This window comes from Shewanella sp. Pdp11 (assembly GCF_002838165.1).
Taxonomy (GTDB): domain Bacteria; phylum Pseudomonadota; class Gammaproteobacteria; order Enterobacterales; family Shewanellaceae; genus Shewanella; species Shewanella hafniensis.
In genome coordinates this window covers 3,567,599-3,625,269 of record NZ_CP015194.1, presented here as the reverse complement: position 1 = coordinate 3,625,269, position 57,671 = coordinate 3,567,599, and the positions used below count along the sequence as shown (strand labels likewise).

General features: G+C 45.9%; 35 protein-coding genes, 2 tRNA genes and 3 rRNA genes (1 of these 40 cut by a window edge). 24 read left to right on the top strand and 16 right to left on the bottom strand.

Annotation, left to right across the window (positions count from 1 at the left end):
• Both pta and ackA read right to left on the bottom strand, forming a co-directional pair.
• Positions 1-1,155, bottom strand: the 5' portion of a protein-coding gene (gene pta / locus AYJ58_RS16015) for a phosphate acetyltransferase (protein WP_106650889.1). Its footprint begins 999 nt before the window's first position; only the first 1,155 of its 2,154 coding nucleotides appear in the window; the start codon lies at positions 1,153-1,155; its stop codon lies off the left edge, out of view.
• 113 nt (positions 1,156-1,268) lie between these two features.
• Positions 1,269-2,468, bottom strand: coding sequence for an acetate kinase (ackA, locus tag AYJ58_RS16010; RefSeq protein WP_106650888.1), 1,200 nt, complete (start codon positions 2,466-2,468; stop codon positions 1,269-1,271).
• Between the two features lie 141 nt (positions 2,469-2,609).
• On the opposite strand from ackA, the gene yfbV reads away from it, so the two are divergent.
• Positions 2,610-3,053: a terminus macrodomain insulation protein YfbV gene (gene yfbV, locus AYJ58_RS16005; RefSeq protein WP_106650887.1), complete on the top strand. Its 444-nt coding sequence runs from the start codon at positions 2,610-2,612 to the stop codon at positions 3,051-3,053.
• 44 nt (positions 3,054-3,097) lie between these two features.
• Here the strand turns inward: yfbV and pflA are convergent, their stop codons facing one another.
• On the bottom strand, positions 3,098-3,838 hold the full coding sequence (gene pflA, locus AYJ58_RS16000) for a pyruvate formate lyase 1-activating protein (protein WP_106650886.1): 741 nt from the start codon (positions 3,836-3,838) through the stop codon (positions 3,098-3,100).
• Between the two features lie 63 nt (positions 3,839-3,901).
• On the bottom strand, positions 3,902-6,184 hold the full coding sequence (gene pflB, locus AYJ58_RS15995) for a formate C-acetyltransferase (protein WP_106650885.1): 2,283 nt from the start codon (positions 6,182-6,184) through the stop codon (positions 3,902-3,904).
• Positions 6,185-7,452: 1,268 nt separating this feature from the next.
• Here pflB and focA point away from each other — a divergent pair.
• Complete coding sequence (gene focA, locus AYJ58_RS15985) at positions 7,453-8,445, top strand: formate transporter FocA (protein WP_106650883.1); 993 nt, start codon at positions 7,453-7,455, stop codon at positions 8,443-8,445.
• Positions 8,446-8,604: 159 nt separating this feature from the next.
• On the opposite strand, the gene AYJ58_RS15980 is transcribed toward focA, so the two are convergent.
• From AYJ58_RS15980 to cysK, 3 genes are all read right to left on the bottom strand, one after another.
• On the bottom strand, positions 8,605-11,256 hold the full coding sequence (locus tag AYJ58_RS15980; protein WP_106650882.1) for a TonB-dependent receptor plug domain-containing protein: 2,652 nt from the start codon (positions 11,254-11,256) through the stop codon (positions 8,605-8,607).
• Between the two features lie 640 nt (positions 11,257-11,896).
• Positions 11,897-12,901, bottom strand: coding sequence for a TDT family transporter (locus AYJ58_RS15970; RefSeq protein ID WP_106650880.1), 1,005 nt, complete (start codon positions 12,899-12,901; stop codon positions 11,897-11,899).
• 384 nt (positions 12,902-13,285) lie between these two features.
• Positions 13,286-14,254, bottom strand: coding sequence for a cysteine synthase A (cysK, locus tag AYJ58_RS15965; protein WP_006085400.1), 969 nt, complete (start codon positions 14,252-14,254; stop codon positions 13,286-13,288).
• A 251-nt stretch (positions 14,255-14,505) separates the two neighbouring features.
• On the opposite strand from cysK, the gene AYJ58_RS15960 reads away from it, so the two are divergent.
• Positions 14,506-15,753, top strand: a complete 1,248-nt coding sequence (locus tag AYJ58_RS15960) for an RDD family protein (protein WP_106650879.1) — start codon at positions 14,506-14,508, stop codon at positions 15,751-15,753.
• Complete coding sequence (locus AYJ58_RS15955; protein WP_106650878.1) at positions 15,750-16,871, top strand: beta-ketoacyl-ACP synthase III; 1,122 nt, start codon at positions 15,750-15,752, stop codon at positions 16,869-16,871. The genes AYJ58_RS15960 and AYJ58_RS15955 overlap by 4 nt, the downstream gene beginning before the upstream one ends.
• Before the next feature lie 128 nt (positions 16,872-16,999).
• On the opposite strand, the gene cysZ is transcribed toward AYJ58_RS15955, so the two are convergent.
• The gene (cysZ, locus tag AYJ58_RS15950) at positions 17,000-17,779 is read right to left on the bottom strand and encodes a sulfate transporter CysZ (RefSeq protein WP_106650877.1); all 780 of its coding nucleotides are present in this window, start codon (positions 17,777-17,779) and stop codon (positions 17,000-17,002) included.
• Between the two features lie 221 nt (positions 17,780-18,000).
• On the opposite strand from cysZ, the gene AYJ58_RS15945 reads away from it, so the two are divergent.
• The 12 genes from AYJ58_RS15945 (at position 18,001) to AYJ58_RS15890 (ending at position 34,685) form a co-directional block, all read left to right on the top strand.
• Positions 18,001-21,417, top strand: a complete 3,417-nt coding sequence (locus AYJ58_RS15945) for a chromosome segregation protein SMC (protein WP_106651845.1) — start codon at positions 18,001-18,003, stop codon at positions 21,415-21,417.
• Between the two features lie 23 nt (positions 21,418-21,440).
• Positions 21,441-22,511 (top strand): cell division protein ZipA, encoded by a 1,071-nt coding sequence (zipA, locus tag AYJ58_RS15940; RefSeq protein ID WP_106650876.1) that lies wholly within the window; start codon positions 21,441-21,443, stop codon positions 22,509-22,511.
• A 101-nt stretch (positions 22,512-22,612) separates the two neighbouring features.
• Complete coding sequence (ligA, locus tag AYJ58_RS15935; protein ID WP_106650875.1) at positions 22,613-24,670, top strand: NAD-dependent DNA ligase LigA; 2,058 nt, start codon at positions 22,613-22,615, stop codon at positions 24,668-24,670.
• A 228-nt stretch (positions 24,671-24,898) separates the two neighbouring features.
• The gene (locus tag AYJ58_RS15930; protein ID WP_106650874.1) at positions 24,899-25,396 is read left to right on the top strand and encodes a DUF2919 domain-containing protein; all 498 of its coding nucleotides are present in this window, start codon (positions 24,899-24,901) and stop codon (positions 25,394-25,396) included.
• Positions 25,397-25,621: 225 nt separating this feature from the next.
• On the top strand, positions 25,622-26,827 hold the full coding sequence (locus AYJ58_RS15925; RefSeq protein ID WP_106650873.1) for an HD-GYP domain-containing protein: 1,206 nt from the start codon (positions 25,622-25,624) through the stop codon (positions 26,825-26,827).
• Positions 26,828-26,883: 56 nt separating this feature from the next.
• Complete coding sequence (locus AYJ58_RS15920) at positions 26,884-27,747, top strand: NAD(P)-dependent oxidoreductase (RefSeq protein ID WP_106650872.1); 864 nt, start codon at positions 26,884-26,886, stop codon at positions 27,745-27,747.
• A gap of 122 nt (positions 27,748-27,869) precedes the next feature.
• A complete protein-coding gene (locus AYJ58_RS15915) occupies positions 27,870-28,490 on the top strand; it encodes a thiol:disulfide interchange protein DsbA/DsbL (RefSeq protein ID WP_198555482.1) in 621 nt (206 codons plus the stop codon).
• 614 nt (positions 28,491-29,104) lie between these two features.
• On the top strand, positions 29,105-29,371 hold the full coding sequence (locus tag AYJ58_RS15910; protein ID WP_106650870.1) for a DUF4212 domain-containing protein: 267 nt from the start codon (positions 29,105-29,107) through the stop codon (positions 29,369-29,371).
• 11 nt (positions 29,372-29,382) lie between these two features.
• The gene (locus AYJ58_RS15905) at positions 29,383-31,119 is read left to right on the top strand and encodes a sodium:solute symporter family protein (protein ID WP_106650869.1); all 1,737 of its coding nucleotides are present in this window, start codon (positions 29,383-29,385) and stop codon (positions 31,117-31,119) included.
• 224 nt (positions 31,120-31,343) lie between these two features.
• On the top strand, positions 31,344-33,191 hold the full coding sequence (locus AYJ58_RS15900) for a DUF294 nucleotidyltransferase-like domain-containing protein (RefSeq protein ID WP_106650868.1): 1,848 nt from the start codon (positions 31,344-31,346) through the stop codon (positions 33,189-33,191).
• A gap of 1 nt (position 33,192) precedes the next feature.
• Complete coding sequence (locus AYJ58_RS15895) at positions 33,193-33,879, top strand: exonuclease domain-containing protein (protein ID WP_106650867.1); 687 nt, start codon at positions 33,193-33,195, stop codon at positions 33,877-33,879.
• Between the two features lie 203 nt (positions 33,880-34,082).
• Positions 34,083-34,685: a lecithin retinol acyltransferase family protein gene (locus tag AYJ58_RS15890; RefSeq protein WP_106650866.1), complete on the top strand. Its 603-nt coding sequence runs from the start codon at positions 34,083-34,085 to the stop codon at positions 34,683-34,685.
• Positions 34,686-34,772: 87 nt separating this feature from the next.
• Here AYJ58_RS15890 and AYJ58_RS15885 read toward each other — a convergent pair whose 3' ends face one another.
• Positions 34,773-35,840, bottom strand: a complete 1,068-nt coding sequence (locus AYJ58_RS15885; protein WP_106650865.1) for a ketoacyl-ACP synthase III — start codon at positions 35,838-35,840, stop codon at positions 34,773-34,775.
• 91 nt (positions 35,841-35,931) lie between these two features.
• A complete protein-coding gene (locus AYJ58_RS15880) occupies positions 35,932-36,603 on the bottom strand; it encodes a GntR family transcriptional regulator (RefSeq protein ID WP_106650864.1) in 672 nt (223 codons plus the stop codon).
• Positions 36,604-37,068: 465 nt separating this feature from the next.
• Here AYJ58_RS15880 and gmhB point away from each other — a divergent pair, with 465 nt between their 5' ends.
• From gmhB to rrf, 6 genes are all read left to right on the top strand, one after another.
• A complete protein-coding gene (gmhB, locus tag AYJ58_RS15875) occupies positions 37,069-37,617 on the top strand; it encodes a D-glycero-beta-D-manno-heptose 1,7-bisphosphate 7-phosphatase (RefSeq protein ID WP_106650863.1) in 549 nt (182 codons plus the stop codon).
• A gap of 620 nt (positions 37,618-38,237) precedes the next feature.
• Positions 38,238-39,781, top strand: a 16S ribosomal RNA gene (locus tag AYJ58_RS15870).
• 164 nt (positions 39,782-39,945) lie between these two features.
• A tRNA-Ile gene (locus tag AYJ58_RS15865) sits at positions 39,946-40,022 on the top strand.
• Positions 40,023-40,158: 136 nt separating this feature from the next.
• Positions 40,159-40,234: transfer RNA gene (locus tag AYJ58_RS15860), tRNA-Ala, on the top strand.
• A 366-nt stretch (positions 40,235-40,600) separates the two neighbouring features.
• Positions 40,601-43,503: ribosomal RNA gene (locus AYJ58_RS15855) — 23S ribosomal RNA — on the top strand.
• 229 nt (positions 43,504-43,732) lie between these two features.
• Positions 43,733-43,848: ribosomal RNA gene (gene rrf, locus AYJ58_RS15850) — 5S ribosomal RNA — on the top strand.
• Together the 16S, 23S and 5S rRNA genes with 2 tRNA genes alongside form the textbook arrangement of a ribosomal RNA operon.
• Before the next feature lie 291 nt (positions 43,849-44,139).
• On the opposite strand, the gene AYJ58_RS15840 is transcribed toward rrf, so the two are convergent.
• The 3 genes from AYJ58_RS15840 to AYJ58_RS15830 all read right to left on the bottom strand — a co-directional run bounded on the left by AYJ58_RS15840 (position 44,140) and on the right by AYJ58_RS15830 (position 48,534).
• Positions 44,140-45,178, bottom strand: a protein-coding gene (locus AYJ58_RS15840; protein WP_106650862.1) for an IS630 family transposase whose coding sequence is annotated in 2 segments (ribosomal slippage) — positions 44,140-44,718 and positions 44,720-45,178 — 1,038 coding nt in all. Because the reading frame shifts where the segments join, the coding sequence is not laid out codon by codon here.
• 346 nt (positions 45,179-45,524) lie between these two features.
• Complete coding sequence (locus AYJ58_RS15835) at positions 45,525-46,283, bottom strand: YccT family protein (RefSeq protein WP_106650861.1); 759 nt, start codon at positions 46,281-46,283, stop codon at positions 45,525-45,527.
• Between the two features lie 205 nt (positions 46,284-46,488).
• A complete protein-coding gene (locus AYJ58_RS15830; RefSeq protein WP_106650860.1) occupies positions 46,489-48,534 on the bottom strand; it encodes a bifunctional 2',3'-cyclic-nucleotide 2'-phosphodiesterase/3'-nucleotidase in 2,046 nt (681 codons plus the stop codon).
• Positions 48,535-49,241: 707 nt separating this feature from the next.
• Here AYJ58_RS15830 and AYJ58_RS15825 point away from each other — a divergent pair.
• Positions 49,242-51,386 carry a M3 family metallopeptidase gene (locus AYJ58_RS15825; RefSeq protein ID WP_106650859.1) on the top strand — a complete coding sequence of 715 codons (2,145 nt, stop codon included), beginning with the start codon at positions 49,242-49,244 and terminating at the stop codon, positions 51,384-51,386.
• Between the two features lie 141 nt (positions 51,387-51,527).
• On the opposite strand, the gene AYJ58_RS15820 is transcribed toward AYJ58_RS15825, so the two are convergent.
• From AYJ58_RS15820 to AYJ58_RS15805, 3 genes are all read right to left on the bottom strand, one after another.
• Complete coding sequence (locus AYJ58_RS15820) at positions 51,528-51,977, bottom strand: acetyltransferase (protein ID WP_106650858.1); 450 nt, start codon at positions 51,975-51,977, stop codon at positions 51,528-51,530.
• Positions 51,978-52,094: 117 nt separating this feature from the next.
• Entirely contained in the window at positions 52,095-52,574 is a 480-nt protein-coding gene (locus tag AYJ58_RS15815; RefSeq protein ID WP_106650857.1) for a hypothetical protein, read from the bottom strand.
• Between the two features lie 477 nt (positions 52,575-53,051).
• A complete protein-coding gene (locus tag AYJ58_RS15805) occupies positions 53,052-55,256 on the bottom strand; it encodes a M3 family metallopeptidase (protein WP_106650855.1) in 2,205 nt (734 codons plus the stop codon).
• A gap of 411 nt (positions 55,257-55,667) precedes the next feature.
• On the opposite strand from AYJ58_RS15805, the gene AYJ58_RS15800 reads away from it, so the two are divergent.
• A complete protein-coding gene (locus tag AYJ58_RS15800) occupies positions 55,668-57,317 on the top strand; it encodes a dipeptidase (protein WP_106650854.1) in 1,650 nt (549 codons plus the stop codon).
• Positions 57,318-57,671 lie beyond the last annotated feature (354 nt).

Below are 57,671 nucleotides of genomic sequence, written 5' to 3'. Positions count from 1 at the left end.
GCGATGCTCACGGGGTGAGTTTTTAGTGACGCTTTCAATCCACGTTTGGTCGATGTGGCTCGCCACATAATCCTGCACCAGATCGATACGCACCGCGTCATCGACGGGTACTTCATGGTCGAAACGTTGAATGTTGAGCGAGGTTTGCCAAGTGTTGCTGTCGATTAAGAACACAGGTAAACCCGTTTCAAAGGCCTGCTCACACAGCTTGAGGATTTCTGGCTCTGGCTCGTAGCTACCAGTTAATAACAGGGCACCAATTTTCACACCGTTCATGGCTGCAAGACAGGCTGAAACGATGACATCTGAGCGATCGCCTGAGGTTACAAGCAAGGAGTCAGTCTTAATATGCGTGACCATGTTCGGGATGCTGCGGGCACAGAATGTGACTTTACGCAGACGGCGGGTATGCATTTCGCCAGCATTAAGAATGCGTGCGCTTAGATGCTTCGCCAGATCTGAAGCACGTGGTGCAACAAGATCAAGGTTGTAGGGCACGCTGCCTAAAATACGCAGTGGGCTTTTACCTGGCAGTTGGAACATGCTGGCCGCATCTGAGCGTTGAACACCTTGGTGATCAAAGACTTCAGAGAGATCTGGGCGCGCGCGACCTTCGTCGTCAACGGGGGCACCAATCTTGTTGATCACAGCGCCAATTAAGCGTTTGTTCTTTTTCCCGCCCCAAGAGTTGTAGGCGATTTCAAGGCGATTCATCAACCCAGTTGAAGTATCGCTACCCGGCGTGGCAATAAAAATTACGTCAGCATCCATGGCTTTAGCAATGGCATAGTTCACATCGTCGGCAAAGGGATGGTTACGGGTTGGCACTAAACCTTCAACAATTAAGGTCTCAGTGTTGCTGGCGCAATCGGACGCACGGGCAATGATTTGCTCCATTAATACGTCGGTTTGGTCAGCACGAATTAAGGCTTCGGCATGGGCCATGTCGAAGGGCTCTAACGGATTTACCGTCGGCGATTTGCTCAGAATAGTGGTTGAGCGTTCTGGGCCATTATCGTTTGGACGAAGCTGAGAAATAGGCTTAAAGAACTGAACTTTAACCCCGTGGCGCTCCAGTGCGCGTACCATCCCAAGGCTTAAGGAGGTCAGGCCGACTCCGGTACCTATGGGGATTAACATAATATTACGAGACATAAAAACCTCTAGTTTCGATGGTTTTTGGCAGAATAGTTTCTGCAAATTTGCTTGTGAGTATGGCGATGTAAAGCATAAAGCCGTTTGGGTGAGCAAACGGCTTAGGTCATTTTTTATTTGTTAATCAGTTTAATCGAATCTTCGGCGATAACCCATTCTTCGTTCGTTGGGATCACCATGGCAATTGTGCCTTTATCTTGAGTGATGATGCCTTTTTTACCGAAACGCGCCGCTTTGTTGCGTTCGCTATCGACATGGAAATTGAAGATTTCCAGCATGTTGAGCACTTTTTCACGGATTAAGTCTGAGTTTTCACCAATGCCGCCAGTGAAGACGACTGCATCTAAACGGCCCAGTGGCACAGTGTAAGAGGCGATGTATTTGGCTAAACGGTAGCAGAAAATTTCTAAGGCTAAGGTCGCGCCTTTATGACCGTCGGCGTAACCTTCTTCAATGCCACGGCAATCGTTAGTCAACTCAGAAATACCCAGCAGACCACTTTGCTTGTTCATCAGGTTATTCACTTCTTCTAAGGTGTAACCCAGTTGATGAACTAAGTGATAGATGATTGAAGGGTCAATATCGCCACAACGTGTGCCCATGACCAAACCTTCTAATGGGGTTAAGCCCATAGAAGTGTCGACACTTTTGCCGCCTTTGATTGCCGTGACTGACGCGCCGTTGCCCAGGTGAGCACAGATAACGTTAGTTTCTTCAATGGGCTTGTTAAGCATTTTTGCCGCTTCACGGCTAACGAACAAATGACTCGTACCATGCATGCCATAACGACGGATACCGTGTTCACGGTATAGCTTGTAAGGCAGGGCGTAGACATAAGCTCTGTCTGGCATGCTTTGGTGGAAAGCGGTATCAAATACAGCAACCTGTGGCAATTTAGGGAAAGAGGCCATTGCCGCGCGGATGCCGATAAGGTGGGCAGGATTGTGCAGTGGGGCTAATGAAGCACAATCTTCAATACCTTTGATAACACTTTCGTCGATGATCACTGAGCGAGTGAATTTCTCACCGCCGTGAACGATACGGTGGCCAACGGCTTGAATTTTTGCTGCTAATTCAGGCTGTTCCGCAAGGATTTTATTAACTATGTATTCAACAGCTTCACGGTGAGCCGTAAATGCGCCTAAGGCCGCTTCATGTTTTTCGCCGTTGATTTTCCATTTAATGCGCGAGTCTTCTAAACCAAAACATTCGGCTAAGCCAGAAATTTGATCGTCACCTGTTTGCGCGTCAATGACGGCAAATTTGAGAGAAGAGCTACCGCAATTGAGCACTAAAACCAGATTATTTGACATGTGTAAACCCTTTGCCATTGTGTTTAATTTAACGATTCAAAAAAATGAGGAACTGCGGTGTTTTTACCATAACAGTCTTGGGGCGATTCGCCAGATTGTGCTATGGTAAAAGCAGTATTCCATTGTAGTTGGTGTCTAAAATTGAGCATTAAGATCCTCAAAACCTTAGGTGATGGTCATCGTTATATGAAGACTTGGCCTATGGTTAGACAACTGGGTTTTTATTTCCCTGAGTATCGGGTCGTCCGAGCCACTCAGCTCGCCATACTGGTGATGCCAGTGTTGGCGTTTTTTGTGAGTATGAGCCAGCTGTATATTCACGGTTGGGCATTTCTGCCCCAAGCTGTCACTCTCGGTTTATTTTTCATCAGCTTACCGTTACAGGGGCTGCTGTGGTTAGGTTGGCGAGCGCGCCATCCATTACCGTTAACGCTGTTCGACTGGAGTAACCAGTTGAGTGCGAAGTTGTCGTCCATGGGTATCAATTGCCACACCTTAGGCGCTAAAGCCTGTTACCTCGATATGGCACTGATTTTAAAAATAGCCTTTGAGCGTTTAGATGCCAGTTATTGGGAAGAACTTTAGGCTGTTGCCGCGGTTATCCGTGTTGGCTTTTCTATTACTGTGGATTAATAAATCGCGTTAATCCCTTGCCCAACTAATACGGCTTTGATCTTTTCCATGGTTTCTCGGCTCGGTGGTGATATGCCATCGAGTTGATAGCTTTCGCCCATGGCTTCCCACTTGTGTTTACCTAATTCGTGATAGGGTAGTAACTCTACCTTTTCAATGTTTTTCATGGGCTTGATAAACTCGGCCAGTTGTAATGCCGATGCTTCATCGTCGGTAAATCCGCCCACCACCACATACCGTATCCACGTTGCTTGATTACGCTCTGCTAAATACTGCGCAAACTGTAATGTTCTATGGTTGCTGACTTTGGTTAACTCAATATGTTTTTCATCGTCCATGTGCTTGATGTCGAGCAGGACCAAGTCAGTGTGGTCGAGTAACTCATCAATCACTGGCGTGTACTTACGTACAAAACCATTGGTATCTAAACAGGTATGAATACCTTCTTGCTGACAGGCTGTGAATAATTCGGCGACGAATTCTGCCTGTAAAATGGCTTCACCACCACTGGCCGTAACACCACCATTGCTGGCATCGAGAAAAGGCCGATAGCTGATGATTTGACTCATTAACTCATCAACCAGAACTTCTTTTCCGCCATCAAGATCCCAAGTGTCACGGTTGTGGCAATATTGGCAGCGCATTAAACAGCCTTGCATAAAGGTGATAAACCGTATGCCTGGACCATCGACTGTGCCAAAGGATTCCACCGAGTGGATCCGACCGATAACTGCCATTGTGACTCCTGTTAAAATAAGTGAGGCTGTAGCACAGTGTACTACAGCCTTGACTAATTTAGCTTACAGACCTTTTGTGAATGTACGCGTGATCACATCTTGTTGCTGCTCTGGCGTCAGTGAGTTGAAGCGCACTGCATAGCCAGAAACACGGATGGTCAGCTGTGGATACTTGTCTGGATGCTTAACGGCATCTTCGAGCATCTCGCGGTTCATCACGTTGACGTTCAAGTGTTGGCCACCTTCTTTTTTGTCATTGTGGTCGAAGTATCCGTCCATCAATGCCGCTAAGTTGGTACGGCGAGCATCATCATCTTTACCCAGCGCATTTGGCACGATTGAGAAGGTATAAGAAATACCGTCTTGAGCGTGGGCAAATGGGAGTTTTGCCACTGAGGTTAAAGAAGCGATTGCACCTTTTTCATCACGGCCATGCATAGGGTTTGCACCCGGTGCAAATGGCGCACCTGAACGACGACCATCTGGTGTGTTACCGGTTTTCTTACCATAAACCACGTTTGAGGTGATGGTCAGAATTGACTGCGTTGGGATAGCGTTGCGATACATTTTACGGTCACGAATTTTCGCCATAAAACGTTCAACTAAGTCACAGGCGATATCATCTACACGTGGGTCGTTGTTACCAAATTTTGGATAGTCACCGCTGATATCGAAATCAACTGCTATGCCGTTTTCATCACGAACCGGTTTTACGGTGGCGTATTTGATGGCAGACAGTGAGTCGGCTGCGATAGATAAACCCGCAATACCACAAGCCATAGTGCGACGTACGTCTCTGTCGTGCAGCGCCATAAGCGCGGCTTCGTAAGAGTACTTATCGTGCATGTAGTGGATTGAGTTCAGTGCAGTGACATATTGCGTCGCTAACCAATCCATTAAACCGTCTAAGCGATTCATCACATCATCAAAGTTGAGCACTTCGTCCGTGATCATGTCTGCTTTAGGGGCAATCTGGATTTTCAGTTTTTCGTCTACGCCGCCGTTAATCGCATACAGCATGGTTTTCGCTAAGTTAGCGCGAGCACCGAAGAACTGCATGTGTTTACCCACAACCATAGGGCTCACACAACAGGCGATTGCATAGTCGTCTGATTGGAAATCTGGACGCATTAAGTCATCGTTTTCGTATTGGATTGAGCTAGTGTCGATAGACACTTTGGCGCAATATTTTTTGAAACCGATTGGCAGTTTATCTGACCATAATACTGTGATGTTTGGCTCTGGACTTGGACCCATAGTGTAAAGGGTGTTCAAGAAACGGAAGCTTGATTTAGTCACTAACGTACGGCCATCTAGACCCATACCGCCGATTGACTCAGTCGCCCAAATTGGGTCGCCAGAGAACAATTCATCGTATTCTGGAGTACGTAGGAAGCGCACCATACGCAGTTTCATCACGAAATGGTCAATCATTTCCTGAGCTTGTTGCTCAGTTAAGGTGCCATTTTTTAGATCGCGTTCAATATAGATGTCGAGGAATGAAGAGGTACGACCTAATGACATCGCCGCGCCATTTTGGCTCTTCACTGCGGCTAAGTAACCGAAGTAAGTCCATTGAATTGCTTCTTGTGCAGTGGTCGCTGGGCGAGAAATATCGCAGCCATATTTGGCAGCCATTTTCTTCATTTGACCTAGTGCACGGTGTTGCTCGGCAATTTCTTCACGTAATTGGATAACATTTGATAATTCTTCACCCGCTTCGAACTGCGCTTGCAGTGAAGTGAATTGGGCAAACTTATCTTTCATCAGGTAATCGATACCGTAAAGTGCCACACGGCGATAGTCACCAATGATACGGCCACGGCCATAGGCATCGGGTAAACCCGTTAAAATACCTGATTTACGGCAAGCCATAATTTCTGGGGTGTAAACATCGAATACACCTTGGTTATGGGTTTTACGCAGTTCTGAATAGATGTATTTAACGTCTTCATCTAGCACGCGGTCGTAGGCCGCGCATGAACTTTCCACCATGCGGATACCACCATTAGGCAACATAGCGCGTTTTAGCGGCGCATCTGTTTGTAAGCCAACGATAGTTTCTAATTCTTTGTTGATGTAGCCAGCGTCGTGGGAAGTGATGGTAGAGACCATCTTAGTATCGAAATCAACAGGCGCGTGGGTACGGTTTTCCTGTTTGATGCCTTCCATGACTTTATCCCACAGGATTGTGGTCGCTTCGGTAGCACCGGCAAGGAATGATTCGTCGCCTTCAAAAGGCGCGTAGTTTTGTTGGATAAAGTCACGTACATTGACTTCAGATTTCCAATCGCCAGGGGTAAAGCCTTCCCATGCGTTGCCAAACAGTTCAGTTTTTTCGGTCATCGTACTAATACCTTCTGGTTAAGATAAAGGTTATTGGCAATCAGCGTGAAGCGATGCTGAGTATAAGCCAATAGCTAATTCCTGAAATAAAGCTCCCTTCATGATGACGCCCTATGATGGGAACTGGATTTTGAAGTGCTCGTCACTCCAAAAGTCTGTCTATTGATACCCGATAAGATGACAAATATTCGCTTACTTTGATTATCGGCTACCGATCAATCTCTTTTATAATTGGTAAGACCAATTGTCCATGAGCATATTAACATAGGTCTGTCGCTATCGCATCTTAAACGGATTGGTTTGTGCTGGCTTAATCCCAAATTTGCTAGCTAGGTAGCATTTTTTTACTACTATTAGGAATACAGCACGCTTTTCTACTTGGTGTGACATTCAAACTTGTCACTCCTTAAATCACTAAGCCTTTGGTTGTTGCCATTTACTGTCCCCCTTTATTTGGGAGAAATCTATCCTCGTATCGATTGATTTTTGCTGGGGTCGCGTGAGGGGCGAATAAACTAGGTATAACTGCGGCAGTTTTGTTGATGGCTTAGTAGCAAGCTCCCTGTTAGCCATTTGTATTAATTGTAGTTTATTCGCTAACCTTGTTGATGTTTGGGCATGCTGTAGGGCCTCCATCGGGCAAAACGCTAATGCCTGAATCTTGCTAAAAATTATAAAAGAGTGACTGCGCAAGGTTTCGGCTGCTTATCAGGTATGTTATCGCTTATCACACGGCTAGACTGTCAAGACAGAGGCGTGGAGCGCTGGCGGAGCCAATCCAGTGGATATTGAAGTGTGAGAGACAATCTATTGCTACATCTATGCTTCAGTGCCAAATCAATGCTTCAGGGGAGAGTCGAACTGAGTTTACTGAAGCTGATTTTAGTCATCCGTTTTATTGCGAGTTTGAGCATGAGTGTGTTCGCGAGTTACATAAGCTTACGGTGGAAACGAGTTATTTTAGGGTAAAGACGACCTGAAAACATGTCATCCTGATGGGTGATATTGTTTGATTTTTGGTAAGACCAATTAACCTTTTGTGTTTTTGGCTTCAAAGTTTTCACATTTTTGGTGTGAATAACATCACGCTTTAGCAATATCTACTTCACAGCATGAGCGCGTTGTATGGTACAAAGCGAGACTTTAGTGAATCATCATTTTCAGCAAATCAACATCTCGGTTTTGATTCGTGCTATCTGCGCAATGGCGCTGCAGGAGAGATACATGCTACGCATTCAAGTCTGTTTATCTGAAGTTGGAGTCATGCAATGAAAAGCTCAATTCCATCATCAACCCCAACTGTGATAAATAGCGCCCACGAAGCGCCACAGGTTTCTGCGCACTTTAGTTGTTATAATCAGGCGGAAATTTACGGTACCAGCAAAGTGGTTAAAGCGCCTTGGCAATCTTTTGGCTTGGCTGTGTTTGCAGGTGCTTTCATCGCCTTAGCTTTTGTATTTTATCTCACTGTGACCACAGGTGCTGGCGATGCGCCTTGGGGTTTAGTTCGCTTAGTGGGGGGAATAGCCTTCAGTTTAGGTCTGATCTTAGTGGTTGTTTGCGGCGGAGAACTGTTTACCAGTTCCGTACTCAGTACCGTGGCTTGGGCACAAAAACAGGTCTCTGGCGCTGAATTACTCAAATGTTGGTGCCGAGTTTATGCGGGTAATTTTGTCGGCGCTATATTGATGGTTTGTTTGATCACCGCCGCAGGCATGTATGAACTCGATGGTGGTAATTGGGGATTAAATGCCCTTAAAGTGGCGCAACACAAACTGCATCACACTTGGATCCAAGCTTTTAGCTTAGGCATTTTATGTAACATGTTAGTGTGTTTAGGCGTGTGGATGACCTTCGCCAGCCGTGATGTGTTGACTAAATCCCTACTGTTGATCTTACCCGTGGCCATGTTCGTCAGCAGCGGTTTTGAACACAGTATCGCTAACCTGTTTATGGTGCCTATGGGGATGATGATCCAATCTATCGCCAGCCCAGAATTCTTCACATCTTTAGGTGTGACTCAAGAGCAGTTTGCCGATTTAACTGTAACTAACTTTATATTCAACAACTTAATCCCAGTCACCCTTGGCAATATTGTCGGCGGCGGTGTGATTGTTGGTTTAGGTTATTGGTGGATAGAGCAGGGTAAAGTAACCTTGGCTGAACCACACAAAGCTCATCAGGAACATTTTTCTGCACCACATTCACATACTGAAAAACCTCAGCATCAGAGTGAGATTAAGCTGACTAAACATTCCTAGAACGCCTTTAATTATTAGTCTGAAGTGAAAGTGCCCAGCAGGTAGCTGGGCACTTTTTATGTCGGTTTTCTATGATGTGTAAATGATGAAGTAAATAAAAACGGCATCCGAAGATGCCGTTTTTTGATTAGGTTCTAGTTCTAATTGAGAAATGCGATATTAGAACTTAACTTTGTATCCTGCAAATACTACACGACCTAAGATGTTGTGCGTATCAGTATCGTATCCAGGGTAACCTAAGCTATAGTTAACTGTTGGCATTGCATCAAATAGGTTGCGCGCACCTACAGTAACTTTTCCATAATTGTTAAAGTCATAGTTTAGCGTCATATCCCAAGTTGTAAACGAAGAGAAGTCTTGCTTATTAGTGCCTGCTTCTTGTTGTTGTGGTGTTTCGCCATCATAGGAATCAATATATTTAGCGATTAAAGACGCAGAGAAATCGTCAATAGCATAGCTAAATGTAGTATTGAAACGTAGTGGTGGATAACCTTTAGTTCCTAAAACATCATAGCGTTTAGCGATTGGACTTGCTTGCTCTGAATATTCAAGTGCATATGTACCCTCAACAGCAAACTTTAATTCGCCCATACTGCCTAGATCGTATTTAGACGTAAAGGATACATCTAGACCTGAAGTTTGTACGCCATCCATGTTGATGTTGCCAGCACCAATTTCATCTATTGTGCCATCAGCTTTACGTTTTACATAAATATAGTTTGGATCGTAAGCACCTAAACCAGCTGTCGCTTCTAAGTCGACAATAGTTTGAGCATCGATATAACTTACTTGGTCAGTAATTTCAATATTGTAGTAATCAACAACCAAATCAATATTTTCGGTGATGTTCCATACTGCACCAAATGAGTATTGAGCAGATTTCTCTGGATCTAAGTCTTTATTACCCGAACTTTTACGTAAATACTGGTTATCTTCACATGCTTTGTTACCAGCTTGTTGATCAGCAGGTAAGCTCTGGCACAGAGTAGTATCAGTTATTGAATCGTAGCTTGTTGCTGGCTCACCGAGTAAATCGTCTAAAGACGGTGCTCTAAAGCCTTGTCCATAAGAACCACGCAATACTAAGTTATCAAGCACTTCATAGCGGACGTTAATTGAACTTGATAATTGGCCAACATCTGGAAGACTGTATTGGTCATAACGACTAGCAAGTTTAACGTTTAAATTTTCTAGAACTGGAAGCTCTAATTCAACAAATGCCGCTTTATAGCTTCTGTCACCAGCTGAATCACCACCATAAGTACCTAGTACATTTCCTGCTGCTTGTTGTGCATCACGAGTATCTTTGTACTCCATTTTTTGATATTCAACACCGACGGCATAGCCTAAATCACCACCAGGTAATGCTATTGGTGCTAAGGCTGCCCAAGATAAACCTGTACCAGTTGTGTTCGATGTCGCCTTACGTGTTGCTGTATGCAAAAATGTATCTAAGGTTGCCTGTGTTGCATTGCCACCTTCCACAAAAGGGTTATACAGTTCTTTATCTACAGCTTCTTGTAACTTATCTTCAAAGACATAAGAGTCCGTTTCGATATTAACGACTTGATCAGAATATTGAACATACCAGCTTAATGAACCAGCATCTAATTCAAGATTCAAGCCAGTAACGATATCGACTACATTTGAGTCGAATTCTGTTTTGCGATCAGCTACACCTTTTAAGCGGTGATAGGCTTGAACCTCTGACGCTTGAGCTGTGCCATATGTTGGATTTAACTTGTTATCAGCAGCCATATATAGATTAGGAGTCCATAATGCTGTTGAAGATGTGGTTGATTTATCACGCATTACAATTGCTTGACCAAACCACTCTAGTTCATCAGTAATGCGATGAGTCATATTTGAAAAAATAGAGTCTTTAGTTTGTTCAGGTAAGTAATCTGTGCCATCAAAATGACTGAATCCACAGGCCGAGCCATCTTTAGTGGTAATAACTCTATCAGCAGGACAGTCTTTACCTGGAACTTGTAATCCTGTGTAAACAGGGTCATCAAATGTTCCATCAGCGCCTTTTCCTGGGCGAGATGCTACAGGACGATATGTTCCTTCTGGAGCATACAAACCACTTCGACCATATTTTTGGTCCCAGTTAGCTGTTATGTGAGGGCGTTGTCCACCTTGCAGAGGGTCAAATGCCTTATGTTCGATAACAACTAAACTACTACCTTTATCATCAGTTTTACCAAATGTAATAGAAGCAGATTTTTCATCACGGCCACCTTGTGTTGGGCTACCGAATTTTGCATCGAATGCTAAGCCATCGAATGTCTTTTTAAGAATGATGTTAATTACACCACCGATAGCGTCAGAACCATAAATAGCTGATGCACCATCACGTAAAATTTCGATACGCTCAATTGCATCCATGGGGATTAAGTTGAGGTTGGTTGAATCACCACCAAATGTTGCGGAAGGAGCGATCCGACGTCCGTTAATTAATGTTAGCGTACGGTTAGAGCCTAATCCACGCATACCTGAACTTGCATGGTTACTTGCTGAACTTCCAGCGTCACTAATAAAACTTCCCGCAGTGTTAAATGGCATTTGTGCTAATACTGCAGAAACGTCGCTTAAGCCTGTTTTAGCTATATCTTCAGCCGATAAAACCGTAACAGGCAATGCTGATTCCATATCAGTTCTTTGAATACGAGAACCTGTTACTTCAATACGTTCAACTTTTGCACCGTCTTCAGCAGCAAATACAGCTGACGTAGACAAAGCGGCTGTAGCAGCTCCGCTGATTAACGCAAAGCGAACAGCTTTGGCTAATGTAGAATTTGCGCGCATTTTATTCTCCCTTAACATTTGTTTTTTTGTTTAATTCTTATTTTATTAAAAGTCACTTTTGTAACCAATAAGTGTCACCTTTAATTAGGTTCAAGATATAACCACAAGGAAATAACAAGTGCAACATTATAAATGTTACTTTAATTGTTATTTGTTTGTGAATTTTGATGCTAAATGTTTTTTTGCAAAGGGTATGCGCATCATTAATGTCATTAATGATGGCTTCCTAGTACTTGTTTTGATGTTTTTTGTTAAATTTGTTAATTATAGGTTTGTTTATTTTGCAAAATTGTTTGCGCTTTGTTTTTATTTGCTTTTGGTTAAATCATACTTTTTTATTATTTTTATAGAGAAAATAGGAAATTTTGCTTATTTAGTTAGTCATTCTGTATCTCTTCAGGTTTGCTTGTGCAGCTTAACTTTATATATAGAATTTCATGCTGTTTAAGTTAGATTTAAGATTCTCTTAAATATGCATTTTTTTAGAAGGACTAGGATAGGTTCGATTTGAAATTGAACTGATTTTTGAGGGTTTTATTAATATCTTCGTTACTCAAAAAAAGATGAATCTCGATTCATCTTTCTTTGAGTTTTGGTAGGTTATTCCAATTAATGTGTACAGAGCGCATAAAATAGAGAATTAATTTTTACTTGGTTCTATTCTGTTTATTAGCTCTTCCACTTTAAACTGCAGTGGAAAGTAGTGTGCTAAATAGCGTAGAGCAACATAGACAACCACTAAGGTGGCGATCACAAGCTCGAATTCTGCTAAGTATTTTATCCATATCGCTAACTCACCCATGTTATTGAACTGGGTTAGCCAGGCGGCGGTTTTAAAGAGCGCGGTAGCACCGATCACCATTGGGAAGGTAAAGGCTGCGTATCCCGGGCTAAAGGGCAGTTTTAGTAGGTGAAAGAAGGCCAAGTAGATGATGCTGGTCATCAGAATGGCGATGCTCAGTAGTAAGGCGACTAAGGGAATCGACGCCTGCTCGCAAACGGTCAGATAACCTGCAAGTGATAAACTGGCGGGCGCCGCGAGAATGGCAATGGTTGGTTTAGCGGCATCGGGTATCGCCTGACAGAAAATGAGGCGATAGAGCATCAAAGGCAGCATGATTAAGTAAGCCAACATCCCAAAAACCAAAATGGCATTTGCTAACCATTGGTAGTCAGACACAGGGAAAGACACCGCCGCGACGATAATGCCAATCGGTGGTACAAACCAGCTTGGAACCATGTGCTCGAGTTTAAAATCAATGGCGCGATAGTAGATAAACGCGCTTAGGAAGATCACATGGATACCAATGGCGACTAGCCACAGGATTAAGCCAGCTTTGGGGAAATAGTCGCCGAGTGATTTAGACACCACCATCAAGCCCATGGCGAAGGTGGGGATCACACTACCAATCACAGGGTGACTAAGCTCGTCCTTTAAAATATTAGGATGAAGCATGAATTTACCCATGAGCAATAACAGTAACACAGAGGCTATGATGGCACCTGTGAGTTGTCCTGCGCCATTAAGTGAAGGTGTCATGTTCTCCCATGTCCAACCTAAGCTGGCAATTGCCAGTGCCAACCCAGCCATAGGGCTGGGAAGTTTAGCTGCGTGGGATGTCCAGCGTTTGCGTTTTGAAGTCATTTTGAATACCTCTCAATACTGACAATGCTTAACATCGCTTTTTTGGGGCGCTGTTTTGATGTCCTCAGTGTACTGCGGGTGTTGATGATAAATAAATTTGATTAATTTTATTCATACAGTAATTTTTTCTTATCAATATTGGTGTTAATGGCGTTGGTATAGGTTGAGGGGGAAAAGGCATAAAAAGGAATCGATTGACGAGAATATCTGTGCTTTATAACTCACTGAGTCGCTAATGCTACTGGTGATACTGAGAACTATGAGCTGCATCCAAACTTGAGCTAGAACTTGTTTACGCTCTGCAGCCGGGATCTAATTAATGCAATGTCAAAAATAAAAATACCCAGCAAAGGCTGGGTATTTTAAAGGGGAATCCAACGTCGATTATTGAATGTTTTCTTCGTCGCCGAATTGGCCTTGGAACAAGACTGAAGATAAGTAACGTTCGGCAGCCGATGGCAAAATCACCACAATGGTTTTACCCGCAAATTCTGGCAATTCAGCGATGCGGTTTGCGGCAACAACGGCGGCACCCGATGAAATACCCACTAAAATGCCTTCTTCTTGCATTAAGCGGCGGGCCATGTCGATGGCTTCATCGTTAGTGACAGCTTCTACGCGGTCAATCAACTCTAAATCTAAGTTACCAGGGATAAAGCCTGCACCAATACCCTGGATTTTATGTGGTCCAGGTTGTACTGGTAAACCTGCTAAGGTTTGCGCAATCACAGGAGAATCTGCAGGTTCAACCGCAACTGAGGTAATGGTTTTACCTGCCACTTTTTTCAAGTAACGGCTCACACCTGTAATCGTACCGCCCGTACCTACACCTGCAACAAACACATCCACTTCGCCATCGGTATCATTCCAGATTTCTGGACCTGTGGTTTTTTCATGGATTTCAGGGTTAGCAGGGTTATTAAACTGCTGTAATAAAATGTATTTTTCAGGAGCCGATTGACGGATTTCTTCCGCTTTATCAATCGCACCTTTCATGCCTTTCGCGCCTTCTGTCAGCACGAGATTTGCGCCAAGGGCTTTAAGCAGCTTACGACGCTCTAAACTCATGGTATTCGGCATGGTTAGAGTGAGTTTATAACCACGTGCCGCAGCAACATACGCCAGCGCAATACCTGTGTTGCCAGACGTCGGCTCAATCAGTTCGTGGTCTTTAGTCAGTAGCCCCTTTTTCTCGGCATCCCAAATCATATTGGCACCGATACGGCATTTAACACTGAAACTTGGGTTACGCGCTTCGACTTTGGCCAGCACTTTACCTTGGCTAACACGGTTTAAACGTACTAGCGGGGTATTACCAATAGTATATGAATTGTCTTCGAAAATTTTGCTCATGGATTGCTTGCTCCTATGTTGGCACTATTGAATCATAATCTGCTGTGGCGCTTTTAGAAGTGATTGTTTGTTCTTCTTTATTCGATTTGGTTATTAAAGAGCTTGCTGTTATTCGCAAACCCTGATTGGCTGCCAGTTTAACTGTGTTAACCTCTTGCTAACATAAAAAAGATTGTTGCATTCGCAAGGATAACTCCTTGATGTGTCAATCGTAAAACAAGCCTATCACTCGTATCGGACAAGACGCAAACATGAGACAACAGCAAACTGATTTGGGCAAAGACCCAAAAACTATGGTAACTCCCCATGCTTTTACCATTGCAGACACTGTACTTTATACGCCATTGGCGACGCCGCTAAAACGCGCTTTAGCCATGTTGATTGATGGTTTGCTAATCACTGTGTTAGCGGAGCAGATGGATTGGATGTTTGTATTGCTGGTGGTCGGTATCATCTATATTGAGAAACGCAGTCATAAATTGGGTCGTTTACTCAAATGGGGTCTTTATGCCGTGATGTTGGCTTTTATGTTGCTGACCACTGTTGATAATATTTTTAATATCCAAGGTTCAAACAGTACTGATATTGATCAATCAGACCAGCAGACAGTATTGGGAGAGCAGGTTTTAACCTCTCTTCCTGCCATTATTTCGTTGAGTCTTTGTGATAATTACGCTTGTGGTAAAACCCAAGTTCAATCCCTGCGCGAAGTGATAGAAAATGCTTCAGCATCAAAGGGTATGACAGAGACTGAGCGACGGGAGATAGTCCTTAGCACCATAGCCAACAGTCGTTTGTCAGTCGTAGATAGCGAAAAGCTCCAGACAGAAGTGCTTGATGGTACCTTGTGGCCGGTTATCGCGTCCCAAATCGAGTTGCCAAAGCTTGATACACAATCTGAGCCGCTTAAGCCGACTCAAACCATTGAAACCAGTGAACCAACCGATGCCGCGCAAGGTCTTGTGGCTAACACTGTAAAAGTACCCGAAACGACAAACGTAACCAAAACTGTACTTCAGCTAGGCACAAAAGGGAAAGGCGCCGATGATGAAGAGGAATCCACCACTCACAGTGTTATCGCTTGGGTTAAAGGTTTTATGAGTGATATGGGATTGGGCTTTGGTTGGGCGGCGTTTTACTTTACCGTCTTTACCGCGCGGTTTGATGGTCAAACCTTAGGTAAGAAGATGCTTGGTATACGGGTGATCCAGCTCGATGGCGCTAAAATCAGTTTATGGGCCGCCTTTGGCCGTTACGGTGGTTATGCCGCAGGCTTCACCACTGGCTTACTTGGCTTTATGCAAATATTTTGGGATGCCAATCGGCAGGGGATCCAAGATAAAATATCTTCAACAGTCGTGATAGACTTAGCACAAATGCATAAAAAGCAACGATTAGAGCAGCAAGAACAGGGGCAAAATGAGTTATCGCCCGCGCTTACGAGTGATGATGCCGCTTCTGCTCACCTTACAACAAGCACCCGTTCGGAGCACCTATGAAACAGGTCGTGATTTCGGGGAGTGGCTTATTTACGCCGCCCCACAGTATTTCTAATGAAGCCTTAGTTGAGAGCTTCAATGCTTATGTGGATATTTACAATCTTGAAAATGCTGGCTTAATCGAGCAAGGCCATATCGCGGCTTTGTCCTATTCCTCAAGCGAATTTATTGAAAAGGCCTCGGGCATCAAGCACAGATATGTGATGGTGAAAGAGGGCATTCTCGATCCCGAAGTCATGATGCCGTTAATTCCAGAGCGCAGCAGCGAAGAGTTATCCATGCAGGCTGAAATTGGGGTTGAAGCTGCATTGATGGCACTTAGCAATGCCAATCTCAAAGCTGAACAGATTGATCTGGTGGTTGTTGCCTGTGCTTATACCCAGCGTGCCTATCCTGCGATGGCAATTGAAATTCAACGTGCGCTCGGTACGCGCGGTTATGGTTACGACATGCAAGTGGCGTGTTCATCGGCAACCTTTGCCATTGTTGCTGCTGCTAATGCGATTGCGACGGGCTCAGCCTCAAGAGTGCTCGTTATCAACCCAGAGATTTGTTCGGCGCAGGTGAATTATCGCGATCGTGACAGCCACTTTATTTTTGGTGATGTCGCGACCGCACTGGTACTGGAAGAGCAAAGTCTAGCTCAATCTGACAATGTGTTTAAAATCCTCTCAAGCCGCTGTTTTACTGATTATTCGAATAATATTCGCAGTAATTTTGGTTTCTTGAATCGCTGCGATCCGAGTGCTGCCCATCAGGCCGATAAACTGTTCCACCAACAAGGACGTAAAGTGTTTAAAGAGCTACTGCCGATGATTTACCAACATTTGGATGAACATCTGGCCGAACAAGCATTAACGCCGCAGTCTTTTAAGCGTTTATGGTTGCATCAAGCGAACATCAACATGAACCAGTTTGTGGTGAGAAAACTGTTAGGGGATGATGTGTCAGCGGAACAAGCGCCTGTCGTGTTAGACGAGTACGCCAATACCGCATCCGCGGGCTCCGTGATTGCATTTCATAAGTATTCCAGCGACTTTAAAGCGGGTGATTTAGGCTTATTAAGCTCCTTTGGTGCGGGATATTCCATCGGCAGTGTGATTTTGCAGAAGTGCTAAGCTGAACCTAGTAGCGCAGATTGTTCTGCGATCTTTATCAATAAAAACAGCCTCAATTGAGGCTGTTTTTATGTTGCAGGAATCGATATCAAACCCACATCATTTTAGACAAGTATTGTTATCTTTAATTATTCTGGTGCGATTGCATGATTGCGGTAGGCTTCACGATACTTGTCGACCCACATGGCCGTTGCGCCACAAATCGCCACAGGCATCACGATAAAGTTGACGATGGGGATCATCGAAAACAGTGTCACAGTGGCACCAAAGCTAAAACTGGTGCCACGGGTTTGATTCAAGGCAAAGCGCATATCCTTAAAACTGACCTTGTGGTTATCGAAGGGATAATCGCAGTACTGAATCGCCATCATCCAAGCGCTGAACAGGAACCATAAAATTGGCGCCAGCGTTTGGCCCACCATAGGTACTAAAAACAGCAATAAAAATACCAATGCGCGGGGCAGATAGTATTTGAGTTTTATCCACTCACGCCCAAGGATACGCGGTAAGTCTTTGATTAAATCGATGCCAGAACCGGTATTCAGCGGCTTGCCAGTTAACAGCTGCTCGACTTTTTCAGCCAACAGACCATTAAAGGGGGCGGCGAGCCAGTTCATGACTGAGCTGAACACAAAGGCGAGCATCACCAGCATAGTGGTGACGGCGAGTGGCCAAAGTAAAAAGTTTAACCAGCTTAAGTAGTCAGGCAACTGGGCATTCATCCAAGTGAATAGCGTATCTAACTGGCCTATTGCTACATAAATGACGCCCGCAAACAGCAGCAGGTTGATCATCAAGGGAATAAACACGAAAGTGCGCAGGCCTTTACGTGTAATTAAACCAAAGCCATCGAGAAAATAATTAACGCCGCTTTTGGCTGGGAAGGGCAAGGTTTTCTTCTGTGTCATATCGTCTTTCCAAAAAGTTGGGCTACAGCTTGAGAGACAGCCTGATATAAAGATAACTGCGATTGTGATCAACTCATGGGCAGATGACAAGCTAAAAGCCGCATGAATTCAATAAAAAGCGTTACAAAATGCTGCCTGCTTTGTTAAAGTTGGCCGATAAATGTATTTGCACCACTGGGCTCATTTTCGGGCCAGACTTCAGAGACGCGCTAACTGGCACCATGAGATTAAAACAGATAAAACTTGCCGGCTTTAAGTCGTTTGTCGATCCCACTAAAATTCCTTTTTTACAGGCATTAACCGCCATTATTGGCCCAAATGGCTGCGGTAAATCGAATGTGATCGATGCCGTGCGTTGGGTATTGGGTGAAAGTTCGGCAAAGCACCTGCGCGGTGATTCGATGGCCGACGTGATCTTTAACGGCTCAAGCGCACGAAAACCTGTGTCTGTGGCAGGTGTTGAACTTATTTTTGAAAACAAAGAGGGTCGCCTCGCGGGTCAATACGCCAGTTACGAAGAAATCGCCGTTAAGCGTCAGGTGAGCCGAGACGGTGAGTCTTGGTATTTTCTCAATGGCCAAAAGTGTCGCCGTAAAGACATTACCGATTTGTTTATGGGCACAGGCCTTGGTCCGCGCAGCTACGCCATTATTGAGCAAGGCACCATTTCTCGCCTTATCGAATCTAAACCCCAAGATTTGCGCACTTTTATTGAAGAAGCGGCTGGGATTTCTCGCTATAAAGAACGCCGCCGTGAAACCGAAAACCGTATCCGCCATACCCGCGAAAACCTCGAGCGTTTAGGCGATATTCGCAGTGAACTCGGCAAACAGTTAGATAAACTGGCGCAGCAAGCCAAGGCGGCAAAGCAATATCGCGAGCTTAAACAGGCTGAGCGCAAGACCCATGCTGAACTCCTCGTGATGCGCTATCAAGAGTTGCAAGATCAGATGGCGAGTCTGTCTGAGCAAATCCGCGCCATAGAAGTGCAACAAGCGGCGGCGCAGTCGCTCGCGCAAACCGATGAATTGCAAACGACTGAATTGCAAGTGCAACTCGCCCAATTAGCGGAGCAAGAACAACGTGCAGTTGAGGCCTATTATCTGACGGGCACCGACATCGCTAAGTTAGAACAACAGTTACAGAATCAAAAGCAGCGTGATGCCCAGCTTGAAACCCAGTTGGCGCAAGTTAAAGAACAGATCCTGCAAAACACCGATAAGCTCAACGGCTATAAAGCGAGTCTTAGCGCGTTAGAGCTTGAGCTTGCCAAGCTTGGGCCGCAGCATGATGAACAGCAAGAAATCATGGATGAGCTTCAATCCCAATGGGAAATGAGCATAGAGCGCAGTCAGCAGCAGGCCGAAGTGGCGCGCCAACAGGCCGTGGATGTTTCGCAGCACAAGTTACAGCTTGAGCTGCGCCGCAGTCAGTTGGCGCATCAACAGCAATTATTGCAGCATAAACAGCAGCAAAGCAGTGAGCAGCAAGCGCAGCTCATCGCTTTAGTGGACAGCGATCTCGCCTCAAACATCACGCCACTGCAACAAGAAATTGCGTCTCTTACAGACGCTATCAGACAACAAGCTGAGATTAATCATCAGCAAGAACAACTTGTTAGTGAAAGCACGCAAGCTTTAGATGGCGCCCGCCATAGCGCCGAGCAGATTCAGCAGCAATTAACCGCGACCAAAGCGCGCCATGAGCTGGTCGAACAGTGGTTGACTAAGCAGGAACAGCAAAGTGATAAACCGCAGTTATGGCAGAGTTTAACCGTTGAAAATGGTTGGGAAACTGCGGCTGAACTCGCCCTAAATGGTTTGTTGACCTTTCCCGTTGGCGTCACTGAAACCGAAATGGGGTTTCAAGCGTTAGCGTCGCAATCTACCCGGAGTGAGTATTTACAGGCTGAGGTGAATCTTACCCCTTGGTTAGCGGGGCTTAAGTGGGCAAAAGATATTCACGCGGCAAAACAACTACTGCCACAGTTAAAGACCGATGAGCGGATTGTCACCGCCGACGGATATCTCCTCGGTCAAGGTTTTTTAATCACTAAGACAGAGGGCGCTCAGTCACTGGTGCAGCTCAGCAAAGAGCAAGCTCAGCTAGCGCAAAACATCCTCGATTTACAGCAATCTCTGCACGTTCAGCAAGATAAAATGGCGGAACTTGCGGCTATCTTGCAGCAGCAAAGGCAACAATTGATTGCTGGCGCGCAAAAATCGCATCAATTACAGTTGGATAAAGCGACAAAGTCGATGCAGCTCAGTGGCTTAACTGAGCAACTGAAGGTGCGCGCTGAGCAGCAGAACAAACTCGAAGCGGCATTAAGCGCGAGCTTGATTGACCTTGAACGCTTGAGCGAGCAATGCGAAGTATTGGCAGAGCAAGAAACAGAACTTGATGATGCGTTGCAGGCGAGTATTGATATTCAGCGGCAACTCACCCAAGACACGCAGGCCGATAGCGTGCGCCATCAAGCTTTGAAAGCGCGAATTACAGAGGTTGAACGTCAGTTATCGACCACGACTTCGGCCTTACAAGCTGTAACTATGCGTATGGCTGTCAGTACTGAACAAATTGAATTACAGCAAGTACGTGTCAATGAACTTATCCACACCCGTGAGTCTGTGTTAGCCGAACTTGCCAAAGTCGCCCAATTAAGTGGCGTAAAAAATAGTGTGCAGCTGACTGAACAGTTAACGCAGCTATTACAGCAACAACATGAGCAACAACAGGGCTTAAAAAATGTCCGTCAGCAGCAAAGTGGGCTCACTGAGACATTAAACAGTATAGGAATAAAGCAAAAACAAGAGCTTGGTAAGCTTGAGGGCTTGACTCAAAGCCTGAGCACGTTAAAGTTACGTCGTGAAGGAATAAAAGGCCAAGCCAATAGTCAGCTGGAAGCCTTACAGGAACAGCAAATTGTTCTGTCTGAAATCCTCGGCAACTTGCCCGCAGAGGGCATGCCTGACAAGTGGCAAAGTGATTTAGATCAAATACGGCAGAAAATTGTTCGCTTAGGCGCCATTAACCTTGCGGCGATCGAAGAATTTGAACAGCAAAGTGAGCGAAAATCTTATCTTGATCATCAAGATGACGATTTAAATAAAGGGCTTGCAACCTTAGAGGAAGCGATCCGTAAAATAGATAAGGAAACCCGAAGCCGCTTTAAGACGACATTTGATTCAGTCAACGAAGATCTCGGGCGCTTATTTCCGAAAGTGTTTGGTGGCGGCCGAGCTTATTTAGCGTTAACTGACGACGATTTGTTAGAAACGGGCGTGACTATCATGGCCCAACCACCGGGGAAGAAGAACAGCACAATCCATCTTCTTTCGGGTGGTGAAAAAGCATTAACCGCTTTATCATTGGTATTCGCCATTTTTAGGCTGAATCCTGCTCCCTTCTGTATGTTAGATGAAGTGGATGCGCCATTAGACGATGCCAACGTAGAACGTTTCTGTCGATTACTGAAAGAAATGTCACAGAGCGTACAGTTTATTTATATCAGCCATAACAAAATAACCATGGAAATGGCGGATCAACTTATTGGCGTGACTATGCACGAGCCCGGTGTGTCTCGTATAGTTGCGGTAGACATAGAGCAAGCGGTGGCGATGGCTGACGCTGGATAACTAGAAGAAAGACAGGGTAACCAATGGAAGATTTGCAACTAGTATTGTTCGTTTTAGGCGCCATAGCCATAGTTGCTGTGCTGGTGCATGGATTTTGGTCTATCAGAAGACAACAGCCTAAGTCATTGAAAGATAGCCCAATGAGCAACTTTTATAAGAAACAGGCTGAGAAAGGTGAGCCGAGTCCGAAGCGAATTGATGCCGAAGGATTTGATGCCGACGGTATTGGTGCTGTGCGAGTGCGTAAAGCTGGCGAAATGACGCCTAATAACGAGACTCCCGCGGCCAATCCTTATTTGAAACAGGAAGTGAAGCTAGAGACTAAGCCGCAAGAATTGACATCACCAGAATTTAAAGCAGAACTTAAATCAGGGCTTAAGCCAGAGCTGAAGGTAGAAACGAAACACGAACCTATTCCAGCTCAGCCTGATTTTAGCTTGCAGCCACCAGTTGCAAAAGAGCAACACCGCGTTCCTAAAGTCTCGCGCCAAGAGCCCGTGTTGGGCACGCAAGTGCCGCAAATGGGTCAATCCCATGCTGCTATTGTGGCGCAAAAAGCCGCTGAGCAAGAACAGGCGCTACGTGCCGCGCCGCAGCAAACTGCTTTGTTTGAAGAAAATGAATATGAAACAGATCATCAACAAGTAGCGCATGTTGAACAAGCCGCTGAAGATGAATTAGGTGAGCCACGCGACGTGCTGGTTTTACATGTGGTCGCAAAAGATGGCCAACAGCTGAACGGCGCTGAACTGCTACCTTGTTTCTTAACTTTGAACTTTAAATATGGCGACATGAATATTTTCCATCGCCATGTGGATAATGCGGGCAATGGTAAAGTCTTGTTCTCTATTGCTAACATGCTAAAACCTGGCGTGTTTGATCCGGACAACATGGAGCAGTTCAGTACTCAAGGTGTGGTATTTTTCATGACGTTACCTTGCTACGGCGATGCTTTAATGAACTTCTCGATTATGCTTAACTCTGCGCGCCAACTCGCTAAGGAGATCGATGCCGTGGTACTTGACGGTCAACGTTTACCTTGGGGCGAGTTTACTAAGCAAGATTATTTACACCGTATTCGCGCTAACGCTTAGCCGACGCCGCAATTTGGCGGTTAATACATTGATGAGGCCGCGATTGCGGCCTCATTTTTTATGATCTACTTTTGTGATCTAAAGCATTCTGGATAAAGAATATGCAAGACATTCAACTCGATACACTAGTGTCAGAAGACGTTAACCCTGAAAACGCATCGAAGCTGATGCAGGCGCTCAGCCAATCACTGAACGAGCACAACATTCGTTACTATGTGGATGATGCGCCGAGCATTACTGATTCTGAGTACGACAGGTTGATGCAGTGTTTACTCAAGCTTGAGGCGTTATATCCCCATTTGATTGTGGCTGATTCACCAACTCAAAGGGTGGGCGGATTGGCGCTCGCCAAATTTGATCAAATCACTCACCTTAAACCTATGTTGAGCTTAGATAACGCCTTCGATGAAGCGGATTTCAGTGCTTTCCACAAACGTGTCACCGATAAAGTGGGTGAGGTGAGTTTTTGCTGCGAGCCTAAACTCGATGGCCTTGCCGTGAGTATCTTGTATAGAAATGGCGTACTTGAGCGCGCCGCGACCCGCGGCGATGGTTCTGTCGGTGAAGACATCACTGAAAACGTTAAAACCATTAAATCGATCCCGCTTAAACTGCGCGGCAATGATTTCCCTGAACTCGTTGAAGTGCGCGGTGAAGCCTTTATGCCAAAAGCGGCCTTTGAGGCTTTGAATGACAGGGCGCGCGCCAAGGATGAAAAACTCTTTGTTAATCCCCGTAACGCCGCCGCTGGCAGCTTACGACAACTCGACAGTAAAATTACCGCTGCCCGTTCATTGGCTTTTTATGCCTATGCGTTAGGGGTTGTTGAGCCGGATTCTCATCCGTTAGCTAAAACCCATTTCGAGCAGTTACAGCAGCTTAAGTCGTGGGGTTTACCCGTTAGTAGCGAAATCAAAGTCTGCGCTGAATTAAGCCAAGTCTATGACTACTATAAAGACATTCTCACTCGTCGCGGCGATTTAGCCTTTGAAATCGATGGCGTCGTGATGAAAGTTAACGATATTGCCCAGCAGCAACGTTTAGGTTTTGTGGCTAAATCTCCCCGCTGGGCGATTGCCTATAAATTCCCCGCACAGGAAGAAATGACTCTACTTGAAGGCGTCGATTTCCAAGTGGGCCGCACAGGTGCTGTCACGCCAGTGGCGCGCTTAAAGCCAGTATTTGTTGGCGGCGTGACGGTATCGAATGCGACGCTGCACAATGCCGATGAAATTGCCCGTTTAGGCATTAAAGTCGGCGACACTGTGATCATCCGCCGCGCCGGCGATGTTATTCCACAAATTGTTGCCATAGTGCCCGAAAGACGCCCTGAAACAGCGACTGATATTGTATTTCCGCATAATTGCCCTGTGTGCGGCAGTTTAGTCGAGCGTCTCGAAGGTGAGGCGGTGGCGCGTTGTAGCGGTGGTTTATTCTGTGAAGCGCAGCGTAAAGAAGCGATTAAGCATTTTGCTTCTCGCAAGGCTTTGGATATCGATGGCATGGGCGACAAAGTTGTCGAGCAATTGATTGATAAAGAACTCGTCCAAAGTCCTGCAGATCTGTTTAAGCTCACCGCCTCTATGATGACTATGCTCGACCGCATGGGGATGAAGTCGGCAACCAATTTAGCGGCGGCGATTGAAGCTGCCAAAACTACAACACTTGCGCGTTTTTTATATGCCTTGGGTATTCGCGAAGTGGGCGAGGCGACAGCGGCAAACCTTGCGGCGCACTTCGGCAGTTTAGATGCGCTGCGGGTGGCCACTGTGGAGCAGTTAACCGAAGTGGAAGATGTTGGCACTGTGGTGGCCCAGCATGTGGCGCACTTTTTTGCTCAGCCCCATAACCTTGAGGTTATCGATGCCTTAATCGCGGCTGGCGTGCATTGGCCAGCCATAGAAGCGCCAAGTGCAGATGCTCAGCCGCTTAAAGGCCAAACTTGGGTATTGACCGGGACGTTAAATCAGCTCAATCGTAATGATGCTAAGGCGCAGTTGCAGGCGCTGGGCGCGAAAGTGGCTGGTAGTGTCTCAAAAAATACTGATTGCTTAGTGGCGGGTGAGGCGGCAGGTTCCAAACTCGCTAAAGCGCAGGAGCTTGGCGTTAAGGTGATGGATGAGGACGAGTTATTGGCACTGCTCGCCGCGAACGCTTGATTGCTGTGGGCTGAAATAGGCTACTGGCTCTGGTCTGATGTTTTGCATCTACAGTTTAAAAACCACTGAACCGTGAGCATTAAATAGCGCCTTGCCCAAGGCGCTATTTTTATGTGGCATAGCAAAAATGACGACATGGAAAGATAGTCAGCTTTGGCTATTGAATTAGCCGCGATAGGCACCATCTCCTTGATATGCTGTTTTAGTTTTTGCTAATTGGAAACCTATTTGAATTTCAGTCACATCACTTGGCTCGATGATAAAGGCCATATTAAACCGCCGATCTTTTTATATGCGCTATTAGCTTACCTTGCGCGCGGTTGGTGCATTTTTATCGCCTCGCTGACCCAAATGGGTGACCGTTCTGAGTTAGTGAGGATTTTTTACCCTGAAAAATCAGATTTTTTGCTAGCACTCGGGGCGGGACTGGGCGCGGTTTTGATTTATCTTGTGGTGATTGCCGAACGTCGCCGTTCACCTCAATGGTTAAGGCCTATTTTTGTGCATTTAAAATGGGGGCTGTGGTTGCTGCTGATTGTTGATGGCGTTTTGTTGGGGCAAAGGTTGAGCCATGGACAATTCCTGTTCCATTGGAGCCTCGCTTTAGATGCGCTAATCTTGTTCTGGTCTAGCATTTATCTCATTAAATCGAAACGACTCCATTATTACCTGCGTGATTGGCTAAAAGAAGACCCTAACGTTGAGCAAAATGAGCCTCAATCATAAGATTCTATCCTATTGTTATTTAGCCTCTTTATCTAAGACTGAGGCGAATGGTACGATTTAATGTGTTTTATGCCTCAGTTTGATAAGGATTTTTCATGTGTACTCTGCATCGAACACTCTGAATCATCTATAGTTATATGTACTTAGCTTGAATGTGCCCTGTGGGATACGCAGATGAGGTCATCTGCTTATGCTCCGCATCACATTTGTAAGGAGTCATATTGCGTGGCAAAAGCACCTCAAAAAAAATTATTACTATCAGAAATTCAGCTTGGCATGAGAGTCAAGTTGCCTTTGTCATGGACGAATCACCCTTTTTTATTTAATCGCGTTGATATTAGCAGTGCCGCTCAAATCGAAATGATCCGTGGCCTAGGGGTTCCCTATGTGTTTTTGTTATCGGAATCGAATGCCGAACTGGATATCGTTGAAGAAGACGAAGACATCGAAGACGAGATAGCCATCGAACCCGAACGGGATCTTAAGGCCGATACCCGTAAGGCGATGCGTTTAAGTCAAAAGCGTTTTTTAATGAATGTGAATAATTCCCGTAATGTGTTTGGTAAGATAGTCAGCGATCCAGAAGGCGCCTATCGACTTTCGGCGGCACTGGTTGAAGACATGCTAAGCCATTTGCAGGAAGTTGAAACACCGTTTCTGACCTTGGTTGGGATGGATGAGAAAGAGGTGAGTGTGACCCAACACGGTGTCTCTGTGGCGGTGTTGGCAATGATGATAGGTCACGCGCTGGATTTAACTCCAAGAGATCTGCGTGATATTGCCCTTGGCAGTTTGCTGCATGATATCGGAAAGCTTAAAGTGCCCGATGTGATCCGCCGAAAGCGTGGTGCACTGACGACACACGAAGCCAGCTATTTACAAATGCATCCTAATTTTGGTTTTGACATGTTGAATCGGTCAGGATTATTCCCTAAAGAGGTGTTAAATGTCATTCTACACCACCATGAGTTTGTTGATGGTTCGGGATTTCCTGACGGATTAACGGGGCATAAGATCCCAATCATTACGCAGATCGTAAGCCTAGCAAATGATTATGATCAGCAGCTCAGTGGCCAGCAAGCAACGTCTCCTCAAGTGGCATTGGGTTATCTGTTTAAAAACCGTTCGAGTAAGCATTCAGAGTCATTGATTGCAGTCTTGGTTAAGATTCTCGGCATCTATCCACCGGGAACCATAGTAAAACTCTCCGATGACAGCATTGCGAAAGTGATCATGACCACCAAAGAGGTGAGTCAGCCTCAAGTCTGGGCTTGTAAAGAGGATGGGAGTGATGCTTCGCTGCGTTTCTTAAGTGATGAAGGCGTAACAGTGCAAAAAGCCATCAAAGCGGAAGAGTTGTCAGAGGGCGCTATTCGTACCTTGCAAGTTGATAAGGGGATCAGTTTTTATTTTAGTTCGCTACAAACTTGAATCTTATGCACTAAGTTCCGTATTCTATCCGCTGATATGATTCCCTTAGGGCTAATATGGCGAATGTAAAAGCAGAAAACGGCGCAGTTAAATCCAGTGTTGCCTTGGTCGGTTGTGGATGGTTTGGTTTTGCCTTAGCAAAGCAGCTTGTCCATGAGGGTTACAGAGTCACAGGCTGTAAGCGTAGCGCTGATGAATTATCGATATTAACTGAGGTTGGAATTGAAGCCTATTCGCTGCAATTAGGCAGTGAAGTATCCTCAGCCCCCGATGCTCAGGCATTAAGCGGTTTGTTGCAAACCGATTATCTAGTGGTCAATATTCCACCCCGATTAAAACGCGGTAACGCTGCCTATCTTGAAGAATTACAACAACTCATCGCATTAACCCAAGGCTGGCAATATCAGCGGATTGTGTTTATCAGCACCACAGGTGTGTATCCGGCCCAAGATAAAGTGATGACCGAAGCCGATGCCTTGGCAGAATCCAGCGACAGCCAAGTGCTATTAGATGCAGAAGCTTTATTTCAAGCGCGGCCCCATAGCTGTATTGTCCGTTTTGCGGGGCTCGTAGGTCCCAAACGTCATCCTGGACGTTTCCTTGCAGGGAAAACTGATGTCAGTGGCGCCAATGTGGCAGTGAATTTAGTTCACTTAAGTGATTGTGTTAGTGCGGTAAGTCGGATACTCGCGGCAACGGGCATAGGGTTAGCTGTGGCTCCGATTTATAACCTCTGCGCGCCAATGCATCCTACCAAAGCTGAGTTTTATCAGGCTGCTGCCGAGTCCCTAGGTTTAGTCGCGCCCGAATTTAATCAACAATCCATGCCGAGTAAAGTCATCCAAGCTGACGCCATTGTCACAGATTTAGGCTTTCAATATCAGTATGCTTCTCCGCTGGATATGCTAGCGGCATGTTGAGAAAGGTTAATTATTGTTAAAGGTAAAAGCCGAGCTTTTAGGTTATCTTTGGCTTCCAAGTTTTGCTTGAGCGAATGTGTCATCCTTATTTAAATCAATGACGAATAAAAAGAGACAATATAATGAGCGTGTTTAATCGAGTTCGACCTATAGCCGCATTGGCGTGCGGATTAATCTTGAGTGCTAGCTTTGCACTGCAGGCCGCAAGTTTCGAAGAAGGCAAAGATTATGTTACGGTAGCGGGGATTACCGAAGCACAAAAGCCTGTGCTGCGGGAGTTTTTCTCCTATAACTGCCCGCATTGCTATAAACAAGAACCGCTTATGGACTTGACAGTGCAACTGCTCGGCAAAGATGTCGCTTTTGAGCGGACCCCGGTTGGCGCTGGCCGTCCTGCTTGGGAACTGAGCCAACTTGCCTACTATGTGGCGCAAAAATTAAAGATGACCAAGCAAACCCATGGCGCTATTTTCAAGCAAATCCATGAGAAAGGTGAACAATTTACTGCGCCTGAACAAGTTAAAGCTTTCTTTGTCGCTCAAGGTGCTAAAGTGGATGATGTTGATGCCGCGATGAATTCCGTCGATGCCAAATTCACCCTAATGAATTATGACTCTCAAGCTGAGCTTGCTGGGATCAAGGGCGTCCCGTCATTACTGGTTAATGGCCGTTATATGCTGACCTCAACCGCGCACACGCCAGAAGAACTGGCTGCCTTAGTGAAGTTTTTAGCCGCGAAGTAACCGCGTTTAATAAATGGAAAATTGGTTTATCGCCGTTAAAGGATAACGACCTTGCAAGGTCATTATTCCGCCATTGGCCAATCTAACGTTAATAACCCAGTTTAGGCTGGGTTATTTTTTGCCTTAAACTCAAAAGATGACTCGTTGCCAGCATTGGTAAGCCAAACTGGGCGATGACTATTCTTAAGTGAAATCGTTGTGCGGTCGGCCTCAAGTAAGTTGAATGAGTGATTGGTAATGGCTTATTGATTAAATGATATCTCATCCATTATCAGCGCTAAAATCATAAATGATCTCAGTCTACAGTCATCATTAAAACTGTTTGAATTTCTGATTTTTCCATTTTAGACAACAAGTTATTCCTATCTATTACTTTTACTGCCGCCCAATTCCCCTTGTTTTTACTCATTCTTGTTCGACATTGGTCTAACCTGTTGAAAAAGTTGAAACTGTATCCAAATGTAAAATCATTGTTAACTCGTTGAATTTGTTTCTATTCACTATTTATGGACAGTGTTTTGAATCACGGGTTAGACGAAAGTCGTGATTGTGCTCACACCAGCTGTTGCTAGATTAAACAAGACTTAAAATTAAAACAGCACAGGGGAGTCACTATGGGTTTTGAAAATAACGACAAGGCAAAAGGATACTGGCGCGAGAATTTACGTCTCGTACTGAGCTTATTAGCCATTTGGGCTGCAGTCTCTTTTGGATGCGGCATTTTATTGGTTGATGTACTCAATGAAGTTCATTTCATGGGATTTAAATTAGGTTTCTGGTTTGCACAGCAGGGATCTATGTATGTATTCGTTGCGCTTATTTTTGTCTATGCGGCAAAAGCCAACGCCTTAGATAAAAAATATAACGTACAAGAAGACTAAGGAGCTTTGAGATGGATGTTCAAACACTAACTTATATTATCGTAGGGCTTTCGTTTGCGCTCTACATTGGGATTGCAATCTGGTCACGAGCGGGATCAACCAAAGAATTCTATGTCGCAGGCGGTGGCGTTCATCCTGTCGTGAACGGTATGGCAACGGCGGCAGACTGGATGTCTGCGGCATCGTTTATTTCGTTAGCAGGTATCGTGTCTTTTGTTGGTTATGACGGCAGCGTGTACTTGATGGGCTGGACGGGCGGTTACGTATTACTGGCCCTGTGTATGGCGCCTTATTTACGTAAGTTTGGTAAGTTCACTGTGCCAGATTTCGTCGGTGAACGTTATTATTCTCAGGCTGCGCGTACTGTCGCGGTTATCTGCGCGATCTTCATTTGCTTTACTTATATTGCAGGGCAAATGCGCGGTGTGGGCGTGGTGTTTTCTCGCTTCTTAGAAGTGGATGTTGACACGGGTGTGTATATTGGTATGGCTGTGGTGTTCTTCTACGCTGTTCTTGGTGGGATGAAGGGGATTACTTACACTCAGGTTGCTCAATATTGCGTATTGATTTTCGCTTTCATGGTGCCAGCGATTTTCTTGTCTGTGATGATGACAGGCCACATTATTCCACAAATCGGTTTCGGGGCGCAGCTGCTTGATGCGGCGGGCAACAATTCTGGCGTTTACCTGCTAGAAAAACTCAATAATGTTTCTACCGAGTTAGGTTTTGCTCCATACACAGATGGCTCTAAGAGCATGATTGACGTCTTCTGTATTACGGGTGCTTTGATGGTGGGTACTGCTGGCTTGCCTCACGTTATCGTACGTTTCTTCACTGTTCCTAAAGTGAAAGATGCACGTATTTCTGCAGGTTGGGCGTTAGTCTTTATCGCGATTATGTACACTACAGTCCCTGCACTCGCGGCGTTCTCCCGTGTGAACATGATTGAAACCATTAATGGTCCAGATGCTAAAGGTGTGGCTTATGAGAGTGCACCAGATTGGATTAAAAACTGGGAAAAAACGGGTCTGATCAAGTGGAACGATAAAAACGGCGACGGTAAGATTTATTACTCGTCAGGTAAGATTGAAGATGCTGCTAGCAAAAACGAAATGAAGATCGATAACGATATCATCGTATTAGCGACGCCAGAAATCGCCAATCTGCCAGCGTGGGTTATCGCTCTGGTTGCAGCGGGTGGTTTAGCTGCGGCCCTGTCAACATCAGCGGGTCTGTTGTTGGTGATTTCAACCTCTGTTTCACACGATTTACTCAAGAAAAACTTGATGCCAAATATCTCCGATAAAAAAGAGCTAATGTTTGCTCGTTTAGCGGCGGGTGTGGGCATTGTGATTGCGGGTTACTTTGGGGTGAATCCACCAGGCTTTGTGGCCGCGGTGGTGGCGTTCGCCTTCGGGTTAGCGGCTTCTTCATTGTTCCCAGCGATCATCATGGGTATCTTCTCTAAGACAATGAACAAAGAAGGCGCGATTGCCGGTATGTTAACGGGTTTACTGTTTACTGCGGGTTATATCATCTACTTCAAGTTTGTTAATCCAGCCGATAACGTTGCCGCTAACTGGTTCCTTGGTATTTCGCCAGAAGGTATTGGTATGGTGGGCATGTTAGTGAACTTCGGTGTGGCAGCGTTAGTCAGTCGAGTCACGACGGCTACACCACAGCATGTTCAAGAAATGGTTGAATCGATTCGCTTCCCTAAAGGTTCGGGTGAAGCGAGCGGTCACTAAGCTCATCGCTTAATCATTCGCATCAACTCAAGAGAGCGCTTCGGCGCTCTTTTTTATTGCGTTCGAATATTTTTTCCTGTCGTTGAGTGAGTTGGTGAGCCAAGGTATTGATGAGTTAATGAACTCAACCTAGGGCTGACTTTAGTCGAATGTAGCGCCGCGACAATGCAGGCTATAGTGATGACATATAAGTAAAAGTTTCGCTTAAAAAGAAGGTGTTGCCTATGAATGCCAGTGAGTTACAACCCGTAGTGCAATTTCTACAAGGGCTAGTGCCCTTTGATACTCTGCCTGAAGATGTTGTGGTGCGCTGCGCTAAGGCTGTCACTGTTGGCTATTACAGTAAAGCCTCTGGTTATGTTCATTTTGATGCTAACTCACCTAAGTTATATATGGTGCGCAGCGGCGCCTTTGAGGTGCGCGATCCTGACGGTGTGCTGGTCGATAGAGTCGGCGAGGGGGAGTTTTTTGGTTTTTCGACCTTGTTATCGGGGGAGAAAGTCGTCAACAAGGTCGCTATTCTCGAAGATGGTTTGGTTTATCATTTGCCCCAAACCTTGTTCGATAACCTTAGAAGCGAGAGCCGCAATTTCGATAAATTTTTTACCCGCGCATTTGCTAAACGTTTGCGCCATGAGGCTCGCTTTAAGGCGAAAGATCTGACGACCACTAGCCGGATTAGCACATTAATGTCATCTGCGCCTATTGTTATCGATGCCCATGCTCGCGTAACGCAGGCGGCACTGTTAATGCGAAACAGCCGAGTGTCATCCCTGTTGGTAACGGATAATCACAAACTAGTTGGGATTTTAACTGATAAGGATTTACGTAATCGCGTGTTAGCAGCAGGGCTTGATGGCAGCGTTGCTGTGCATCAAGCCATGACGGTTTCGCCGATTTCAATTTCATCCAATGCGTTAATTTTTGAAGCCATGTTACTGATGAGCGAGCATAACATTCATCACTTGCCTATTATCGACCAAGATAAAGCCATCGGTATGGTGACCAGTACTGACATCTTGCGCGGGCAGGGCTCACAACCGCTACTGTTGATTGGTGAGATAGAACGGCAGCAGGATCTTGCCAGTTTAATTGGCGTCAGTAAGCAAATCCCGCTGTTATTACAAAATTTGATCAGTGCCGATGCCAGAGCCGAAGAAATTGGCCGAGTGTTAACCTCTGTCACCGATGCGCTGACACGGCGGTTAATCGTGCTCAATCAGCAATTACTCGGTGAACCGCCGATGGCCTTTTGCTGGTTGGCGTTTGGATCGCAGGGACGTCAAGATCAAGCGGCATGTTCGGATCAAGATAATGGTCTGTTAGTCGCAGAAGAAATGGATGATTTTGCTAAAGGTTATTTTGATGCCTTAACCCATGCCGTATGTGCTGGACTTGATCAATGCGGTTATGAGTTTTGCCCCGGCAATATTATGGCGCAAAACCCTCAGTGGCGAATGTCGCTTAAACAGTGGCAACAGGTATTTGAAAAATGGGTGGTAACGCCTGAGCCTAAGGCGTTAATGCACGCCAGTATTTTCTTCGATATGCGCTCGGTTTACGGTCCACAAACCTTATTTGATGCGCTGCAGGATAAAGTCTTAGCTCAAACCCGTGATAACGATATTTTCCTCGCGGGCATGACAGGTAATTCGCTGGTGGAGTCGCCACCGCTGGGCTTTTTCCGCAAATTTGTCCTAGAACGTGATGGCAGCGAAGTCAAAGGCATAGATTTGAAGCATAAAGGCAATGCCTTGATCAACGATATTGCCCGTGTTTATGCCCTGTCGGCAGGGATCAAAGAAGTGAATACTGCGAAACGTATCCGTGCCTTGATGGACGCAAACATTCTTAATCGTAAAGATGCGCTTAATCTTGCCGATGCCCACGAGTTTATCGCCCATATGCGGTTATCGAACCAAGGTTATCAGCATAATCTCGGGCTAGAGGTGAGTAATTATCTGCTACCCGCGCATTTATCTTCGCTGGTTCGCCATCAGCTACGTGATGCCTTTAAAGTGGTGCATGAGGCGCAGGCGGGGATGAAGATGAAGTTCATGCGAAGTTTTTGATATGAATACACTGCTGCTGAAAACGAAACTTAATTGGCGGGCGCTGCGTTGCCAACATCAGTTATTTAAGGGTTATTATCAATCGCTATTACCTCTGCTGGCGATGCCGTTATCCGAAGCGCCTTTGATGGCGATGGATTTAGAGATGACAGGTCTCAATCCGCAGCAAGATCAAATTCTCAGTATTGGCTTAGTGCCGATTGACTGCGGTGAGATCCCATTGGCACGCGCCGAGCAAAAGTTAGTGCAAATTCGCGGCAGTGTTGGCCAAAGTGCGACGATCCACGGCATTCTTGATAATCATTTGGTACAAGCCGTCACCATTGAGGAAGCCATGGGCTGGTTTATCAATCAAACCTATGGACGCGTGCTGGTGGCACATCATGCCCCTTTAGATTGTCGTTTTTTACAGCAGGATTTATTGACGATTTATCATCAAGCCCTTGTTTTACCTGCAATCGATACTTTAATGGTTGAAAAGCACCGTTTACTACGGGAGCACTCAGTGATTAAAGAGGGGAGTTTGCGCCTTGGCGCTTGTCGCGAGCGTTACGGTTTACCCATTTATACGGCCCATAGCGCGCTGACCGATGCCTTAGCTTGTGGGGAATTATTACTTGCGCAAATGGCTGCTATGGGCGGTGCGGCAAAGCTTACCGTGGCTGATTTACTGCAAAAATCGACTTAGTCAGTGCTAACAGAAATCACTATTTGTGGTGAGTGAATTCATTTGAGATGGATTGGTTTCATCTGGATTTCATCTTAGGTTAATCACTGACAAGCTAAACTCAGTTTACATTTAATCCTCTGTTCGAATTCAACCTGCCGTTAACTTGGCAATCCAACCAACTTGTACTTCACTCTACTAAGTTGAGTGTGTAGGAGAATATGATGCCGTTACCTTTACTTTGGGTGGGTGGTGCCGTAATCGGTGCGGTTTTGCTGGCCGATGAGCGCCAGCAGCGTCAACAGCTTGAGCGTGACAGATTACTCGGTAAGGCCCCTAAGTATCCCGTCGCCAAGCGCGCTATGGTGGCGGCGCCGAGTCAATGGCAAAAGGGATTAAAACAAGTTGCGCCAATCCCGGGCAGTATCGTCTGTTGTTATGTCTTTGGGGTGATTGAACATACCGGTATTTGGCTGGGTGATGATTGCCTCGTAGAGTTACATGGCTCAGGGTTGGTGCGGGCCGTGTCTGTAAAGCGTTTCTTGGCGGGGCGCACCGGCAGCCAAATCTATCTTGCCTGTAATCATCAGCATCAGCCTCTTATTGCTGACTCTGTGTTAACCCGCGCCGAGCAGGCGATTTATCAGTATCGGGAATATGATTTATTTGACAATAACTGTCATCGATTTGTCTGGTCTTGTATTAGCAATAGTGAAAGGGGCGAAGAAGCGGTTAAAGGTTTTAATGAGTTAAATCAAAAACTCGCCGAGCATTTTAATCAAGCTATCTATTGGGATGAGATGAGCATTAGCAAGCTGAATGAATAAGTTTTGTCGTCATAAACTAAAAAAGCCATCTTAATTGATGGCTTTCTGTCTTAGTAAAACACGATATTACCGTTTTGCAGAAACCGTTTACGGCTTACAAAAATAATCGACAGCGCGTTTAACTAACTCTATGCCTGTTTTATCGCAAGGCGGTAACTTGGCATCACTGATATTGATTGGTGTCACGCGGTTGCCCCATTGCAGCAAGAGTGCAGCAGAGGTTAAGCCGGCGCCAAAGGCACAAGAGAGTATGGTTTGATTTGGCTTAATCACGCCTTGCTCTAACGCATCACAAATCGCAATCGGAATGGTTGCTGCCGAGGTATTGCCATAATTGGCAATGTTAACGAAGGCTTTTTCTTTCGGAATTTTCATTCGGCTGACTAAGGTATCGATAATGCGCTCGTTGGCTTGATGCGGGATAACAAGATCCACTTCATCTTTATCAACGCCACATTTTTCAAGCACTTTAGTGCTCAACTTGTTCATGCCGTTAATCGCGCGTTTGAAGATTTCTTGGCCATCGAATTCAATAAAGAAATCCAATGACTCGGCAGAGAATCTGTCCATTGCCGTGCCAAAGCCTGCTTTAAGAATGTCACGACCTTCAGGATCGTTATTCAGCTCATAACCGAGCACGCCACCGGCAACATCAGTTGCTTCAACAACAACGGCACCTGCGCCATCGCCGAATAACACGGCAGTTTCGCGGCGTGACCAATCTAGATAGAAAGATAAACGTTCAGCACCAATGACTAATACTTTCTTGCTCTGACCACTCTTGATTTGTGAGCTGGCTAAACCTAAGCCATATAAAAAGCCACTGCAGGCAGCATTGATGTCGAACGCGGCACAACTGGCGCCAATATTAGCTTGTACAGTTGATGCGATATTCGGGATCAAAGTGTCTGGGCTGGCGCTAGCCAGAATGATCATGTCGATTTCACTGCCATCGATACCCGCAGCTGCGAGCGCGCGTTGTGCTGCAACTGAAGCGAGTTCAGAGGTGTTAACATGGCTGATATGGCGCTGGCTGATGCCGGTGCGAGATTTAATCCATTCATCGGATGTCTCGATAAAGGTCGCAAGATCATCGTTGGTCAAGGTGGCTGGTGGAACACATTTGCCCCAACCTGTGATAGTGGCGTACTGCATTGTGGTTTCTCTCAAATAAAAAAGGCAGAACCTGAGCGCTGCCTTGAATCGACAACAAAGCTTATCGGCAACTCTAATGGCCGTCCGTGATCTAGACCACCTGTTTGGCGACGAGATCTCGAATTGTCATTGCGGCATGCAGAATATGATGACGCAGTAGCGCCGTCGCTTTTTCTGTTTCTCTCAGTTTGCAGTGGTTGAGCAAAGCTCTGTGCTCATGCTCTGCAGCAGGAATCCCCCCCGCGAGCAATAACTGCAAACGAATGTATCTATCACAATTAGTATTGAGGCCGTGAACAACCTCAAGGGTGTGTGGGCGATTAGCCGCCTGATATAAGCAAGTGTGAAATTGCGTATTCAACTCGCTCCAACTGGCAACGGCATCCTCATGTTTGAAGGCCGATTCCAATTGTTCGAGTACACGTTCAGCTTTTTCTAAATCAGCGTCTTGAAGTCGCGGGATCGCTTTAGCGAGCAGATCGGTTTCGATCATGGCACGTAATTCAAAAAGTTCGGTGACTTGCTCGACGGATAACACGGTCGCCGTTGCACCTTTATGGGGCTCAAACTTAACGAGTCCTTCGGCTTCGAGTTGCAATAAGGCTTCTCTCACCGGAATGCGGCTGACATTTAACGCTTCAGCCAAGGCACTTTGTCTGAGTGGTTCTCCTGCGGCTATGTCACCTGAAAGAATTCTCTCTCTGAGCACTTCAACAACTAACTGGGTGCGGGTTTTGTGGACTATAGGCGTAGTTCGACTCATTATTTCCGTCTATTTCGGGTATTTTCTCGTTATCTGCCCAAGATTACCGTTAAAAACACCACAAATAAAGGGGAATGCTTGATTGAATGCTGCATCTTAGGGATTAACAATGCCCAAACGGCGAGGGTTTTGATGGTTCTAGCGTTCTCTATTAAACGCCGTTCTTGGAATCAATCTCTATTGCAACGGCTATCATTTTTCTAAGAGGGCTGTTTATCTCTTGTAATGAAGCACTTTGATTAGCCAGATCACAGGCTAATCAATTGAGCATGAACTCAAAGGTGTAGAGAAAGTTGGATAAGGCATTTCCAGCACTGGGGCTCTTGGGGGACAGTTTTGTTTACATCTCGCCATAAGTAACGTCAACGCTCAATTTAGCGCTAAAAGCACAACTTCGCGGTGCAATTTCTGATAATGAATGGAATAATAGCGCGATAACGCCTTAGGCGATTTTGGAGTATTACAGTGAGTCGAGCAGTATTTTTAGACCGTGATGGCGTAATTAACAAAGATCATGGTTATGTCCACTTAGTGGATGACTTCGAATATATCGAAGGTGTGTTTGAATCTTGCCTCTCTTTGAAGGAAATGGGCTACAAGTTAGTTGTTGTCACTAATCAATCAGGTATTGCCCGTGGCATGTACACAGAAGATCAATTCCACAGCTTAACGGAGTGGATGGATTGGAACTTTGCCGACAAAGGCGTTGAACTCGATGGTATCTACTATTGCCCGCACCATGCTGACAATGGCATAGGAGAATATAAGGTCGACTGTGACTGCCGCAAACCTAAGCCAGGTATGCTCAATGATGCTGCGCAATTCTTGAAAATCGACTTAGCGCACTCAGTCATGGTTGGTGACAAAGCCGAAGATATGCAAGCAGCGAAAGCGGCGGGCGTGACTACACGTATATTAGTGCGCAGTGGTAAGGTTATTGCTGATGACAGCGATGCCACAGCAGTGCTGGACAGTATTGCCGATGTGCCAGCTTACTTAAAAAGCCTGGGCTAGTGGCTGCACTACTTATAAGCAGATTATAAGCAGATAAACATTTGCAGATAAGTTCATCTTAAGCAGCTACCAGTAGCCAGTGGCGCAAGTTGTCGCTCTTGTTGGATGAGAGTTTGCGATAGAATCGATCCAACATGGCATAAAGAGCTAACCAATAGGTTGGCTCTTGTCATTTCTAGCGCAGGATTAACCTCATCTTTTGCCTTAATCCAGCACAAATTCGATAATATTGGCGTTAAAATACACTTTTAGTTTAAAAAGTGTGCGCTTGAATCGTTTTTCGTAATTATTCGTGCCAAAGGGGTTGCGGTAAAATCTGATATCCCTATAATGCGCATCCACTGACCCAGCGGGGTCAAGGGTTAAACGCTGAATAAGCCGCTAACCATGCTCTTTAACAATTTATCAAGCAAATCTGTGTGGACACTCACAGGTGTTGAGTTAATCGAAACTGCTTAACCTCAGGGTTGGCAGTAAAAAATTTAAATCAATATTTTCTGTATCACGAAAGTGATGAGTGTTCATAGCAATATGTACAAAGACTTACTATTTGTTTTCGAATAAATAGAAGTCGAACAGAATTCGTTGAGCCGTTTGACGTAAGTCAAACAACAAAACTTTAATTGAAGAGTTTGATCATGGCTCAGATTGAACGCTGGCGGCAGGCCTAACACATGCAAGTCGAGCGGCAGCACAAGGGAGTTTACTCCTGAGGTGGCGAGCGGCGGACGGGTGAGTAATGCCTAGGGATCTGCCCAGTCGAGGGGGATAACAGTTGGAAACGACTGCTAATACCGCATACGCCCTACGGGGGAAAGGAGGGGACCTTCGGGCCTTCCGCGATTGGATGAACCTAGGTGGGATTAGCTAGTTGGTGAGGTAATGGCTCACCAAGGCGACGATCCCTAGCTGTTCTGAGAGGATGATCAGCCACACTGGGACTGAGACACGGCCCAGACTCCTACGGGAGGCAGCAGTGGGGAATATTGCACAATGGGGGAAACCCTGATGCAGCCATGCCGCGTGTGTGAAGAAGGCCTTCGGGTTGTAAAGCACTTTCAGTAGGGAGGAAAGGTAGCAGCTTAATACGCTGTTGCTGTGACGTTACCTACAGAAGAAGGACCGGCTAACTCCGTGCCAGCAGCCGCGGTAATACGGAGGGTCCGAGCGTTAATCGGAATTACTGGGCGTAAAGCGTGCGCAGGCGGTTTGTTAAGCGAGATGTGAAAGCCCCGGGCTCAACCTGGGAATTGCATTTCGAACTGGCGAACTAGAGTCTTGTAGAGGGGGGTAGAATTCCAGGTGTAGCGGTGAAATGCGTAGAGATCTGGAGGAATACCGGTGGCGAAGGCGGCCCCCTGGACAAAGACTGACGCTCAGGCACGAAAGCGTGGGGAGCAAACAGGATTAGATACCCTGGTAGTCCACGCCGTAAACGATGTCTACTCGGAGTTTGGTGTCTTGAACACTGGGCTCTCAAGCTAACGCATTAAGTAGACCGCCTGGGGAGTACGGCCGCAAGGTTAAAACTCAAATGAATTGACGGGGGCCCGCACAAGCGGTGGAGCATGTGGTTTAATTCGATGCAACGCGAAGAACCTTACCTACTCTTGACATCCAGAGAATTCGCTAGAGATAGCTTAGTGCCTTCGGGAACTCTGAGACAGGTGCTGCATGGCTGTCGTCAGCTCGTGTTGTGAAATGTTGGGTTAAGTCCCGCAACGAGCGCAACCCCTATCCTTATTTGCCAGCACGTAATGGTGGGAACTCTAGGGAGACTGCCGGTGATAAACCGGAGGAAGGTGGGGACGACGTCAAGTCATCATGGCCCTTACGAGTAGGGCTACACACGTGCTACAATGGCGAGTACAGAGGGTTGCAAAGCCGCGAGGTGGAGCTAATCTCACAAAGCTCGTCGTAGTCCGGATTGGAGTCTGCAACTCGACTCCATGAAGTCGGAATCGCTAGTAATCGTGGATCAGAATGCCACGGTGAATACGTTCCCGGGCCTTGTACACACCGCCCGTCACACCATGGGAGTGGGCTGCAAAAGAAGTGGGTAGCTTAACCTTCGGGGGGGGCGCTCACCACTTTGTGGTTCATGACTGGGGTGAAGTCGTAACAAGGTAGCCCTAGGGGAACCTGGGGCTGGATCACCTCCTTACCTATACGACTAACTTAATGTTTGTTGAGTGTTCACACAGATTTGCTTGATAGAAGAAAGAGTAAAAGATGAGTCTGTAGCTCAGCTGGTTAGCACTCCAATCCCTTCATAAAGAGTAGGGTGAGGTAAGTGGTTCTAGATGAACTTAGATTTATCAATAAGATGGGTCTGTAGCTCAGCTGGTTAGAGCGCACCCCTGATAAGGGTGAGGTCGGTGGTTCAAGTCCACTCTGACCCACCAATCCTTCCTTCTCAGCGTTGGAAAGTGACTCGTTTAGTGAACTAAACGTCGCCACTGTCCGCCTTGATAAGAAATGATTGGCAAACCAATCCTTTAGAGGTTTGGAACATCTTACTTGCTCGCACTGCATGTAAATGGGGCTATAGCTCAGCTGGGAGAGCGCCTGCCTTGCACGCAGGAGGTCTGCGGTTCGATCCCGCATAGCTCCACCATTTACACCTTATTCTGACTTTATTACAAAGTAATAAGGCATATGCACTATGGATAGAGATGCCAAAGATAAACTGAAAAATTATCTTTGGCTTTTTTAAGCCCGCTCTTTAACAATTTGGAAAGCTGATAGTATTTAATTGCATGAGTCTGTCATGTGATTAATTACAAACCGATGTAAACGTGGAAACGTTTGCATCATGAGTTCTCAAACACTTTATTAAGTGTCTTGAATATTCAAAAGTAAATTATTCTTTATTGGATAGTTTACGTCTAAGGCGCGTCCACTTCTTTGGTCAGAAGTGAGACAAGTAAAACCAAGCTGGTCGCAGTGCGACTCAGGTGAGTGAAACTCATTTGGGTTGTATGGTTAAGCGACTAAGCGTATACGGTGGATGCCTTGGCAGTCAGAGGCGATGAAGGACGTAGTAACTTGCGAAAAGCGTTGGCGAGCTAGTAACAAGCATTTGAGCTAACGATGTCCGAATGGGGGAACCCAGCAGCATAAGCTGTTATCGCAACATGAATACATAGTGTTGCGAGGCGAACGAGGGGAACTGAAACATCTAAGTACCCTTAGGAAAAGAAATCAACCGAGATTCCCCTAGTAGCGGCGAGCGAACGGGGATTAGCCCTTAAGTCAGTGGGGTGTTAGTGGAATGCGTTGGAAAGCGCAGCGGCACAGGGTGATAGCCCCGTACATGAAAACTAACCATTGATGAAAACGAGTAAGGCGGGACACGTGACATCCTGTTTGAATATGGGGGGACCATCCTCCAAGGCTAAATACTCCTGACTGACCGATAGTGAACCAGTACCGTGAGGGAAAGGCGAAAAGAACCCCTGTGAGGGGAGTGAAATAGAACCTGAAACCGTATACGTACAAGCAGTGGGAGCGGTTCTTGAGACCGTGACTGCGTACCTTTTGTATAATGGGTCAGCGACTTACATTTTGTAGCGAGGTTAAGCGAATAGCGGAGCCGTAGGGAAACCGAGTGTTAACTGCGCGTTTAGTTGCAAGGTGTAGACCCGAAACCCGGTGATCTAGCCATGGGCAGGTTGAAGGTTGAGTAACATCAACTGGAGGACCGAACCGACTAATGTTGAAAAATTAGCGGATGACTTGTGGCTGGGGGTGAAAGGCCAATCAAACCGGGAGATATCTGGTTCTCCTCGAAAGCTATTTAGGTAGCGCCTCGAGCGAATACCATTGGGGGTAGAGCACTGTTAAGGCTAGGGGGTCATCCCGACTTACCAACCCTTTGCAAACTCCGAATACCAATGAGTACTACTCGGGAGACAGACGGCGGGTGCTAACGTCCGTCGTCAAAAGGGAAACAACCCAGACCGTCAGCTAAGGTCCCAAAGTACTAGCTAAGTGGGAAACGATGTGGGAAGGCTTAGACAGCTAGGATGTTGGCTTAGAAGCAGCCATCATTTAAAGAAAGCGTAATAGCTCACTAGTCGAGTCGGCCTGCGCGGAAGATGTAACGGGGCTAAGCTAGTCACCGAAGCTACGGGTGCACAGTTTACTGTGCGCGGTAGAGGAGCGTTCTGTAAGCCGTTGAAGGTGAAGGGGTAACCCACGCTGGAGGTATCAGAAGTGCGAATGCTGACATGAGTAACGATAAAGGGGGTGAAAAACCCCCTCGCCGAAAGACCAAGGGTTCCTGTCCAACGTTAATCGGGGCAGGGTGAGTCGACCCCTAAGGTGAGGCCGAAAGGCGTAATCGATGGGAAACAGATTAATATTTCTGTACTTCCGCTAACTGCGATGGAGAGACGGAGAAGGCTAGGCTAGCGCGGCGTTGGTAGTCCGCGTTTAAGGTGGCAGGTGGTGTTCTTAGGCAAATCCGGGGACACGTACTTTGATGTACACACTGAGAGCTGATGACGAGGTCCTAAGGGACTGAAGTAGTTGATGCCATGCTTCCAGGAAAATCTTCTAAGCTTCAGGTTAGCGGGAATCGTACCCCAAACCGACACAGGTGGTCGGGTAGAGAATACCAAGGCGCTTGAGAGAACTCGGCTGAAGGAACTAGGCAAAATGGTACCGTAACTTCGGGAGAAGGTACGCTCCTGTTGGTGATGAGACTTGCTCTCTAAGCTGACGGGAGTCGCAGATACCAGGTGGCTGCAACTGTTTATCAAAAACACAGCACTGTGCAAACTCGCAAGAGGAAGTATACGGTGTGACGCCTGCCCGGTGCCGGAAGGTTAATTGATTGGGTTATCGCAAGAGAAGCTCATGATCGAAGCCCCGGTAAACGGCGGCCGTAACTATAACGGTCCTAAGGTAGCGAAATTCCTTGTCGGGTAAGTTCCGACCTGCACGAATGGCGTAATGATGGCCACGCTGTCTCCAGCCGAGACTCAGTGAAGTTGAAATTGCGGTGAAGATGCCGTATACCCGCGGCTAGACGGAAAGACCCCGTGAACCTTTACTATAGCTTGGCACTGAACATTGAACCTACATGTGTAGGATAGGTGGGAGACTTTGAAGTTGTGACGCTAGTCATGATGGAGTCGTCCTTGAAATACCACCCTTGTAGTTTTGATGTTCTAACCTAGGTCCCTTATCGGGATTAGGGACAGTGCCTGGTGGGTAGTTTGACTGGGGCGGTCTCCTCCCAAAGAGTAACGGAGGAGCACGAAGGTTGGCTAAGTACGGTCGGACATCGTACGGTTAGTGCAATGGCATAAGCCAGCTTAACTGCGAGACATACACGTCGAGCAGGTACGAAAGTAGGTCATAGTGATCCGGTGGTTCTGAATGGAAGGGCCATCGCTCAACGGATAAAAGGTACTCCGGGGATAACAGGCTGATACCGCCCAAGAGTTCATATCGACGGCGGTGTTTGGCACCTCGATGTCGGCTCATCACATCCTGGGGCTGAAGTCGGTCCCAAGGGTATGGCTGTTCGCCATTTAAAGTGGTACGCGAGCTGGGTTCAGAACGTCGTGAGACAGTTCGGTCCCTATCTGCCGTGGGCGTTGGATGATTGAAGGGAGCTGCTCCTAGTACGAGAGGACCGGAGTGGACGAACCGCTGGTGTTCGGGTTGTCATGCCAATGGCATTGCCCGGTAGCTACGTTCGGAATCGATAACCGCTGAAAGCATCTAAGCGGGAAGCGAGCCCTAAGATGAGTCATCCCTAGGAATTTAATTCCTCTAAAGAGCCGTTCGAGACTAGGACGTTGATAGGCATGGTGTGTAAGCGTTGTGAGGCGTTGAGCTAACATGTACTAATGACTCGAGAGGCTTAACCATACAACCCAGATGGGTTTTGCTAAGCGAACTTAGACAGAATAGAGATACTTGATAAAGTGAAAGACTCAAAGCAAATCAGCTTTTCAAATTTTAATTAAAAGGTTAATTACGCAGGAAATTGTTAGGCTGACAAAGCCGTGACGAGCGAGGCGCGGAGTGTACGTTAGTACATGAGCACAGTAGCAAGGAGACAATGCCGTCAGACGGACAATTAACCAGTAAGAATTTGCTTGGTGACAATAGCCTTGTGGAACCACCTGATCCCATCCCGAACTCAGAAGTGAAACGCAAACGCGCCGATGGTAGTGTGGGGTCTCCCCATGTGAGAGTAGGTCATCGCCAAGCATCCAAATAAACACAAAAGCCCTAGCCTAAACCGCTAGGGCTTTTGTGTTTATACGCTTCTCGAAAACCTATCTCGATGTCGGTCAATAAATGTTCCTTCAATATTGACACTTCCACCATCCATGGTGGTCGCCCCGCCGCAAAGCGGGCTCCCCAGCTGCGCAATACATTGCTCCGCGCGACACATCATCAAAATGCTGCGCATTTTAGGCAATGATGACTCGCCCCCATGTATCCCCTTCGGGGATAAAAGAAAGTAGGTCATCGCCAAGCGCCTAATACCATTCCGCATTAAAGTTCAGTCACCTTTGCCCATTCCCGAGAGCACATTTTTACCACGCGTTTTGTACAACTGATAAAGCTGTTCCATGCCTGGCTGCAGGCATCCACTATGTCCTCATATCCTTTAAAACAGCGATTGGCGAGATAATGTTGGCGCAGCCAACTCCATACCTGTTCGATGGGGTTTAGTTCTGGGGAATATGGCGGCAGTTTGAGTATAGACAGGTTGGGGATATCAGCAGCAATGTCATTGGTATGCCAACCCGCACCGTCCATTACCACGACAGCATGGCGGCCAGGTTTGGTGCGTTTTGCAATCAGCTCCAAGTGCTGGTGCATGATGTCCTTATTAACGAATGGCGTGATGATGGCTTCAGTTTCTCCTGTTGCAGGACAGACTGCGCCGAAGAGATGCACATATTCAAACTGCTGCTGTCTTAGCGCTCTTGGTCTACTGCCTTTGGGGGCCCAAAGTCGTGTCGTTGTATTTTGCTGGCCGAATCTGGCTTCGTCCTGAAACCAAATATCAATCTGGTGTGGTTGTATATGAATGGGAGCGTGAAGGATCGTTTCCAGAGGAAACTTTTTTAAAAGCGTCCTGTAAGCTCTGAGTTTGTTTTGGATGACTGGAGCGGCTGGTTATCCAACAGAATCCCATGCTCTTTAGTAGCTTGTAGATGTGATTGGGATGGTACTCTACATTAAATTCACTCGAGATGTATTGCTGGATGTCGGCCCCAGTGAGTCTGCCGCCCTCATCTGATTGTGCTTTGAACTCAATGTATCTGGCGAGTCTCCTTTTTTGCTCATTTGACAATGACGGCTTCTTCCCTAGGCGTGGTTTATCTTCAAGTCCTGCCAGTCCTTGCCCAAGATAGCTGAAGACCCATAAGTTGACGCTAGATCTGACCACCTTCAACTGGCTTGCCACCTGAGTGCGGTTATGGCATTGCAAAAATAGCGATACAGCGAGCAATCGCATGCGCTTATGCGGATTTTTTTCTCTTTTGGAGAGGCTAAGCAGACTTTCAGCAGTTTCAGGTTTCATAATCCAATTTTAAGCTGTTGGGTTGCTTGCTATTAGATCAGACTTCAATGCGGAATGGTATTATCTCATTGAGATGTAACGAAGCCAGCTGAATAAGCTGGCTTTTTTGCGTCTGAAATTTGCGCGTTTTAGTATTTTTGAAAGGGTTTTATTGTTTGAAATGATATTAAGTGGTGAAGTGGGAATGGTTTACTGGGCTCTTTTTAATGAGCTTAAGTTTTACTCAGTTCTCATTTTATGAACTGTAATATACCGCCAGTTCATAGTGATACTAAGCTGGCGGTCTGAAATAGATAGTTGTGGTTAGAGGACAAAAATCCTCTACAACGCGGGTGTGTTCTATGGATTATTCTTTATTGATTTTGGCTTTGAAGCTGGCTTTGGTACTGTCGTTGGCCTGTTTGTACCAGTAATCCAGCATTTGACTGATTTCAGCTTGGCTAGGTGTGGTTGTAGAAGACACTGAGGTGGTTGGTTTGCTCTTGTCATTGTTCGCTGCGGCTGATGATGACATTACTGCTGGCGCGATCAAGCTTGTGGATACGACGGCGGGTGCTTGGCGTATGTGTGGCTGGCTTGCCAATACTGGTGCAATGATGTCGTTTGCTTGTGTTGTCGCGGTATTCATAGTGAGATTTAACGAAGCCGGATGATTGCTAAGGTTGTACTGCAGTATCTCGTGTTCGAAATCCCGTCCCAGTTGGATGCCATTCTTAATCAATTTATCGCTGGTAAAACTCACAGTTTCATCTTGAGCATTTAATAGCGTCAGCTTGGGTGACTCATCAAATTTCTTTGCATCTCTGGCTGAATTGATGGCGGGAAGGGTCAGCGTGAGTGTTTGTGCTGACGCATCAAAACGGACGATGAGCACGTCGGATAGATAATGCACTGAGTCAGCTTGTTGCCGGTATTGTGCGGCATAACGGAAGGCTATCTGATTGATCCCATCGGCTAAAACGAAGTTGCTACTCTTTACGGCTGGTTTGCCATTGACCGTTAACACTTCAGCATTTTTAGGCAGATTGAGATGAACGTCGGCCATTGCAGGCTGCACAGCGCCCAGCAATAACGCAGTGGCACATAAGATTGATTGATATTTCATAAGCTTTCTCTGTTGTTGCGAGGACGCCGCTAAATAATAAGGTAGTTTTCTGACGGCACAAAGCAGGTTTAACCTTTAGTGTGGAGCATGATGAACTAAATGGCGACACGCCGTTTATAGCGCGCAGATTAGCGTTAATTTAATCTGTAGGGAATAAAAAAGGCTCACGAGGAGCCTTTTTAGCATGATATTGCGGGATTAACGCTTATTTGGTTAAGTTGATGCTATAAACGGCGAAACCCAGTTCATCCTTGCTGATCTTCTTCATTTCACGTTGTTTATTGGCTTCAATAAAAGCAGCGGCTTTGTCACTGTCTTGGGTTTCGAAGCGAACGTCTAATGTGACGTTAGTAGTGATGGTTTTGAAATCCCAGTTGTAATCGGCACTTGGATTAACCATAGCTTCGTACTTACCCGTGGTTTCGTTGTACTGAGATTGCGCTGTGATATAAGCCGCTAACGCTTCACGGTTGGTATCGGGCAGTTCGAGCACCACATGGTCGCTACCCGTTCCTGCAAACTTACCACCAAAGGCGCGGTAGTTATTTGAGGCGATGATAAACTCTTTCGCGGCAAATTCTTCACCTGTGATGACTTTACCGTTTTCGTCTTTATAGCTTAAATCAACGATACGGTTCGCATTGGCATTAACGACGGCGCAATCGCGGTCAAACTTACTCGGTTGAGTGACATCAATCTTGTAGGTTAAGCCATCGAGTACGTCGAAGTTATAGGTTGGATGACCATCCCAGTTGATTAACCCTTGTGGGGTGGTTTTTGTTGGGTCGATTTGATTGAACTGGTTTGCTGAACACTCGAGCCAATCTTTCAATTCGGCGCCAGTTGCTTTGACTGCCACCATAGTATTGGGATACAGGTACAGATCGGCGGCATTTTTAAAGGTCAGTGAACCTTTATCGACTTGCACAAATTGATCGGCATCACTGGTTGTACCGTGGCGACCGCCCGCTTTAAAAGGCGCAGAGGCTGACAGCACTGGCAACCCTTTTAATTCCGGAGGTAATTTTGCTTTCACGTTAGCGATTTGCGCATCGGAAACGATTTGTACCGTAGGGTCATCCTGCACTAAGGTCAAAAAGCTATACATATCAGCAGCAGCGACACCAATAGGCTCATCCACAAAGGCGAGGGTACCTTGGTGCTCGGCGGCAACGGCATCGTGAATAGCAGCATCCGCTTCAACTAATGGGGCTTTATTTGCGCCATCATAGATAGGACGAGCTTGCGTTTTGGCACTAAGGACATGCCACTTGTCATCTCTACGCTCAAGTTTAAAGTCAACCACCCCTAAGTTATCGCCCCAACGACCTGGCATCACCGCGGGGACGCCGTTCAGTAGGCCTTTTGTGACATCGGTATTGGGCAAGTCAGCATACTTAGCATCTGGGAAGATAGAGTGGCTGTGACCGAATAGAATCGCATCGATACCGTCAACATAAGTCAAAGCGTAAGTGGCGTTTTCAGCCATAGGATCGCCAGGATTTTCCGTTGAACCAATGCCAGAGTGTGGAATGGCGATAATGATATCGGCCCCTTTGGCTTTCATTTCTGGGACATATTTTTTCGCGGTGGTAACTATATCTTCAACCGTCACTTTCCCCGTCAGATTTTGCTTATCCCACAATAGAATTTGTGGTGGCACAAAGCCAATATAACCAATGTTAATGGTTTGATTATTGCCTTCGCTGTCGATAATATTTTTTTGTTTAATGATATAAGGGGTGAATAAATGCTCACCTTTTTTCACCTCTTTCCAGCAACCCTTATCGTCGGCGCAATAAACGTTTGAGTTGATATAAGGGAAATCTGCACCACTAATGGATTTATTTAAGAAGTCTAAACCATAGTTAAATTCATGGTTACCGATATTACCGACTTCATAATCTAATAGGTTCATGGCTTTATAAGCAGGGTGAACATCGCCCATTTGCAGGCCAACTTTGGCCATATAATCGCCCATAGGGCTGCCTTGTAGCAGATCGCCGTTGTCGACGAGGACGCTATTCTTGGCTTCGCTGCGTGCAGCGTGGATCAAGCTTGCAGTGCGGGCAAGACCGATTGTGGGATCGTCTTTACCACTGTAGTAATTGAAATCCATGATATTTGTATGCAGATCTGTGGTTTCGAGTACCCGTAAATCGGCTTGAACGACTTTGTCGTCATCAGAATTACAGGCGCTGACACCAAGGGCGGCAGTGATCATCACTGCGAGTATTTTCTTATTTAACATAGTTGTCTCTATTTATATTTATTTGACCCCAACGCATGTTCCGTAAAGAGCATGCCCATCATCCCGTTAATTCAGCGTCATTTAACTGTTAGGTTAATTTGTCGCTAAGTTAACGAGCGGGAATTATAAAGACATTTGATGATCTGAATGTGACATTAATCGGAGAAAAGCTGTTTCAAATTGTGACTTAGAGTGCGTCTGCCTAAATAATGAGCCATTTGGCCTGTGTATTTGTTACATTGAGGTTTAAATAATCACAGCAAAAAGTTTATTAAGAAGAATTAATATTTGTTATAGAAACGGTGTTTTATTTGCTTATATCGTTTTTTATGTTGAGGATATTTGGCTTAAAAATCCACTTGGATTGTTTTAAATAATTCTTTTTACATTGAATTTTAGCTAATCCTCATCACCTTTGCTTGCAAGCACTTAGCAAGGATCGCAGCACATTAGGTGTAGCTAAGCGTTGGCATAAGCACATATAGACTCGAAATACACATAAAGTGATACAAATTCGCGCCGCTGCGGCGGGGTAAAACTTGGCTGAAATGCGCGTAACTTGTTAAGGTAGCTCATCGAAATTAACGACCGTAGCAACAAGCGTTCGTTAATTCAGACTGTTTTAAACTGAAAGCCAAAATCCGTTAGCGCGCACCTTTCACCTTAAAAATACAAACGAAAGGGCAGCAACATCCAAGGGAGTTAATATGCGTAAGTCCGTTATTACCACAGCCGTGGCCGCGGCTTTGTTACTTGGCGCTTGTTCAGACAAGCCAGCCGCCAGTGCCAATGAAGCCAAAAATGCCGTAGCGACTCAAATCGCTGCTAAAGCAGAAGCGACCAATGTGTTGCTGAGCAAGAGTCCACTGCAGGATCAAGCGCCACAATTTAACCTTATCCATACGGCAGATTATGCTCCTGCCTTCGAGCAAGGCATTAAAGCCCATGATGCTGAAATCGCTGCCATTGTGAATAACAAGCAAGCGGCCAGTTTTGACAACACCATTCTGGCGATGGAAACCTCAGGTGAATTATTAACGCGGGTGTCGCGGACCTTTTTTAATCTCGCCGGTCTGATTTCTGATGATGATTTCCAGAAAACCGAAGCGGATCTTGCGCCTAAGTTATCTGCCCATCGCGATAATATTTATCTCGATCCGACCTTATTTGCCCGTGTTGAAGCCGTATATCAACAAAAGAGCAGCTTAAATGCGGAAGATCAGCGTTTAGTTGAATACTACTATGAGCAGTTTGTTCGCGCTGGCGCGAAATTGTCAGTTGAAGATAAAGCTAAAATGCGTGACTTTAACGCCGAGCTTGCAACCTTAGCGACGGACTTTTCACAAAACAGCTTAAAATCATTTAAAGATGATGTGATTGTTGTGACGGATAAAGCTCAGTTAGCCGGTTTATCTGACAGCGAAATCGCCACCTTAGCCGCGGCGGCCAAAGCAGCTGGCAAAGAAGGCTATTTGATTACCTTAGTGAACACGACTCGCCAGCCTGTGCTTTCTAGTCTGAGCAACCGTGAACTGCGCCAAAAAGTGTGGGAAACCTCGGCGCACAGAGCCGTCGCAACCAATGGTCCATTGATTGTTAAAATGGCGCAAATTCGGGCTAAAAAAGCCAATTTACTGGGGTTCGATACATGGGCATCCTATGCGGTTGCCGATCAAATGGCGAAAACTCCCGCCGCTGTGTATGAGATCCTCGATGATTTAGCGCCAAAAGCCTTAGCACGTGCCAAAGTAGAAGCGGCTGATATTCAAGCTGAAATCAAAAAGGCGGGCGGTGATTTTGAGCTGCAACCTTGGGATTGGGCTTACTACGCTGACAAAGTGCGTCAAGAGAAATACTCCCTCGATGAAAGCAGTATTAAGCCTTATTTCGAGTTTAATACTGTGCTGCAAGACGGGCTGTTTTTCGCTATGCATAAACTGTATGGCATCAGCTTAAAAGCGCGTACCGATTTACCCGTGTGGAATCCCGATGTCTTAGCCTTTGAAGTCTTTGATAAAGACAACAGCTCTATTGGCTTATTCTACCTTGATCCTTATGCCCGCGAAGGCAAAGGCGGCGGCGCGTGGATGGATGAGTTCGTCACCCAAAGCGGTCTGCTTGGCACTAAGCCCGTTGTTTATAACGCGCTGAATATTCCTAAGCCAGCCGATGGCCCAACGTTAATGACCTTCGATGAAGTGACCACTATGTTCCATGAATTTGGTCATGCGGTTCACGGTTTATTCTCGCAGGTGAAATACCCAAGTGTTGCTGGCACATCTACTGCACGTGACTTTGTTGAGTTCCCATCCCAGGTTAACGAAGATTGGAATATCGATCCTGCTGTGATTGCTAACTATGCCAAACACTACAAGACGGGTGAGCCCATTCCTAAGGCACTGCTCGATAAAATCTTAGCCTCAAATAAGTTTGGCCAAGGTTTTGATACCGTTGAGTATCTGTCAGCCGCCTTGTTAGATATGGAATGGCACTCTATCAGCGCCGATACTCAAATTAGCGATGTAGAGCAGTTTGAGCACCAAGTGTTAGCTAAACACGGCCTTGATTTTGCGCCAATACCACCGCGTTATAAATCGAGCTACTTTAGCCATGCCTTCTCCGGTGGTTATTCCGCAGGTTATTACGCGTATTTGTGGACCGAAGTGTTTGCCGCCGATGCCTTTGCCTATATGGGCGAGCAGGGTGGATTAAAAGCCGATAATGGTGACAAATTCCGTAAGGAAGTCTTATCTAAAGGTAACAGTGAAGATCTCATGCAAGATTACATTCACTTTACCGGTAAAAAACCGACAACCGATGCACTGTTAAAGCGCCGCGGTTTAGTCGACTAATCGATTCGCTGTAAAAAGGCCCAAAGGCTTGTTAGGGAAACCTAGCAAGCCTTTTATTGATGTCGGGGCAGATTTATTCATCTTTTTTGTTTCCGCTGGATACTTTCCAACCCTATTCTCATCGATTGAATCAGGATACATCTACAATCCCTCAATGGAATATAACGCCATATGCAACAGCGGATAAGGTTTTCCCTGTCCATCAACGGGTGAGCGCCCCGTTACTGAAAAACCAATATGCTGGTAAAAACCTAATGCTTGTTGATTTTGCTCATTAACATCCACCTTTGTGGCTCCCAGTTCTTTAATGGCATGTGACGCTAGCATGCAACCAATCCCTTTTCCGCGCGCGTCAGGTGAGATGAACAACATTTCAATATTACCTTCATGTACGCCGCAGAATCCGAGTATTTCTCCATTGTTATTTTTAGCGCACTTTAAGTGAACGGCATCAAAATACTGTTCGAGGATCAGCGGCTTTAATTGTTGTAGATCTTCTTCTGCTAAAAAGTCATGGGTTGCTCTCACCGATGCTTCCCAAATGTCGAGTAGACTAAGATGATCTGCTTTTTCTACCATCTCAATATTCATCATATAACTCTATTGAAAATTTAATGCCGCCTAAGCGGTGAATCATAGTGTGGTATGTCGTGTTGTTAATATTTTATAATGATAAACATACCTAAACTAATATCAGACAATAATGCTTTATTTACTTAAATATTTGTTGGCCAAGCTTTGTCTAAACCTAATTGGATCCTTGCGAAGAGTTTCGTAAAAGGCAAGGAAGGTTAGATATTTAGCAGACGATATTAACCAGTTTTCTAATAATGGGAAAATAACAAAGCAAAGAAAAATCCAGGTTTTTTTGTGTTCAAGAACGAATAAAAACAGTAAGTAACAAAGAAGTTGAAAATAGACGTTTATTTTATTGATTTTAACTGCTCGAGGTCTACCTCGTATAATTAATACATTTGGTATAACAATACTCAGGGTCATGATCACTATACTTGATGCGAAAAGGATACCATACTCTTCGTTTGTTAATTTACCGAATAGCGTTTCAATCGTAAGAATAAGTAAAGGGCCGATAGCACCCGCACCAAACATAAGGAACATGATTAGTGCAATACCAACGACAAACACGCCGATAGATAAGTCATGTTTCTCAAAAAAATTATCTGACATAGACTCTGAATTCCTTATAGCTGACGATTGTTATATTGTATATTTATCCACCTGCACGCCTTACTGCTCAGGTTAAAGCTGGCTGCTACTGTATCTTTACATTCTCGTAATATTCATCGAATGGGATATTAGTGGCATAAAGGAATCATAGGGAATATTCATGGTCAATAAAAACCACTCCAGCACCAATTGTATTTGGGTCAGCATCCAGAGCTTTGAATATTCGAGTGGTATTGAGTTCGTTCTGTAATCGCAGTGTGAGAAGTTTTTCTTTATTTGCGTGAAATGGAGAGCTTAGTAGGGCATTAGACATAATCATTTCCATTGATAATTTAAAAAATATCCTTATATGCGGCAACACAGTACTAAAATATTCAGCCAATTAATAGGTTATTGTAGAAGTTGCTGAATAAAATTATAAGAAAACGGGAGCCGAAGCTCCCGTTGTCTATCTTGCCTTTGGCAAATGATTAGCGATTACTCGGCCAGTAATCCACGGCTACGCAGCAGCGGCTCTATGTCGGCTTCTTTACCGCGGAAGTTTTTATACATCAGCATAGGATCATCGCTGCCGCCTTTCGACAGGATATTATTACGGAAGGAATCCGCAGTGGCCTTGTCGAAAATGCCGTTTTCTTTAAAGGCTTCGAAAGCATCCGCGCCTAAAATATCTGACCACAGGTAGCTGTAGTAGCCTGCTGAATAACCGCCCGCGAAAATATGCGAGAAGTAAGTGCTGCGATAGCGTGGGCTGATTTCTTCAATCAGTCCCATTGCCGCTAACGAGTCCGCCTCAAACTTGGCCGCATCCTTTGGCGTTGTATCGGTTAGTGTGTGCCAATCTAAATCGAGCTTAGTGGCCGCCATGTATTCAACGGTGGCAAAGCCTTGGTTGAACTTACTGGCCGCTTGGATTTTTTTCACTAGCTCTTGCGGGATCACTTCGCCAGTTTTGTAGTGCTTGGCAAATTGAGCTAACACTTCTGGCTGGGTCATCCAGTTTTCATTCACTTGCGATGGGAACTCAACGTAATCGCGAGGTACGGCGGTGCCGCCCTGTGAGCGATATTCGACATTCGATAACATGCCGTGTAGGGCGTGGCCAAATTCGTGGAATAGGGTACTGGCTTCATCGAAGGTCAGCAGCGCTGGCTCATTGCCCGCTGGGCGAGGGTAGTTCAATACATTAACAATAATAGGTTTAGAATCAACGCCATTCATATTGTATTGCTTGCGGAAGGAATTCATCCAAGCGCCGCCACGTTTGCTGTCACGGGTGAAATAGTCACCCATAAAGATGGCCATCAGTTTGCCGTCTTTATCGTAAACTTCCCAAGTACGGACTTCTGCATTGTATTTGGGTAAGTCGGTACGCTCTTTAAAGGTCAAACCGTATAAACGGTTAGCAGTGTAGAACACGCCTTTTAGTGTGCTATCGAGTGAGAAATACGGGCGTGTTTGTTGTTCGTTAAAGCTGTACTTAGCGACACGGATCTTGTCAGCGTAGTAATCCCAATCCCACGCTTGTAGCTTAAATTTGCCACCTTGCGCGTCGATCATCGCTTGCATATCCGCGACTTCCGCTTTGGCTTGGGCCAATGCCGCTGGCCATACCTTGTTGAGCAAGCCGTAGACGTTTTCTGGTGTTTTAGCTGTGCGTTCTTCTAATACGAAATCCGCATGGGTTTTATAGCCCATCAGTTGAGCGCGTTCGGCACGCAGGGCGGCAATCTTCGCGAGGATAATCTTGTTATCGTTGGCGTTATTGTTGTTACCGCGCTCGATGTAACCCTTGTAGAGCTTTTCACGCAACTCACGGTTATCGGCATAGGTTAAAAACGGCGTGATAGAAGGGCGAGAAGTGGTGAATACCCACTTGCCTTCATGGCCACGTTTTTTGGCGGTTTCAAAGGCGGTCGCAATCACATCTTCTGGTAAACCTGCGAGATCGGCTTTGCTATCAACCACTAATTCGAAGGCATTGGTTTCGGCTAATAGATTGTCACCAAAGGCTAAATTGAGTTTACCGATTTCTTCGTTCAATGCGCGCAGTTTGGTTTTATCTTGCTCGCTTAAGTTAGCGCCGCCACGGGTGAAAGATTTATAGGTATCTTCCAGCAATTTGGCTTGGGCTGTGCTGAGTTTTAGGCTGTCTTTCGCGTTGTAAACAGCTTTAACTTTTTGGAACAGTTTGTCATTGAGCAAGATATCGTCTTCAGCGGACGATAACATAGGCGATACTTCTTTGGAGAGGGCTTGCAATGCTGGCGTAGTATCGGCGCCCGTCAGGTTAAAGAAGACGTTAGATACGCGGGTCACTAGATCGCCAGAAAACTCCATGGCTTCAATGGTATTGGCGAAGGTGGGTTTGGCTTTATTATCAACAATCGCTTGAATTTGCTCGTGTTGCTGAGCAACGCCTGCTTTAAAGGCTGGGAGGAAATGCTCTGGCTTGATCTTATCAAAGGCCGGAATTTCCATAAAAGTATCATAGGGTTTAAAGAATGGATTGGTCGCATTCTGACTGATAATTTGTGCTGACACCGCATTGGGCGCTGCGTTTGCTTGAACACTGGCTTCGGGTTGTTGTGTGCTACAAGCGCCCAAGGTTAAGGCTAAAGCGAGAGCACTTAGCGTGAGTTTAGCCGTGCGGGCTTGCGGTTTAAGGGTTAGTCCCTTCATTATTTGTTCCCCGTTAGGTCGATTATTGTTATGGGTGATTGTTTGATGATGGCCATGGATTTCAGCAAAAATTGAAGTCTACGTGCGGCTAAAATCATTAAATTAAGCTTAATGTGACTGTTTAACATGTATCGGACTAGGGGTTCCATCGATTTTGTGTTTAGTTTGTAACAAATGTTTTGTTTCAGGCTTTTAAGCAAAAAATTATGGCAAACTGGCTGCGGCTATTATCGCGTCTCGGTGCGCTTTCTTGGCAACATCATGGGTCAAGGCTGTAGTCGAAGATAATAGCCGCAAACACGTCGCATATGATTGGCCTAAGCTCCACCTTGCACTAAACCAGCTTAATCCATTTTCAACCGTCTCTTGCAGTACGGTCCTAAAACACGAATAACAATAATAGGATCTTCTATGTCTCAATCTGGTATTCAACATGCTCGCGTGCGTCGAGCGCTATCCTTGGCATTACTGACTGCGTCCAGCTGGGTTATGCCGCAGTGTATTGCAGCGCCTGCGTCAGTAACAACAGCGGCTCACACAAACGTCCCCCAGTTAAGCCCAAATGCGCTAAAGGTCGCCGATTATGCGGTCGCAAAATATGATGCGGCTATGGTGCAAAGTTTGACTCAATTGGTGAGTTTTAATACCCAAGCGGTTGAAGGGCAAACGCCAGATACCAACCCCGCCTTTGTGGGCTTTAAGTCGAGTTTGAAGCAACTCAGTCAGGAACTCGGGTTAGATTATGCCGATCATGGTTATGTGGTGTTGATTGGCTTAGATGCTAATTCGGCTGTAAACAATGAATCTAAAAAGTTAGGCATAGTTACCCACGGCGATGTGCAACCTGCTAATCCTGCTTTGTGGGCGAAGAGCCCTTATCTGCTTGATACTCAATCGGAACCGGGCAAACTGATTGGCCGCGGCACAGAGGACGACAAGGGTGCCATTGTCACCGCCATGTATGCAATGAAGGCGATTAAAGATAAACACATTAAGCGAGATAGACGCATTGAACTCTTGGTTTATCTTGCTGAAGAGTCCGACTGGGAACCACTGAAAACCTTTTTAGCCAGCTACACGCCAGCGGACATGAACATTACTATTGATGCCGAATATCCTGTGGTGACCGCCGAAAAGGGCTGGAGCAAGATTAGCTTTACTGTGCCCAAGGTTACGCACTCCAATATAGAAGCTAAAGCAGGGACTTCAACTCAAGCGCCCACGTTAACCGCTTTCTCTGGCGGCTATTTTGCCAGCCAAGTCCCGCAGCAGGCCGAGGCGGAAATTGAGGCGGTTTCACCCGCATTACTGACAAAATTACAGACCAGAGCCGCCGCGCAGCAGGGCATGAAATATCGTTTTGAAAACCATTGCGTCGATAAGCTGTGTAACCTGCATATTTTTGCCGACGGTAAAGCCGCCCATTCATCCACCCCTGAGGATGGAGTGAATGCCGTGACACATTTGGCGGCATTATTAAGTCCCGGGTTGAATGATAAGCCTTGGCCGAAAACCAGCGCCTCCTTAACCGTCACCGCCATGAACGAGCTGGTGGGGTTAGGCATTTACGCCGAGCAGTTTGGTGACTTAGCCTATAAAGATGATTTTATGGGACCGCTGACCTTAGCCCCAACTGTAGTGGTGCAAACGCAAAAAGGCACAGAGGTGACCATTAACTTGCGCCGTCCTGTCGGTAAAACACCAGAGTTACTCGCTCAGCAAGCCCGTGAAGCCTTAGCTTTGTGGCAGGATAAACACCAAGTGCAGCTTGCTGATATCGAAAGTTATTGGGGCGAGCCTATGGTGATGAAGGACGCGCCGCAGCAACAACCCCTGCTCGACGTGTTTGCCCACTTCACTGGCATAGTCAACCCTAAACCCGTTGCAATTGGCGGCTCAACCAACAGTAAATTATTCCCCAATGCCTTAAGTTTTGGCCCAGCTATGCCGGGTGTGGAATACACTGGCCATACAGAAAAAGAGTTCATCACCCATAAGCAATTTATGCTGAACCTAAAAATGTACACCGCAGCGTTTATCGAGCTATCGGCGGTTAAATAGCGCTCTTTGTGAAAGTGATTTTGGGATGGCACAAAAGTGTTGAGTAGCAATAAAGTCTGTATCAAGTATTAAGCTAAGCATTAAGGGTTAATAGAACAATGGCGGTTACATCTTAGATTTCCGCCATTCCAACGCTAAATACTCAAAGGCAGAAAGGCTCAAAGCTAGTGAGTTATATCGTCAGTTGTGCTGCATGAATTGTTATTGTTTCCCCAGTGACTCGCCGCCCTTTCATTTAACAAGAAGCGTCCCTGAGGGCTCTACTAAAGTAGAAAAATAGCCAGAGAAAAATGGACATCCAGTCTTAATGGCATGGTAATTAACCTCCAACTATGCTTGGTTAAGCATTTAGGA

Bases quoted from the DNA above. Each gene is read 5' to 3' on its own strand.
- focA (WP_106650883.1), top strand. From the start codon at position 7,453: ATGAAAAGCTCAATTCCATCATCAACCCCAACTGTGATAAATAGCGCC.
- cysK (WP_006085400.1), bottom strand. From the start codon at position 14,254: ATGAGCAAAATTTTCGAAGACAATTCATATACTATTGGTAATACCCCG.
- AYJ58_RS15955 (WP_106650878.1), top strand. From the start codon at position 15,750: ATGAAACAGGTCGTGATTTCGGGGAGTGGCTTATTTACGCCGCCCCAC.
- AYJ58_RS15815 (WP_106650857.1), bottom strand. From the start codon at position 52,574: ATGTCAGATAATTTTTTTGAGAAACATGACTTATCTATCGGCGTGTTT.
- AYJ58_RS15900 (WP_106650868.1), top strand. From the start codon at position 31,344: ATGAATGCCAGTGAGTTACAACCCGTAGTGCAATTTCTACAAGGGCTA.
- AYJ58_RS15805 (WP_106650855.1), bottom strand. From the start codon at position 55,256: ATGAAGGGACTAACCCTTAAACCGCAAGCCCGCACGGCTAAACTCACG.
- zipA (WP_106650876.1), top strand. From the start codon at position 21,441: ATGGAAGATTTGCAACTAGTATTGTTCGTTTTAGGCGCCATAGCCATA.
- cysZ (WP_106650877.1), bottom strand. From the start codon at position 17,779: ATGACACAGAAGAAAACCTTGCCCTTCCCAGCCAAAAGCGGCGTTAAT.
- AYJ58_RS15920 (WP_106650872.1), top strand. From the start codon at position 26,884: ATGGCGAATGTAAAAGCAGAAAACGGCGCAGTTAAATCCAGTGTTGCC.
- ligA (WP_106650875.1), top strand. From the start codon at position 22,613: ATGCAAGACATTCAACTCGATACACTAGTGTCAGAAGACGTTAACCCT.
- AYJ58_RS15830 (WP_106650860.1), bottom strand. From the start codon at position 48,534: ATGTTAAATAAGAAAATACTCGCAGTGATGATCACTGCCGCCCTTGGT.
- AYJ58_RS15835 (WP_106650861.1), bottom strand. From the start codon at position 46,283: ATGAAATATCAATCAATCTTATGTGCCACTGCGTTATTGCTGGGCGCT.
- AYJ58_RS15820 (WP_106650858.1), bottom strand. From the start codon at position 51,977: ATGAATATTGAGATGGTAGAAAAAGCAGATCATCTTAGTCTACTCGAC.
- AYJ58_RS15800 (WP_106650854.1), top strand. From the start codon at position 55,668: ATGTCTCAATCTGGTATTCAACATGCTCGCGTGCGTCGAGCGCTATCC.
- AYJ58_RS15885 (WP_106650865.1), bottom strand. From the start codon at position 35,840: ATGCAGTACGCCACTATCACAGGTTGGGGCAAATGTGTTCCACCAGCC.
- AYJ58_RS15825 (WP_106650859.1), top strand. From the start codon at position 49,242: ATGCGTAAGTCCGTTATTACCACAGCCGTGGCCGCGGCTTTGTTACTT.
- pflB (WP_106650885.1), bottom strand. From the start codon at position 6,184: ATGACCGAAAAAACTGAACTGTTTGGCAACGCATGGGAAGGCTTTACC.
- ackA (WP_106650888.1), bottom strand. From the start codon at position 2,468: ATGTCAAATAATCTGGTTTTAGTGCTCAATTGCGGTAGCTCTTCTCTC.
- AYJ58_RS15880 (WP_106650864.1), bottom strand. From the start codon at position 36,603: ATGAGTCGAACTACGCCTATAGTCCACAAAACCCGCACCCAGTTAGTT.
- AYJ58_RS15910 (WP_106650870.1), top strand. From the start codon at position 29,105: ATGGGTTTTGAAAATAACGACAAGGCAAAAGGATACTGGCGCGAGAAT.
- AYJ58_RS15970 (WP_106650880.1), bottom strand. From the start codon at position 12,901: ATGACTTCAAAACGCAAACGCTGGACATCCCACGCAGCTAAACTTCCC.
- AYJ58_RS15895 (WP_106650867.1), top strand. From the start codon at position 33,193: ATGAATACACTGCTGCTGAAAACGAAACTTAATTGGCGGGCGCTGCGT.
- AYJ58_RS15980 (WP_106650882.1), bottom strand. From the start codon at position 11,256: ATGCGCGCAAATTCTACATTAGCCAAAGCTGTTCGCTTTGCGTTAATC.
- AYJ58_RS15945 (WP_106651845.1), top strand. From the start codon at position 18,001: ATGAGATTAAAACAGATAAAACTTGCCGGCTTTAAGTCGTTTGTCGAT.
- AYJ58_RS15960 (WP_106650879.1), top strand. From the start codon at position 14,506: ATGAGACAACAGCAAACTGATTTGGGCAAAGACCCAAAAACTATGGTA.
- AYJ58_RS15905 (WP_106650869.1), top strand. From the start codon at position 29,383: ATGGATGTTCAAACACTAACTTATATTATCGTAGGGCTTTCGTTTGCG.
- pflA (WP_106650886.1), bottom strand. From the start codon at position 3,838: ATGGCAGTTATCGGTCGGATCCACTCGGTGGAATCCTTTGGCACAGTC.
- AYJ58_RS15915 (WP_198555482.1), top strand. From the start codon at position 27,870: ATGAGCGTGTTTAATCGAGTTCGACCTATAGCCGCATTGGCGTGCGGA.
- AYJ58_RS15890 (WP_106650866.1), top strand. From the start codon at position 34,083: ATGCCGTTACCTTTACTTTGGGTGGGTGGTGCCGTAATCGGTGCGGTT.